The sequence below is a fragment of the Flavobacterium sp. 28YEA47A genome, assembly GCF_041262125.1.
GTDB lineage: Bacteria > Bacteroidota > Bacteroidia > Flavobacteriales > Flavobacteriaceae > Flavobacterium.
This window is the reverse complement of the sequence record NZ_JBGCCI010000011.1, coordinates 1-57273: the sequence shown is the minus strand read 5'-3', so window position 1 is coordinate 57273 and position 57273 is coordinate 1. Positions and strand designations below refer to the sequence as shown.

At 36.2% G+C, this 57273-nt stretch carries 62 protein-coding genes and 1 tRNA gene (1 of these 63 only partly in view); 41 read left to right on the top strand and 22 right to left on the bottom strand.

Going from position 1 to position 57273, the window contains the following annotated elements; genetic code table 11:
• Nucleotides 1-1040: the 3' portion of a molecular chaperone HtpG gene (htpG, locus tag ABH942_RS15035; protein ID WP_370033375.1), read on the top strand. Its footprint begins 847 nt before the window's first position; only the last 1040 of its 1887 coding nucleotides appear in the window; its start codon lies beyond the left edge, outside the window; it ends in the stop codon at nt 1038-1040.
• A gap of 246 nt (nt 1041-1286) precedes the next feature.
• Here htpG and ABH942_RS15030 read toward each other — a convergent pair whose 3' ends face one another.
• Entirely contained in the window at nt 1287-1898 is a 612-nt protein-coding gene (locus tag ABH942_RS15030; RefSeq protein ID WP_370033373.1) for a murein L,D-transpeptidase catalytic domain-containing protein, read from the bottom strand.
• Between the two features lie 141 nt (nt 1899-2039).
• On the opposite strand from ABH942_RS15030, the gene ABH942_RS15025 reads away from it, so the two are divergent.
• The 9 genes from ABH942_RS15025 to ABH942_RS14985 all read left to right on the top strand — a co-directional run bounded on the left by ABH942_RS15025 (nt 2040) and on the right by ABH942_RS14985 (nt 10417).
• On the top strand, nt 2040-2939 hold the full coding sequence (locus ABH942_RS15025; RefSeq protein ID WP_370033371.1) for a DMT family transporter: 900 nt from the start codon (nt 2040-2042) through the stop codon (nt 2937-2939).
• Nucleotides 2940-3119: 180 nt separating this feature from the next.
• The gene (locus ABH942_RS15020; RefSeq protein WP_370033369.1) at nt 3120-4469 is read left to right on the top strand and encodes a CHASE3 domain-containing protein; all 1350 of its coding nucleotides are present in this window, start codon (nt 3120-3122) and stop codon (nt 4467-4469) included.
• Nucleotides 4470-4485: 16 nt separating this feature from the next.
• On the top strand, nt 4486-5328 hold the full coding sequence (locus tag ABH942_RS15015; RefSeq protein ID WP_370033367.1) for a sterol desaturase family protein: 843 nt from the start codon (nt 4486-4488) through the stop codon (nt 5326-5328).
• A 92-nt stretch (nt 5329-5420) separates the two neighbouring features.
• The gene (locus tag ABH942_RS15010; RefSeq protein ID WP_140000346.1) at nt 5421-5699 is read left to right on the top strand and encodes a DUF2805 domain-containing protein; all 279 of its coding nucleotides are present in this window, start codon (nt 5421-5423) and stop codon (nt 5697-5699) included.
• 132 nt (nt 5700-5831) lie between these two features.
• Nucleotides 5832-6113 carry a DUF2089 family protein gene (locus tag ABH942_RS15005; protein ID WP_370033365.1) on the top strand — a complete coding sequence of 94 codons (282 nt, stop codon included), beginning with the start codon at nt 5832-5834 and terminating at the stop codon, nt 6111-6113.
• On the top strand, nt 6110-6703 hold the full coding sequence (locus ABH942_RS15000) for a hypothetical protein (RefSeq protein ID WP_370033363.1): 594 nt from the start codon (nt 6110-6112) through the stop codon (nt 6701-6703). Before ABH942_RS15005 ends, ABH942_RS15000 begins: the two co-directional genes overlap by 4 nt.
• A 4-nt stretch (nt 6704-6707) precedes the next feature.
• Nucleotides 6708-7649 (top strand): alpha/beta hydrolase, encoded by a 942-nt coding sequence (locus ABH942_RS14995; RefSeq protein WP_370033362.1) that lies wholly within the window; start codon nt 6708-6710, stop codon nt 7647-7649.
• Between the two features lie 76 nt (nt 7650-7725).
• Nucleotides 7726-9573, top strand: coding sequence for a peptidase M61 (locus ABH942_RS14990; RefSeq protein WP_370033361.1), 1848 nt, complete (start codon nt 7726-7728; stop codon nt 9571-9573).
• Nucleotides 9574-9700: 127 nt separating this feature from the next.
• The gene (locus ABH942_RS14985) at nt 9701-10417 is read left to right on the top strand and encodes a DUF4369 domain-containing protein (RefSeq protein ID WP_370033360.1); all 717 of its coding nucleotides are present in this window, start codon (nt 9701-9703) and stop codon (nt 10415-10417) included.
• A 106-nt stretch (nt 10418-10523) separates the two neighbouring features.
• On the opposite strand, the gene ABH942_RS14980 is transcribed toward ABH942_RS14985, so the two are convergent.
• The 6 genes from ABH942_RS14980 to ABH942_RS14955 form a co-directional block, all read right to left on the bottom strand.
• A tRNA-Thr gene (locus ABH942_RS14980) sits at nt 10524-10597 on the bottom strand.
• 78 nt (nt 10598-10675) lie between these two features.
• On the bottom strand, nt 10676-10942 hold the full coding sequence (locus ABH942_RS14975) for a hypothetical protein (RefSeq protein ID WP_140000354.1): 267 nt from the start codon (nt 10940-10942) through the stop codon (nt 10676-10678).
• Between the two features lie 58 nt (nt 10943-11000).
• A complete protein-coding gene (locus ABH942_RS14970; RefSeq protein ID WP_370033359.1) occupies nt 11001-11966 on the bottom strand; it encodes a type I phosphomannose isomerase catalytic subunit in 966 nt (321 codons plus the stop codon).
• A gap of 84 nt (nt 11967-12050) precedes the next feature.
• Complete coding sequence (locus tag ABH942_RS14965; RefSeq protein ID WP_370033358.1) at nt 12051-12461, bottom strand: 6-carboxytetrahydropterin synthase; 411 nt, start codon at nt 12459-12461, stop codon at nt 12051-12053.
• 80 nt (nt 12462-12541) lie between these two features.
• Nucleotides 12542-13069: an isopentenyl-diphosphate Delta-isomerase gene (gene idi / locus ABH942_RS14960; protein WP_370033357.1), complete on the bottom strand. Its 528-nt coding sequence runs from the start codon at nt 13067-13069 to the stop codon at nt 12542-12544.
• Nucleotides 13070-13167: 98 nt separating this feature from the next.
• Nucleotides 13168-13539, bottom strand: a complete 372-nt coding sequence (locus tag ABH942_RS14955; protein WP_370033356.1) for a VOC family protein — start codon at nt 13537-13539, stop codon at nt 13168-13170.
• Between the two features lie 132 nt (nt 13540-13671).
• Between ABH942_RS14955 and ABH942_RS14950 the strand changes: the two genes are divergently transcribed.
• From ABH942_RS14950 to ABH942_RS14940, 3 genes are all read left to right on the top strand, one after another.
• Nucleotides 13672-14475 (top strand): hypothetical protein, encoded by an 804-nt coding sequence (locus ABH942_RS14950; protein ID WP_370033354.1) that lies wholly within the window; start codon nt 13672-13674, stop codon nt 14473-14475.
• A gap of 20 nt (nt 14476-14495) precedes the next feature.
• Nucleotides 14496-15902: a PLP-dependent aminotransferase family protein gene (locus tag ABH942_RS14945; protein ID WP_370033352.1), complete on the top strand. Its 1407-nt coding sequence runs from the start codon at nt 14496-14498 to the stop codon at nt 15900-15902.
• 90 nt (nt 15903-15992) lie between these two features.
• Nucleotides 15993-16508 carry a hypothetical protein gene (locus ABH942_RS14940; protein WP_370033350.1) on the top strand — a complete coding sequence of 172 codons (516 nt, stop codon included), beginning with the start codon at nt 15993-15995 and terminating at the stop codon, nt 16506-16508.
• Between the two features lie 46 nt (nt 16509-16554).
• On the opposite strand, the gene ABH942_RS14935 is transcribed toward ABH942_RS14940, so the two are convergent.
• Entirely contained in the window at nt 16555-17292 is a 738-nt protein-coding gene (locus ABH942_RS14935; protein ID WP_370033348.1) for an NAD(P)-dependent oxidoreductase, read from the bottom strand.
• A gap of 174 nt (nt 17293-17466) precedes the next feature.
• Here ABH942_RS14935 and ABH942_RS14930 point away from each other — a divergent pair, with 174 nt between their 5' ends.
• The 7 genes from ABH942_RS14930 to ABH942_RS14900 all read left to right on the top strand — a co-directional run bounded on the left by ABH942_RS14930 (nt 17467) and on the right by ABH942_RS14900 (nt 21901).
• Nucleotides 17467-17790, top strand: coding sequence for an ArsR/SmtB family transcription factor (locus ABH942_RS14930; protein ID WP_370033346.1), 324 nt, complete (start codon nt 17467-17469; stop codon nt 17788-17790).
• 3 nt (nt 17791-17793) lie between these two features.
• Nucleotides 17794-18261 carry an SRPBCC domain-containing protein gene (locus tag ABH942_RS14925; RefSeq protein WP_370033344.1) on the top strand — a complete coding sequence of 156 codons (468 nt, stop codon included), beginning with the start codon at nt 17794-17796 and terminating at the stop codon, nt 18259-18261.
• Nucleotides 18262-18267: 6 nt separating this feature from the next.
• On the top strand, nt 18268-18651 hold the full coding sequence (locus ABH942_RS14920) for a DoxX family protein (RefSeq protein ID WP_370033343.1): 384 nt from the start codon (nt 18268-18270) through the stop codon (nt 18649-18651).
• A gap of 9 nt (nt 18652-18660) precedes the next feature.
• Nucleotides 18661-19221, top strand: a complete 561-nt coding sequence (locus ABH942_RS14915) for a DUF4256 domain-containing protein (RefSeq protein WP_370033341.1) — start codon at nt 18661-18663, stop codon at nt 19219-19221.
• A 98-nt stretch (nt 19222-19319) separates the two neighbouring features.
• Entirely contained in the window at nt 19320-19841 is a 522-nt protein-coding gene (locus ABH942_RS14910) for a DinB family protein (protein WP_370033339.1), read from the top strand.
• Between the two features lie 164 nt (nt 19842-20005).
• Nucleotides 20006-21004, top strand: coding sequence for an SDR family NAD(P)-dependent oxidoreductase (locus ABH942_RS14905; RefSeq protein ID WP_370033337.1), 999 nt, complete (start codon nt 20006-20008; stop codon nt 21002-21004).
• An 81-nt stretch (nt 21005-21085) separates the two neighbouring features.
• On the top strand, nt 21086-21901 hold the full coding sequence (locus ABH942_RS14900) for a helix-turn-helix domain-containing protein (RefSeq protein WP_370033335.1): 816 nt from the start codon (nt 21086-21088) through the stop codon (nt 21899-21901).
• Nucleotides 21902-21908: 7 nt separating this feature from the next.
• Here ABH942_RS14900 and ABH942_RS14895 read toward each other — a convergent pair whose 3' ends face one another.
• Nucleotides 21909-22439 (bottom strand): NAD(P)H-dependent oxidoreductase, encoded by a 531-nt coding sequence (locus tag ABH942_RS14895; protein WP_370033333.1) that lies wholly within the window; start codon nt 22437-22439, stop codon nt 21909-21911.
• Between the two features lie 102 nt (nt 22440-22541).
• Between ABH942_RS14895 and ABH942_RS14890 the strand changes: the two genes are divergently transcribed.
• The 3 genes from ABH942_RS14890 to ABH942_RS14880 all read left to right on the top strand — a co-directional run bounded on the left by ABH942_RS14890 (nt 22542) and on the right by ABH942_RS14880 (nt 25027).
• On the top strand, nt 22542-22904 hold the full coding sequence (locus ABH942_RS14890) for a winged helix-turn-helix transcriptional regulator (RefSeq protein WP_370033331.1): 363 nt from the start codon (nt 22542-22544) through the stop codon (nt 22902-22904).
• Nucleotides 22901-24394 carry a hypothetical protein gene (locus ABH942_RS14885; RefSeq protein ID WP_370033329.1) on the top strand — a complete coding sequence of 498 codons (1494 nt, stop codon included), beginning with the start codon at nt 22901-22903 and terminating at the stop codon, nt 24392-24394. The genes ABH942_RS14890 and ABH942_RS14885 overlap by 4 nt, the downstream gene beginning before the upstream one ends.
• Before the next feature lie 75 nt (nt 24395-24469).
• Nucleotides 24470-25027 (top strand): YdeI family protein, encoded by a 558-nt coding sequence (locus ABH942_RS14880; protein ID WP_370033327.1) that lies wholly within the window; start codon nt 24470-24472, stop codon nt 25025-25027.
• 152 nt (nt 25028-25179) lie between these two features.
• Here the strand turns inward: ABH942_RS14880 and ABH942_RS14875 are convergent, their stop codons facing one another.
• Complete coding sequence (locus ABH942_RS14875) at nt 25180-26625, bottom strand: S41 family peptidase (RefSeq protein WP_370033325.1); 1446 nt, start codon at nt 26623-26625, stop codon at nt 25180-25182.
• A 277-nt stretch (nt 26626-26902) separates the two neighbouring features.
• On the opposite strand from ABH942_RS14875, the gene ABH942_RS14870 reads away from it, so the two are divergent.
• From ABH942_RS14870 to ABH942_RS14820, 11 genes are all read left to right on the top strand, one after another.
• Complete coding sequence (locus tag ABH942_RS14870; RefSeq protein ID WP_370033323.1) at nt 26903-28387, top strand: hypothetical protein; 1485 nt, start codon at nt 26903-26905, stop codon at nt 28385-28387.
• 72 nt (nt 28388-28459) lie between these two features.
• Nucleotides 28460-28996, top strand: a complete 537-nt coding sequence (locus tag ABH942_RS14865; protein ID WP_370033321.1) for a hypothetical protein — start codon at nt 28460-28462, stop codon at nt 28994-28996.
• An 11-nt stretch (nt 28997-29007) separates the two neighbouring features.
• Nucleotides 29008-29691 carry a hypothetical protein gene (locus ABH942_RS14860; protein WP_370033319.1) on the top strand — a complete coding sequence of 228 codons (684 nt, stop codon included), beginning with the start codon at nt 29008-29010 and terminating at the stop codon, nt 29689-29691.
• A 73-nt stretch (nt 29692-29764) separates the two neighbouring features.
• A complete protein-coding gene (locus ABH942_RS14855; protein WP_370033317.1) occupies nt 29765-30631 on the top strand; it encodes a tetratricopeptide repeat protein in 867 nt (288 codons plus the stop codon).
• A gap of 206 nt (nt 30632-30837) precedes the next feature.
• Nucleotides 30838-31218, top strand: a complete 381-nt coding sequence (locus tag ABH942_RS14850; protein ID WP_370033316.1) for a 2-dehydro-3-deoxyphosphooctonate aldolase — start codon at nt 30838-30840, stop codon at nt 31216-31218.
• Between the two features lie 120 nt (nt 31219-31338).
• Entirely contained in the window at nt 31339-32979 is a 1641-nt protein-coding gene (locus ABH942_RS14845) for a glycosyl hydrolase family 28-related protein (RefSeq protein WP_370033314.1), read from the top strand.
• 228 nt (nt 32980-33207) lie between these two features.
• Entirely contained in the window at nt 33208-33519 is a 312-nt protein-coding gene (locus ABH942_RS14840; RefSeq protein WP_370033312.1) for a hypothetical protein, read from the top strand.
• A 159-nt stretch (nt 33520-33678) separates the two neighbouring features.
• Nucleotides 33679-34671 (top strand): hypothetical protein, encoded by a 993-nt coding sequence (locus tag ABH942_RS14835; RefSeq protein WP_370033310.1) that lies wholly within the window; start codon nt 33679-33681, stop codon nt 34669-34671.
• A complete protein-coding gene (locus ABH942_RS14830) occupies nt 34664-35440 on the top strand; it encodes a hypothetical protein (protein ID WP_370033308.1) in 777 nt (258 codons plus the stop codon). The genes ABH942_RS14835 and ABH942_RS14830 overlap by 8 nt, the downstream gene beginning before the upstream one ends.
• A 72-nt stretch (nt 35441-35512) precedes the next feature.
• Nucleotides 35513-35851, top strand: coding sequence for a hypothetical protein (locus ABH942_RS14825; RefSeq protein WP_370033306.1), 339 nt, complete (start codon nt 35513-35515; stop codon nt 35849-35851).
• Between the two features lie 21 nt (nt 35852-35872).
• On the top strand, nt 35873-36364 hold the full coding sequence (locus ABH942_RS14820) for a hypothetical protein (protein ID WP_370033304.1): 492 nt from the start codon (nt 35873-35875) through the stop codon (nt 36362-36364).
• A gap of 21 nt (nt 36365-36385) precedes the next feature.
• Here ABH942_RS14820 and ABH942_RS14815 read toward each other — a convergent pair whose 3' ends face one another.
• The 3 genes from ABH942_RS14815 to ABH942_RS14805 all read right to left on the bottom strand — a co-directional run bounded on the left by ABH942_RS14815 (nt 36386) and on the right by ABH942_RS14805 (nt 39482).
• Entirely contained in the window at nt 36386-36658 is a 273-nt protein-coding gene (locus ABH942_RS14815; protein WP_370033302.1) for a hypothetical protein, read from the bottom strand.
• A gap of 137 nt (nt 36659-36795) precedes the next feature.
• Nucleotides 36796-38364: an NAD(P)/FAD-dependent oxidoreductase gene (locus tag ABH942_RS14810; protein ID WP_370033300.1), complete on the bottom strand. Its 1569-nt coding sequence runs from the start codon at nt 38362-38364 to the stop codon at nt 36796-36798.
• Between the two features lie 65 nt (nt 38365-38429).
• Complete coding sequence (locus ABH942_RS14805) at nt 38430-39482, bottom strand: DUF2891 domain-containing protein (RefSeq protein ID WP_370033298.1); 1053 nt, start codon at nt 39480-39482, stop codon at nt 38430-38432.
• 265 nt (nt 39483-39747) lie between these two features.
• Between ABH942_RS14805 and ABH942_RS14800 the strand changes: the two genes are divergently transcribed.
• Complete coding sequence (locus ABH942_RS14800) at nt 39748-39987, top strand: hypothetical protein (RefSeq protein WP_056068618.1); 240 nt, start codon at nt 39748-39750, stop codon at nt 39985-39987.
• 275 nt (nt 39988-40262) lie between these two features.
• Here ABH942_RS14800 and recQ read toward each other — a convergent pair whose 3' ends face one another.
• Complete coding sequence (gene recQ, locus ABH942_RS14795; protein WP_370033296.1) at nt 40263-42458, bottom strand: DNA helicase RecQ; 2196 nt, start codon at nt 42456-42458, stop codon at nt 40263-40265.
• 86 nt (nt 42459-42544) lie between these two features.
• Between recQ and ABH942_RS14790 the strand changes: the two genes are divergently transcribed.
• The 4 genes from ABH942_RS14790 to lptB all read left to right on the top strand — a co-directional run bounded on the left by ABH942_RS14790 (nt 42545) and on the right by lptB (nt 45489).
• Nucleotides 42545-43510 (top strand): SIS domain-containing protein, encoded by a 966-nt coding sequence (locus tag ABH942_RS14790; RefSeq protein ID WP_370033294.1) that lies wholly within the window; start codon nt 42545-42547, stop codon nt 43508-43510.
• 2 nt (nt 43511-43512) lie between these two features.
• Nucleotides 43513-44340, top strand: coding sequence for a twin-arginine translocase subunit TatC (gene tatC, locus ABH942_RS14785; protein WP_370033293.1), 828 nt, complete (start codon nt 43513-43515; stop codon nt 44338-44340).
• Complete coding sequence (locus ABH942_RS14780) at nt 44324-44671, top strand: carboxymuconolactone decarboxylase family protein (protein ID WP_370033291.1); 348 nt, start codon at nt 44324-44326, stop codon at nt 44669-44671. Before tatC ends, ABH942_RS14780 begins: the two co-directional genes overlap by 17 nt.
• A gap of 77 nt (nt 44672-44748) precedes the next feature.
• Complete coding sequence (gene lptB, locus ABH942_RS14775; protein WP_370033289.1) at nt 44749-45489, top strand: LPS export ABC transporter ATP-binding protein; 741 nt, start codon at nt 44749-44751, stop codon at nt 45487-45489.
• 116 nt (nt 45490-45605) lie between these two features.
• Here the strand turns inward: lptB and ABH942_RS14770 are convergent, their stop codons facing one another.
• Both ABH942_RS14770 and ABH942_RS14765 read right to left on the bottom strand, forming a co-directional pair.
• Entirely contained in the window at nt 45606-46457 is an 852-nt protein-coding gene (locus ABH942_RS14770; protein WP_370033287.1) for a glycoside hydrolase family 25 protein, read from the bottom strand.
• Between the two features lie 205 nt (nt 46458-46662).
• Nucleotides 46663-47376, bottom strand: coding sequence for a phosphatidylcholine/phosphatidylserine synthase (locus tag ABH942_RS14765; RefSeq protein WP_370033285.1), 714 nt, complete (start codon nt 47374-47376; stop codon nt 46663-46665).
• A gap of 284 nt (nt 47377-47660) precedes the next feature.
• Here ABH942_RS14765 and ABH942_RS14760 point away from each other — a divergent pair, with 284 nt between their 5' ends.
• Together ABH942_RS14760 and ABH942_RS14755 are read left to right on the top strand one after the other, a co-directional pair.
• Complete coding sequence (locus ABH942_RS14760) at nt 47661-48647, top strand: PorV/PorQ family protein (protein ID WP_370033419.1); 987 nt, start codon at nt 47661-47663, stop codon at nt 48645-48647.
• Nucleotides 48648-48714: 67 nt separating this feature from the next.
• On the top strand, nt 48715-49848 hold the full coding sequence (locus tag ABH942_RS14755) for a DUF4105 domain-containing protein (RefSeq protein ID WP_370033283.1): 1134 nt from the start codon (nt 48715-48717) through the stop codon (nt 49846-49848).
• A 1-nt stretch (nt 49849) separates the two neighbouring features.
• Here ABH942_RS14755 and ABH942_RS14750 read toward each other — a convergent pair whose 3' ends face one another.
• The 6 genes from ABH942_RS14750 to ABH942_RS14725 are packed head-to-tail and all read right to left on the bottom strand — an operon-like array spanning nt 49850 to nt 56825.
• Entirely contained in the window at nt 49850-51244 is a 1395-nt protein-coding gene (locus ABH942_RS14750; protein WP_370033281.1) for a sugar transferase, read from the bottom strand.
• A gap of 58 nt (nt 51245-51302) precedes the next feature.
• Complete coding sequence (locus ABH942_RS14745) at nt 51303-52313, bottom strand: glycosyltransferase family 4 protein (RefSeq protein ID WP_370033279.1); 1011 nt, start codon at nt 52311-52313, stop codon at nt 51303-51305.
• Nucleotides 52285-53634 carry an O-antigen ligase family protein gene (locus tag ABH942_RS14740; RefSeq protein WP_370033277.1) on the bottom strand — a complete coding sequence of 450 codons (1350 nt, stop codon included), beginning with the start codon at nt 53632-53634 and terminating at the stop codon, nt 52285-52287. The genes ABH942_RS14745 and ABH942_RS14740 overlap by 29 nt, the downstream gene beginning before the upstream one ends.
• Nucleotides 53618-54709, bottom strand: a complete 1092-nt coding sequence (locus ABH942_RS14735; protein WP_370033275.1) for a glycosyltransferase — start codon at nt 54707-54709, stop codon at nt 53618-53620. The genes ABH942_RS14740 and ABH942_RS14735 overlap by 17 nt, the downstream gene beginning before the upstream one ends.
• Nucleotides 54706-55824: a glycosyltransferase family 4 protein gene (locus ABH942_RS14730; protein ID WP_370033273.1), complete on the bottom strand. Its 1119-nt coding sequence runs from the start codon at nt 55822-55824 to the stop codon at nt 54706-54708. The genes ABH942_RS14735 and ABH942_RS14730 overlap by 4 nt, the downstream gene beginning before the upstream one ends.
• Nucleotides 55821-56825, bottom strand: a complete 1005-nt coding sequence (locus ABH942_RS14725; RefSeq protein ID WP_370033271.1) for a glycosyltransferase family 2 protein — start codon at nt 56823-56825, stop codon at nt 55821-55823. The genes ABH942_RS14730 and ABH942_RS14725 overlap by 4 nt, the downstream gene beginning before the upstream one ends.
• Between the last annotated feature and the right edge of the window lie 448 nt (nt 56826-57273).

Sequence of the window (57273 nt, the reverse complement as noted above, 5' to 3'; positions counted from 1 at the left end):
TGTATTTCCCAAAAATGACAGGCGACCTGCAGATACAAAAAGATAAAATCCAACTGTATCAGAATCAGGTTTTCGTAACGGACAATGTTGAAGGAATCGTTCCTGAGTTCCTGACTATGCTAAAAGGAGTTATCGATTCACCGGACATCCCGCTAAACGTTTCGCGTTCCTACCTGCAAGCTGATGGTGCTGTAAAGAAAATTTCGAACTACATTACCCGAAAAGTAGCAGACAAGCTGAAATCGCTTTTCACTGAAAATCGCGAAGATTTCGAGCAAAAATGGAACGATATCAAAATCGTATTGGAATACGGTATGCTGTCTGAACCTAAATTTTACGAAAAGGCTGGTGCGTTTGCATTATATCCAACCGTTGATGATAAATACTATACACTTGAGGAGTTAAAAGAGAAAACAAAAGATACGCAGACCGACAAAAACGGTAATCTTGTTATTTTATATGCTTCCAACAAAGACGCACAACACAGTTATATTGCCGAAGCTCAGGCTAAAGGTTATGAAGTACTGCTTTTGGATTCGCCAATCATTTCGCATCTTATCCAAAAACTAGAGGCTGACAATGAAAAGCTGACATTTGTACGTGTTGATTCTGACCATATCAATAATCTGATTAAGAAAGAAGAAGAAACGATTTCCAAACTTTCTGATGAAGAAAAAGAAAAGCTAAAAACCGAATTGGAAAGCGTAATTTCTGATAAGAAATATTCTATCCAATTAGAAGCGCTGGACAGCCAGTCGGCACCATTTGTGATTACGCAACCGGAATTTTTGCGTCGTATGAAAGAAATGAGCCAAACCGGAGGCGGTGGCATGTTCGGGATGGGCAATATGCCGGAAATGTACAATCTGGTGGTTAATACCAATCACGAATTGGCTTCGAACATATTAAATTCTACTGATAAGTCACATCAGGAAGCTGTAGTAAAACAGGCTTTGGATTTGGCTAAACTGTCTCAAAACCTATTAAAAGGAGAAGAATTGACTGCTTTTGTAAAAAGAAGTTTTGAGTTGATTAAATAAGATTTTAGATTGCAGATTGTAGATTGTAGATTTTAGATTTTAGATTTCTGCTTTTTGTTTACCCAAATTATCTATTTTCTATCATCTATTTTCTAATTTACTATTTTATAAAAAACCCTGTAAGTTTCTTTCAGGGTTTTTTTAATGATTTTATCTAAACAAACTTTGCGGTTCTGCGTCTTTGCGAGCAATTAGTTTCACGCAAAGGCGCTAAGCCGCAAAGCATTCTATCTTGGTTTTTTAATCTCAATCAATAATCCATAGCAGTACCGGTTTGTCAGTCTTTTGAAGTTTTTTATCCAAAACCCTCATAAAATCATCTGATACTGCCGGGCAGCCCCAACTTAGCGGAGCATATTTCGGAAAGATTTCTGCATCAGAAACTGCTGTCCAGGAGTGCAGAACTATTACCCTGCTTACGGCATTGCTGTTTGTTGCATCTAACCCGTGAAGCCAGTATTTTATCTTGATGCCCCAGGAACTGGAATCTCTTTTCCCTATCTTATACTTCCCTTTTGACGAACAGTGGCTATTATCTTTATTGCTGTATTTTGCTTTTTCCCATTTCGTGTCATTTGTTTCGCCGACATCACAGCTGCCATGGGTCACAAGTTTCTCATCACTGATTTTATTGGTCTTGAAATCGTAAACATAGAATCTGTTTTTTCCTGAGTGGACACTCAAGTCAATCAGAAAATAATAGTCTTCGTTAAATTTCTCTTTTTTACAAAATGCTTTTGCTTCTTTGTGAAAGGAGGCGTAATCGCGTTTTTTGATATTCTTTTCAGCACTGGTGGCAGGCCCTTCGCTACAACTGATAAAATGTAAGGTTACAAACAGGAAGATTCTTTGGATCATAGTATTTCTATCGGATTTAAAATAAATTACCGGCTTTTACTTATTAACTAAGATCCTGTTAAAATAGTATTATTTAATGACAAAAAAAAGGATTAGCAAAAAACTATACCCTATCTTTGCCCGCTTTTAAAAAATGAAAAAATGTTTGGAAATAAAGTATTAAAAGGAGTTTTTCTTGTAGGTCTTGGTGCTACGAGTTATGGAATGTTGGCAACTTTTGTAAAGATGGCCTATGGTGAAGGCTATACAACTGCTGAAGTTACTTCATCGCAATTTTTGTTCGGGATTATCGGAATACTTCTCATAAATGCTTTTCAAAAAACAAGAAAAGACAATGTCGTAATCAAAGCCTCTAAAAAGAATATTACGCATTTGATGATTGCCGGTACGTCTACCGGATTGACCAGTATATTTTATTATTTAGCAGTACGTTATATTCCTGTTTCAATCGGAATTGTATTGCTTATGCAGACTGTCTGGATGGGTGTGCTTTTAGAAATGTTTCTTGAAAAAAAGCTTCCTTCTGCTACAAAGATAGTTGCGGTTGTTATTGTATTGATTGGTACTGCTTTGGCAACGAATCTTATCAATACTGAAGTTGATCTGGATTGGCGCGGTCTTGCCTGGGGACTTATGGCAGCGGCTTCTTTTACAACAACCATGTTTACAGCCAATAGAATCGCAGTTGGGATTTCTTCAGCACAGAGAAGCCTTTATATGCTTTTAGGAGGAGGAATTATCGTGCTTATATTTGCACTGATTACCCAAAACACACCTTTTGACACCAGTATTTTCTTAAAATGGGGAATAGTGCTTTCCTTATTTGGAACCATCATACCGCCAATGTTATTGAATGCCGGATTTCCGCTTACAGGTATCGGATTGGGAAGTATTGTTTCTTCTCTTGAGCTTCCTGTTTCTGTACTTATGGCCTTCTTCCTTCTCAATGAAGAAGTCGTATTCCTGCAATGGTTGGGCATTGTGCTCATCATATTGGCAATTGTCATTATGAATGTCAAGTTCCGGAAACAGGAATCTTAAATTATATTTTTTTTACACTCATAAGAACTGTCCGAATTCCGGGCAGTTTTTTTATTGTTTATCAGATTTCCTGCATTCGAAAAACCTTGCTTTATTTTTAAACGTATACAAAAAAATAATTGCATTACTTTGCACTGTCTTGAAAAGGACGCTCCAAAACAAATAATACCGCGAATACTAATGGGAAAGATATCTCTAAAAACCACTATTGACATAACCTTCATAGTTATCGTCACTTCTTTTGCAATTCTTGCCTACTCTATCCACAGCCGCTCACAATCTGTAAGGCAAAACAGGATGATCGTAAACCATACCAGTAATATCAACAATGTCCTTGAAAAAGTGCTTTCCAGTACTATCGACATTGAAACAGGAACACGCGGTTATACGATTACCGGAGATGAAAATTATCTTGAAGTATACAACCACGGACATAAAAATCTCGAAATATGGATTGATTCGCTTCGTTCAATGAATGAAACCGACGAATACCAGAATAAAAAACTCGACACCTTGGAAAAACTGATCGAATCCAAGCAAAAAGTAAGTGCTATGGTAATCAAGGCTCGAAGAGAATATGGTATGGAAGAAGCGGCAGAATTGATAAAAAAAGGCCGTGGAAAGGAAGTTATGGATTCTATCAGAAGATCGATACGTGACTACCAAAACCAGGCCGTGCTGATTTTATCTGACAATTTAGCCCAGACCGAAGAAAATGTACAGGCGCGAAACAATCGTTTCTTTCTTTTTATTATTGTCACATTCGCGATATTGATCTTTGCTTATATCAAGATTCGTCAGAATACGAAACGCTTATTATTGGATAAAATCATCCAGGAAAATCTGATGGATGAACTTACCATTCAAAACCAACAGCTTAATGATTTTGCCAGCATCACTTCACACAACCTTAGATCGCCTGCTTCAAACATTACAGCCCTGATTGCTACTATTGAAGATGATAGCCCGATTGAAGAGTATAAGACAATATTTGAAATGCTTAAAAAAGTAGCGCAAAATCTGAATGATTCGCTAAATCAGCTTATGGAAGTATTGCATATCAAAAAGAATAAAATCGAAAAAGAAATATTGTCCTTCCAGCAGGTCTATTCCAAAACAATAGAATCATTGCAAGGCGAGATTTTAAAATCTGGTGCAATCATCAAAGCTGATTTTAAAGAAGTCGCAGAAATAGCCTATTCCAGAATCTATCTGGAAAGCATCTTTCATAACCTTATCAGCAATGCTCTCAAATACAGAGCACTGGAAAGAACACCGGAAATTACAATTCGTTCTGAAAGAAAAAATAATATTGTTTATCTTTATGTTATTGATAACGGACTTGGAATCGATCTGACAAAAAATGGGCATAAGATTTTCGGCATGAATCAGATCTTCCATAATCACCCGGAGGCCAAAGGCATTGGGCTTTTTATGACGAAGACACAAATTGAAAGTATGAAAGGGAAAATCTCTGTAGCCAGCGAAGTCAATATCGGAACCACGTTTACGGTCATGTTCGGAACATAAACTAAAACCGCAGGATATGAATGATATTGTCAATTATTTCTCAACCATTCCTTCATTACATAGAGGCCTCATACTCGTTGGTGGCATTGCAATCTTTTGGATGATTGAAAACGCATTTCCCTTATTTCGGTTCAATTATAAAAAATGGAACCATGCCGGAATCAATATCTTCTTTACCCTGACGACCATAGTTGTAAATTTCATTTTAGCTTTTATATTGCTTCTGGCTTCGGAATGGGCATTGAGACATCATTTCGGAGTCCTTGAATGGCTTCCGAAACTTCCGTTATGGCTTTATACTTTGATTGGATTATTGCTTCTTGACCTTATCGGTGCTTATTTAGCGCATCTTGTACAGCACAAAACCCGATGGCTCTGGCATTTCCACCTGATTCACCATACAGACACCTGGGTAGATACGACTACTGCAAACAGACATCATCCGGGAGAAAGTGTCGTTCGCTTTGTATTTACTGCCGCAGCCGTACTTGTAACCGGCGCTCCAATGTGGCTTGCTTTTTTATACCAATCGTTGTCGGTTGTCTTTTCCCAATTCAACCATGCAAATATTTCGCTTCCTGACAAGCTCGATCACTATATCAGTTATGTTATCGTTTCTCCTAATATGCACAAAGTACACCATCATTATGTTTTGCCCTATACAGATTCTAATTATGGCAACATCTTTTCTATATGGGACCGGCTTTTTGGTACTTTTTTGACACTTCCGAAAGAAAAAATCGTCTATGGCATTGATACCCACATGGAACCTTCCGAAAATAATCGTCTTTCTAATCTGGTCGCAATTCCCTTTCAGAAACACAGATCGCCTCAAACTGTTCCCGAAGAAAAAATTTAAGACCGCTTGAAAAAGTAATTATTTTTTTTATTAATATTGAGTAACAATTAAAAAACGTACAATTACTATTTATCTGAATTAATTTTCATGTAATGAAAAAAGGCAAAAACATTGAGCTGACTCGAGAGGAAAATGAAAAGCTTGTTACATTGGCTTTAGAGGAAAAAAATCCTTTTGAGATTATTAAAAAAGAGTTAGGATTAACCGAAAAGGATGTAATCGAAATAATGAAGAAAAGACTTACCGCAGATAAATTTGAGCTGTGGAAGAAAAAAGCAATGGCCAGCAAGCCAAAGCCAAAACCGCCAAAGATTGATGATTTTGATGAAGATTTGGACGGGAAATACTATATCAAGAATAAATTTGATTAACATAAATACTTTAAAAATATTCCTTTTAGGAATATTTTTTTTGGCTTTTACTCAAACAAAATAAAAACTAAAATTAATTTTATTTAAATTTGCATAAACTTTTTTAATACACAAATCAATTAATCTTAGTTTATGACGCCAAAACTTCCAATTCATTGTCCCAGTTGTAGCGACTCACTTTCTGTTTCACAGTTGAAGTGCGAGAACTGCCAAACAACCGTTTCCGGCAACTATTCACTTCCCTTCTATCTCCAGCTTTCTGAAGAAGAACAAAATTTTATCCTTCAATTTTTCATGACCAGCGGCAGCCTTAAAGAAATGGCCGTACAGATGGGCAATAGCTACCCTACTGTGAGGAATAAACTGGATGATATTATTGAAAAAATAAAAAAACTTAAATCTGGAAACCCATGAAAAAGCTCTTTTTTAACCCATTCGAAAAAAACTCTGAAACCAGACTTCTTGTTTTTGGACTAATTCTCACTGTTGCCGGAAGTTATCTTGGCTATCTTTTTAATGGAAGATATGACGGTGTTATTGATTTACATTTTATAAAAAACACCACTCTTGCCCAACCTTTTATCGATAACCTGATTACTATTGTTTCCTTATTTGCAGCACTTTTTCTTGTTGGAAAGCTCATTAACTCCAAAACCAGGATAATCGACATACTAAATCCTATTCTAATATCACGAGTGCCCTTTTACCTGCTGACTTTTTTCAATTTCAAGAATTGTATTTCAAATGTCACTGCCAGTATCGTTGAAAAACTGGATCTAAAAGGAATGCCTAAAGAACTCGACCTTTCTCCATTTAGCATGATATTATTAATGTTGTTTGCCATGATATCTATTCTGTTTTTAATCTGGTTTGTGGTTCTTCTCTACAACGGATTTAAAATAGCAACCAACTGCAAGACGAGCCTACACAAATTATATTTTGCACTTGCTATTATAGCAGCAGAAATTATTTCCAAAATCCTAATCTCACTTCTTATCTATTAATATCATGATCAAAAAAATAATCTCCCTCAGCTTCGCACTCTTTTCTGCGGTAACCTCGTTTTCCCAAGAAAGCAAATTTTCTACAGAAGAAATAAATATCAATTCTTTTATTCCGGGAACCCTTTACACTCCTGAAAAGGCTTCTAAAAAAACCGACCTGGTTATCCTGATCGCTGGTTCTGGTCCGACAGACAGAAATGGCAACCAGCCGGGTGCTGTTAGCAACTGCCTAAAATTTTTAGCTGAAGGTCTGGCCAAAAACAATTATGCCGTTTACAATTATGACAAAAGACCTATTGTTGAAATGCGTTCCGGAAAATTAGACGAATCCAAACTCAGCTTTGATCCTTTAATTCAAGATGTAAAAGACATCGTGAGCTACTTCAAAGCAAAAAAACAGTTCCATAAAATCATCATTGCCGGACATAGTGAAGGATCTTTGATCGGGATGAATGCAGCGATACCTGATGCAGATGCTTTTATCTCACTTGCGGGTGCAGGAAGGTCTATTGATGAAATCTTGATAGAACAGATTGGTAATAGGGCGCCAATGCTAAAAGAAGAAACGGTCAAAAATCTTGAACTTCTCAAAAAAGGACAAACCTTTGAGGCTAAAAACCCGATGTTGGCATCACTTTTCAGAGAAAGTGTCCAACCTTATATGATTTCATGGCTGAAACACAATCCACAGGAAGAAATCAAAAAACTGCAAATACCTATTCTTATTATCAATGGCACTAAAGACATACAAATTCCAATACAGGATGCTGAATTGCTTCATAAAGCCAATCCAAAATCGGAATTAGTCCTTATTGAAAACATGAATCATATATTCAAGGAAATCAAAGGAGATGAGACCGAAAACATGGGAAGTTATACAAATCCGAACCTTCCGGTAATGCCTCAACTTATAGAAAAAATTACTACCTTTCTCAAAAAAATATAATTCTTTCTTAAATAAAACAGGAAGCTGTAACAAAAAACTAGTTTGGCGAACCTATTGGGAATAAAACAAAAAAATAATGAGAAAAATAGTTTATTCACTGGCAATTGCTGCATTATTATGGAGCTGCAAACCCTCTGAAAATGTAGTATCAAACGTCACAAAAAATGAAGTTGAGGTACAAATCGACCTTAACGGCATCAAAGATGACAAAGTAATGGTTACAGTCATACCGCCAGCGATTAAATCCGAGAAGATTACCTATCATATTCCTAAAATAATACCCGGAACTTATTCTGAAGACGATTATGGGAAATTTTTAGAAAACGTAAAAGCTTACGATGCCAAGGGCAATGCTTTAAGTGTATCCAAAACAGATGATAACTCCTGGACAATCAGTGATGCCAAAAAACTTGCAAAACTGACCTATTGGGTAAATGATACTTATGATATTGAAAGTACACATGATATTTTTTCTCCGGCAGGTAGTAATATCGAAGCAGGAAAAAATATCATGTTGAATACTCATGCTTTTGTAGGCTATTTTAAAGAGTTTCTTGATGTTCCTTATCAGGTAAACATTACACATCCAGCAACACTTTGGGGCGCGACATCAATGACCGATATGGATGCTTCTGACACTAAGGATATTTTTAATGTTTCCAGATATTCTGAATTGGTAGAAAATCCTATTATGTATTCCAAACCGGATTATACAACTTTTACCGTAAACGGGATGGAAATCCTGATTGCCGTTTATTCTCCAAACGGTATAGTTACTGCAGAGAGCATTACTCCAGAGATGAAAACAATGATGACTGCACAAAAGAATTTCTTAGGCAAATTCAATTCTACAAAAAAATATAGCGTTCTTATCTATTTGTCAGACACATCCCGAAATGACGCTCATGGTTTTGGAGCTTTGGAACATCCTACAGCAACAACGGTAGTAATGCCGGAAGCTATGCCAAAAGAACAATTAGCCGAGCAGTTGAAAGATGTTGTTTCACATGAGTTCTTCCATATCGTGACACCATTGACAATTCATTCTAAAGAAATCCAGTTCTTTGACTATAACAAGCCAAAAATGTCAGAACACTTATGGATGTATGAAGGTGTAACTGAATATTTCGCAAATCTTTTCCAGGTCAATCAAGGCTTAATCAGTGAAGATGAATTTTATGAAAGAATGGCTACCAAAATTGCCAATGCTTCGACTATGGATGATACGATGCCATTTACCAAAATGAGTTCTATGGTATTGCAGAAACCTTATAAGGAACAATACCAAAACGTATACGAAAAAGGAGCCTTGATAGCCATGTGTCTTGATATACAGATTCGCCAAGACAGCAACGGACAAAGAGGTATTCTTGACCTGATGCAGAAACTTTCTAACGAATATGGCACTAAAAAAGCATTTGACGATTCAGAACTTTTTGATAAAATCGAGTCTTTGACTTCGCCAGAAGTTCGAAAGTTCCTTGACACTTATGTTGCAGGACCAACACCTATTCCTTATGATGTTTATTTTGCTAAAATGGGTGTTACAAAAGCGATGACCAAAGTTACTGGTAATGCCTTTCTTAAAGGAATGGAGCCTAACTTCTCAATCAATCCGGCAACAAAAGAAATTTTTATACTTGCAGGCAGTGAAAAGCTTGATTTCTATAAGAACCTGGGCATAAAAGATGGCGATATACTTCTTGAAATCAATGGCACGAAATACAATCTTGATAACGTTTATGACATGATTATGGGCAGCCTTACATGGAAAGAAAATGACCCGATTACAGTAAAAGTAAAACGTAATGGCAAAGAAATCCAACTAAAAGGAACTATAAAGCTTCCTAGCGAAGAAGTAGAAGGATATCAGGCAACCGATGCAAGTAAGGCCAAGTTAAGAGAAGCCTGGCTGAAAGGATAATCAACATACTATAAAACTAATCCCCAATTTAAAATCTAAATTGGGGATTTTTTTATTATTTTGCCACAAATTAAAAATCAAGGGGCTGCCAAGTACAAAACTGCCCGCAAAAATACCAGCAACAATTATGAGAAAAATAGTGTTTGCTTTTGCAGCATTAGCAATGATTTCCTGTAAGGAAGAAAAGAAAGAAGGAAATCTTCACATTAAAGGAAATGTGGAAGGCTTAAAACAAGGGACGCTTTATATCCAGAAAATTGTAGATACGGCATTAGTTGCTGTTGATACGATTGTTATCAAAGGGAACTCTCATTTTGAAAGCCACCTGACTATTGATTCACCAGAAATGCTTTACCTATTTTTAGATAGAGGTGAAACCAACAGCATTGACAATAATTTGATGTTTTTTGCTGAACCTGGAAACATGACAATCGATACAAGACTGGATTCCTTTTTTGCGGCAGCGAAAATAACAGGCTCTGAAAATCAAAAACTGTTTGAAGAGTATCGAAAAATTATGTCACGATACAAAAACACGCAATTAAGCCTGACAGAAGAGAAATTAAGAGCGTTGCAATTCAACAGAGCGGTTTCATCCGATTTTGACAAGAAGAATAGCGACAACCTAAAAAGAAAATATCTGATGGCTATCAACTTTGCCTTAAACAACAAAGACCATGATATAGCTCCTTATATCGCTTTAGCTGACATTTATAATGCCAACATTAAGTATCTGGACACTATAGACAAATCAATGGCTCCAAAAATAGCGCAATCCAAATATGGAAAAATGCTTACAAAATTTGTAGCTGACAGAAAACAAGCAGAGCAGAAACAACAATAATAAAAAAAACGCCTTGAAAATTCAAGGCGTTTTTTTATTAAGGATATCAAAAATCCAAAATCTCTTAAAAACAAAAAACCATCCTTTCGGATGGTTTTTCTTATTGAGCCGATAGAGGGACTCGAACCCACGACCTGCTGATTACAAATCAGCTGCTCTAGCCAGCTGAGCTACACCGGCATCTCAATACGGGTGCAAATATAGTTCTGAATTTTAATTTTCCAAAAAAAATCTGCACTTTTTTTATCTTTTTTTAGACTACAAAGCGTTAATTTTAGCAACCAATTGATTAGCAGTTTGTTCTAATTCTACATTGATTTGCTTGAAATGTGCTTTTTTATTTTCTACATTTTTTGCGTTCACTTTTGCGATCAAAGAATCAAAAGCAACAATTGCCTCATCAATCAAAGCTTCAGAAGCCTCAGTTGGTTTTCCTGTTGTTGACATTTCCCAGATGTATACTGCTTCAATAATGTCTCCCAATACGTAATTGATGTCTTTCTTTAAATTCCTAACGTTTGCCATTTTTTTAAATTTTAATTTGCGTCTGCAAAATTAAGCATAATCTTTCTATTTGAGGCTATTAAATATAAATTTCTAAAAGTACGGCCTGCCCTTCTAAACCATAACTTTGCATTGCTGCTGGTAATAATACCGTATCTCCTTTTTTATAATCCCATACCGTTTCGTTGTATTTTAACTTAAAATCACCTTCCATACACATATAAACCGTAAAAGATTCATGCTGTTTTTTTATTTCTATTTTACCATTAAGCTGCAAATAATCGGTAGTAAAATAAGGACATATAACTACCGGATTGCTTTTATTTTCTTCTTGTGTGTAGGTTCTCTTGGTATCTGTCGTATCATAATTAATTGCATCCAGCGCCAAATCAATATGGAGTTCTCTCGATTTCCCTGCTGCGTCAACCCTATCCCAGTCATAAACTCTATACGTAATATCAGAAGTTTGCTGGATTTCAGCAATCACAATTCCGGCTCCTATGGCATGGATTGTTCCCGTTTCTAAAAAGAAGACATCTCCTTTTTTTACAGGGATTTCTTGTAAGATTGACAATAGCGTCTTGTCTTCAAGATTTTTTAAATACTTTTCCTTACTTGATTTTTCTTTAAAGCCTACAATAATTCTGGCTTTTTCATCTGCCTGCATCACATACCACATTTCTGTTTTTCCAAAGGAATTATGGCGTTTTTTTGCAAGTTCATCATTTGGATGTACCTGAATTGACAAATCGTCTTTAGCATCAATAAATTTAAACAGCAGAGGAAATTCTGTTCCAAACTTTTTATGTACCGCCTCACCCAAAATTTCTTCCGGATACTGCAAAAGCAATTCCGAAAGCAACTTTCCTTTGTACTCACCTACCGCAATACGGCTAATATCACCCGGAACAGTTGACAGTTCCCAGCTTTCGCCTGTCGTTTCTGACTGTATTGGTTTATTGAAAACAGTTTTGAGCTTCGTTCCTCCCCAGATACGTTCTTTTAGTATTGGTTCAAAAACCAGTGGATATATATGTAGACTCATAATTTTTTGGAAACAAATTACAGAAATTTCCAATTCTGCTTATACTACTATTCCTGAAATAGCTTATATGATTTCAAGTTCGTGCTATTCTCCTTTATAGCTCACAAAATTTCGTAGCGTTTCATAAAGAATAACTTCCAGATCCTTATCAGCATCAATTCTTTTCCTGATTTTATTCCAGATAATAACCGCAATATTTTCAGCAGTCGGATTCAGATCTGAGAATTCAGGCACATCTAAGTTCAGGTTTTTATGATCAAAAGGCTTTTCTACCTCATCATGAATAATATCGGCCAAATCCTTAATATCGATTACATAGCCCGTATCAGGATTGATTTTCCCAGTTACGCTGACAATCAATTCATAATTATGCCCATGAAAATTAGGATTGTTGCACTTCCCAAAAACCGAATCGTTTTTTTCATCCGACCAATCTTTACGATACAGACGGTGTGCGGCGTTAAAATGGGCTTTTCTGCTGACAGTTACTCTCATTTTGGAAGGATTTACTCTATTATTTTTGATTTAGGATTTTTGATTTGTGACTTTCAACTTTCGACTTTCAACTTTCGACTTTATAACTTATGTTCTTCAAGAAAGTGATAAAATTCATCAAAAATAATCTTGAACCAAACCGTATATTTTTCCGGATGTACCTGCATATCATCTTTGATTGCATCAATATCCATCCATTTCCAGTTTTCCACTTCTTCCGGATTAATCACTGGTTCGCCATCAAAATAGCCAACCATCACATGATCCAATTCATGTTCTGTCAGTCCATTATCAAAAGGTGCTTTATAGATAAAGTGAAACAGTTCTTTCAGTTCTGTTGAAAAACCCATTTCCTCCATAAGTCGGCGGTTTCCTGCCTGAATATTGCTTTCGCCTTCACGCTGATGACTGCAACAGGTGTTGGTCCACAACAATGGCGAATGATATTTCTGTGAAGCGCGCTGCTGGAGCATTACTTCGTTTTTTGAATTCAGTATAAAAATCGAAAATGCTCTGTGGAGCTGTGCTTTTTCATGAGCTTCCAGCTTTGGCATCAATCCAATCTGCTCATCGCGCTCATTAACCAATATTACTTTCTCTTCTATCATAACTTTGTATACATGACAAAAATACAAAAAAGAAACGGCTTGTTGAAATCAATGTGGGGCGTAAGAATTTTATCTCTGAAGTTTTAATATTTGATATTTTAAACATGCTGATCCAACAGAATCACATTACCATCCGGATCAGCTATCATTAAACTCGCCGGACCAGTTGTCGCTTCATCGGCTTCGCTAATCAAAGACAGGCCTGATGTTTTTAAACTTTTTTGTATCTCTCTTACATCTTCAAAGTCATTGAGTTTTTGCGCATTTTGATCCCAACCAGGATTAAAAGTCATCAGATTTCCTTCAAACATTCCCTGAAACAACCCGATGATTGTATCTCCGTTTTTCAGGATAAGCCAATTGTGTGAAATATCTCCTCCAAAAGCAGTAAAGCCAAGAGTTTCGTAAAATTTTTTAGAAGCATGAATATCCTTAACGCTCAAGCTGATTGAAAATGCACCTAGTTTCATTTGTTCTCTTTTTTATTAATACAGATTAACTGATTGTTTTTTTTATAAATATATACATTTCATCGAGCACTTCTATAAATCACGAACTCATAATAAGGTTTTAATTCTTTTTTTATTTCCTAATTTTATACCATGAAACAAATCTTTTCCATCCTTCTTATTGCTATAACGGCTATCTGCTCCGCTCAAAAAACCGAAATATACGTAATTGGCAACATCCATGACAGTGTTCCCAACTATCATCCTAAAATACTTCTAGACATGCTAGACAGAATAGGTCCCGATATCATATTGCACGAAGTTGACAAAAAAGGAATGGAAGACTATGCCAAAGGCAATGATCTTACAGGAAATGAGATCAGGGCCAGCAATCTTTATTCAAAAAAAAATCCTAATACCTTAAGGCTTCCTTTTGAATTTGAAGGAAGAAACCAATACCGCAAAGACCACGGTATGGTGCCAACAGATAATCTTTCGGTCAAACTGATCGACAGTCTCTACAAAACCAAACAACTAACTTCCAAGGAAACAAAAATATATGAAACCTTCAATGCGCTTACCCAAGAGCTGATAAAGATTGCTGAAGGAACACCAGAAAAATTCAACAATTCGTCAACAGATCGCATTGCTGAAAAAAGGCAAAATTCCCAATACCATGAGCTCTTGAAAATAACTGACAGCAGACCTGAGTTTTCAAAGAGATATGTCACAAAACCCAATGGCGAAAAGATAAGCTATAAAGACGGTTTCAAGAAGATGTCAGATTTTTGGGATCTCAGAAACAAAACTATGGCTCAGAACATCTACAACATAGCGCAGCAATATCCGAGCACAAAAATAGTTGTCCTAACAGGTTTTCTACATCGCTATTACCTGATTAAAGAATTAAAAAAACTAAACAAGCAAAACTATATTCTCAAAGAGTTTTATGAATAAAAGCTTGCCAATCTAGCTGTATGAAATCGTATAAATTTGAAATCTTTACCTCGCCTTTAGAAAAAAACATACGCGAGGGTATTTACAAACCGGGGCACAAACTGCCTTCGGTACGTGAATTAAAAGACAAATACCAGCTAAGCACAAGTTCGGTACAAAATGGCTACGAATACCTCATCATCCAAGGACTGGTAGAAAGTATTCCAAAATCAGGATACTATGTTAGTCGCCAATTTAGCAAATCTGACGAACCTATTAAAACAAACCGCACGCCTATAATCAGGGATGCTTTGTTTGAGAACAATCTTACCTCTATTACTTCACTACGAAAAGGACGAAAACTCTCCGAATTTAATGTTGCCGCTCCGGGCGACCTATTAGTTCCTCAAAAACTAATACTGCGTACCATGCAGCAGGTAATCCGGGAACAGGGAGCAAGTCTGTTGCGCTATTATCCATCAAACGGATTGCCCGACTTAAAAGAAAATATCGCCAAACGTGCTGCAGGATATCAGACCATTCTTAATCCGGAGGAACTGCTCATTACAGATGGCGCTCTACAGGCATTATATGTAGCACTGGCTTCTGTATGCAGTGCCGGAGATGTGGTTGCTGTTGAAAGTCCTTGCATTTTTTCTACTCTGGAAGTAATTCGGGTACTCAACCTAAAAGTTATAGAAATTCCAACAGACAGAGAAAACGGCTTTGACGTTGACTTTTTAAAAAAAGCATGTGTAAAAAACAAGATAAATGCTGTTCTTCTGACTCCAAATTTTCATAATCCAACCGGCATTTTACTGACAGATGAGAAAAAAAAGGCTTTACTCTCTGTTGTGCAGGATTATGAAATTGCACTTATCGAGAATGACATTTTTGGCGACCTTAACTTTAACGGAACCCGACCAACTACGATTAAAAGTTTTGACAACAGCGGCCTTGTTATGACTTATTCTTCCTATGCCAAGACTCTTGCTCCTGGCATCAGGCTCGGATGGTTGTCGGCTGGAAAATTTATCCAAAGAGCCGAGCAGATTAAATTTTCTTTAGGTAGTACCGTTTCTCCTATTTATCAGGAAACAGTAAACCGACTACTGTCTACAAGCAGCTATGAAAAGCATCTTAAGGCATTTCGAAAGCAGCTGGCAAAAAATGCCTCCCTTACTTTAGACCTTCTCTCGGAAAATTTTCCAAAAGGTACTTCTATGACAGTTCCCGCCGGAGGCTACTCCATTTGGGTAAAAATGCCGGAGAGTGCAGACATGAATTATTTTTATGCCCAATGCGAAAAAATTGGTGTACGGTTTACACCCGGCTATACTTTTTCATTTTCAGATACTTTTCCCAACTATTTCAGAGTTGTGTTTGCAGATGCCTATACGCCAAAAAGAATCGAAGCCATCAGGCAGGCCGGACAGTTCTTCCCCTGATATATCTGTACTGGCAATTATTTCCGATTGTGTACCGATATAAATCCCAAAAGCCTCTTTAATTTTGCATATCTACCAAAGGAAAGATAAATGGAAATCACTACAAAATTCATAATCGGCACAGAACAAAGCAGAAACATACTGGCAACTTTAGCCAAAGAAATAGCGACCGAAAAACTTGTATCACTAGTAGAACCGCAACAGCTCGAAGACTATATCGAAAAGAAGTTCAATCACAAAAACCTGATTACTGAAATGAACAGCATGTCTAACCAATGGTTGGTCGTTTATGTAGGAGATACGCCCGCGGGATATGCCTGTATAACTTCAAATGGAAGAAAACCAAAAAATCAGGAAGGGTCACGAATAATGAGAATTGCAGATTTTGGAATACTCGAAAAGTATAACGATACGACTGCCAGACTTTCATTGCTTGAAAAATGCCTCGCTATCAGCAAATCTTATGATGGGCTTTGGATACATGAATACAAAGAAAATCCTTTGATTGCTTTTTTTGAATCTAAAGGATTTGTGATGCAGGATGAGACTTCTCTGCATGAAGAACTTCCCTTGCCCTCTGTATTTCTAGTCAGGAATGATCTTTAACTGAAAGTAGCGCATAAGTAAATTGGCTACTGACAAACCGTATAATTTACTTTTCTTCTATCATATCGTTGTAAAGTACCGGCATCTGTCCTTTCCATCTTTCCCATACCTTATCATCAAGCAGTAACTGACACATAAAATGTGCTACATTACTTCGGCTTACCTTTCCTGAGTCAAACAAGGCGCTCCTTGTAGGAGATGAATGCGCCGAATACGCGGTTACATTTTCAAGATCAATCAGGCTGTCAGGACGTACTACTACCCATTCAACAAAAGGATTTTTCTGTCCTATTTTTATTCTCAGGTAATCAGCAGCTTTTTCATTATCAACATGCGGAGGCAAAAGCAATCGAAGCAGACCTATCACTATTTTCTGCCCAATAGAAATACGTTCATTCAGATCTCTATTACTATTACCGGCCGTATTCATCAAAACCAATCTTAACGGCTTCTCTGGTGCGTCTTTAATAATAGCCTGACAAAGCAATTCGACCATATCTGTAACCAACCTTCTTGGCTTTCCATAAATCCCTTTAAAATTTGGACTATGTCCCAAACAAGAAGCTACCGATTGGCAATCTTCGAGATACACCATCATCTCATCAATACCAATGGCTTCAATCGCATCTACTTTAATTATCGTGAGCCTGTCATTGTTTTTCCATGTTTCAGGAACAGAGCTGGAAAAACGTACGATCACTTTCACGTTTTGACCGGCTTTTAATAATTGCTTTACCAATAATTTTCCAGTTGCTCCGCTAGCACCAACTACTAATGTTGCCATATTTTAACGAATTGTCTTTTATTAATAACCTTACTATTATTGGGTTTACTAAAATAAAACATTTAAAGATAACTAGGAATTATGGACCTGGCTGTTTTGTTATTTGCATCTTTTACAGAAAAAATTTGCGTAGTCAAATGACTTCATATATATTTGTAGTCAAATAACTTCATAATGAATTTAAGACGAGACGTTTTTCAGGCAATAGCAGATCCTACAAGAAGGGCAATACTGCTACTATTATCAACCCAGTCCATGACTGCTGGGGCGATAGCATCCAACTTTGATACGGCACGACCTACGGTATCGAAACATTTGCAGATACTTACGGAATGTGAACTCCTCCAACAAGAACAGAACGGCAGGGAAATGTATTACCATCTTAACCCAAACAAGCTAAAAGAAATAGCTGATTTTATAGAGCCATTCCAAAAAATGTGGGATGACAGGTTCAATAAATTGGAGGACATAATGAAAGCATACCAATCAAAAAAATAAGAAATGGAACGAAAAACAAAAATCAATGCCGAAGAAGGCAAACAGGAACTGCTGATTACCCGGGAATTTGACTTGCCGTTGGAACTGCTTTTCAAAGCTTATGAAGAAGCCAATATTGTTGCCCAATGGATGGGAACTAAAGTAGTAAAGCTTGAAAACAAAAAACATGGAAGTTATCAGTTTGAAACTTCAGATGCTCAAGGAAATGTAGTATTCAGATCAAACGGAACCATCCATGAATTCATTCCAAACCAGAAAATCACCCGTACATTTGAAATGGAAAACACTCCTTTTCCTGTACAGCTCGAATACCTGGAATTTGAAAAACTGACTGATACTAGCAGCAGACTAACGATGCATGTTATATACAAATCTGTGGCTGTAAGAAATCAGATATTGCAGCTTCCTTTTGCACAAGGTATCAACATGGCACACGACCGACTTCAAAACGTAGCAGCCAATTTAAAATAACAGAAAATGGAAAAGAGAAATAAAATCATTTATTGGATTTCTACACTCTGGTTGGCATTAGGAATGGCTTCAACCGGAATCGTACAATTATTAGGTATGAAAGAAGAAACTGAAATGATGGCTCATTTAGGGTATCCTCCCTATTTCCTGACTATCATAGGCATTTGGAAAATTTTAGGTGTCATTGCTATACTTATTCCTAAATTTACATTGCTAAAGGAATGGACCTATGCGGGATTCTTTTTTGTTATGTCGGGAGCAATATTTTCACATATTGCATCACACGATCCTGTAAAAGAGAGCCTTCCTCCATTATTGCTATTGGTATTGACACTGATATCCTGGTATTTCAGACCTGCCAACAGAAAAACAATTACTGTCAAATCCTAAAAAAAAGATATGGATAAAAAGAAATTATCAGAATCACAAAGCGAGACGCTAATTGGTATATTGAGAACCCGCTTTGAAAAAAATACAAACCGACATACGGGCATAAAATGGGCTGATGTACAAGCAAAATTAGAAGCAAATCCTGAAAAGCTCTGGTCGCTGGAAGAAATGGAAGAAACGGGCGGCGAACCGGATGTTGTGGGTTTTGATAAAAAAACAGGCGAATATATCTTTTTCGACTGCGCAGCGGAAAGCCCAAAAGGCCGCCGAAGCATTTGTTATGACCAGCAGGCATTAGAATCCAGAAAAGAACACAAACCAAAAGACAGCGCCATAGCTATGGCAGATGCTATGGGTATTGAAATCCTTACCGAAGAACAATACCGTGAATTACAGAAATTAGGTGTGTTCGATATCAAAACATCAAGTTGGGTTCTGACGCCGGAAGATATTCGAAAACGAGGCGGCGCTCTTTTTTGCGACAGACGCTACGACACTGTATTCCTTTATCATAATGGTGCCGAATCGTATTATGCAGCCAGAGGATTCAGAGGTTCTTTAAAGGTGTAAAAAGTGTGTTTTGATTAAATTGGCTAAAACCTCAGCAAAATATTTCATAACTTCGTCAAAACCAGAATTTTTGTTTCTACCAACACAAAACAAGAACAATGAATACATCAGAACTTATTACCCTATTCCAAAACAACCATCTGGAATTAGCCGATTATGTAAATGCTTTGCCAGACGACCAGTTTCTCCATAGCAAAAATGGCAAATGGACAGCCGGACAGCAACTCAGCCATGTCTGTCTATGCCTGTTGCCGATTTCAAAAGCATTGGCTTCAAAAGAATTCCTTATCCAGAAATTTGGAAAAATTGAACGTCCGCTTTGGGATTATGACACTGTACTTGCTAATTATAAAGAAGCTCTTGCTAATGGTGGAAAAGCTCCTGAAAAATTCCTGCCGGAAGCCATACAACCGGAAGCCAAGAAAGAATTAACTGCTGAACTTCACCAAATTTTAGACTCCATACAGCAACAATTGGCAGGCTATACCGAAGAAGAACTGGACACGATTGTCATGCCGCATCCGCTGTTGGGTATTATGACTGTTAGAGAAATGTTTTTCCTGATGGCCTACCATGCAATACACCATCTAAAACAGACGGAGCAAAACCTGAAAAATTAAAACAACATATTACTCTACTATATAAAGCTGAAGCCAACACTTCAGTTTTTTTATTGCTCAATTATAGGACGTTTAAACAAAGTAAATCAGGACGTTTAAACAAAGTTGTCCGGTGCAATCCGTCCTAATTTTGTCTCAATATAAATCATTAAAATTTTATAAAAATGAGACAGAACAATTATCAAGGAGCATTGCAACAGCCAATCGGTTCAGGATTTAGCGCAACTTCTACAGCAACCGAAGTTATCAAAGGTATCGACCTGACAGGGAAAATCGCAATCGTAACTGGCGGCAACACAGGCATCGGGCTAGAAACTGCAAAAGTACTGGCTAACGCAGGAGCCACCGTAATCATCCCGGCCAGGGATATTGAAAAAGCAAAAAGAAATCTACAAGGCATTGCCAATATCGAATTGGAAGCAATGGATTTAATGGACGCTGATTCTATTGATGCCTTTGCAGAAAAATTTCTGGCTTCCGGAAGACCTTTACATTTACTTATCCACAATGCCGGAATTATGTGGGTACCATTGCGTTGGGATAATCGCGGTTACGAATCGCAACTGGCTACAAATTATCTCGCACATTTTCAATTAACAGCAAGATTATGGCCAGCCCTTAAAAAAGCCCATGGAGCCAGAGTTGTGAATGTTTCATCACAAGGACACCAGTTTGGATCTTTTGATTTTGACGATCCTAATTTTTTAAATCGTGAATACGAAACCCTACTAAGTTATGGGCAATCCAAAACAGCCAGCAATTTGTTTGCGTTGGAACTCGACGAGCGTGGCAAAAACTTTGCCATAAGAGCCTATTCGCTTCATCCGGGCGCCATTAACGGAACGGAACTGGCCAGAGAAGCACCATTAGAACTATTCCAAAAGCTAGGCTATTGTGATGCCAACGGCGTTATATTTCCAGAAGTTGCTGCCGCACTAAAAACCATTCCGCAAGGAGCTGCAACAACCGTATGGTGCGCAACAAGCCCAATGCTTGATACTATTGGCGGCGTATATTGTGAAGATTGTGATATTGCAGGTTTAGCTACGGAAGAAGGAATAACCAAAGGCATCAGACCGTATGCTATTGATAAAACCAATGCCAATCGATTATGGACTTTAAGCGAAACGATGACAGGTATCATTTTTAACACTGCTGAGTAACACGTTTAATTACATCCTAAAATGCACAATTCTTTTTATTTTTGTAGTGAATTGCTTCTACAAAATGCAATACGGCTCCCTATGGAATATCAGGCAAAGTATATTACAGACGACATTAAACTTTCCTGTTATGAGGATAAGTTTTTCAAATCGGATATTATGTTCGATCATCATATGCTGGTTTGGTTTATCTCTGGAGAAACCAAAATCGTGCAGGCTGATGCTACTTACTATTTTAAAAAAGGCGATATATTTTTGATTCCAAGAAACCAGCTTGCAACTATCATCAACTATCCTAAAGACGGTCAACCGCATAAAACGGTAGTGATGCATCTGTCTACCGAAAAACTACGTGATTTTTATGCCAATCTGAATACGAAGCCAAAAGCTATAGAATCGCATAAAATACACAGCTATAGCAATCATCCATTACTTGAAAGTTGCCTGGCTTCCCTACTCCCTTATTTTAGTATGGAAACCTTACCGGAAGATATTGCTTCACTAAAGATCAAGGAAGCCATAAGCATATTGCGTACTATAGACAAAGGCATAGATGATGTGCTCGCCAACTTTGAAGAACCCGGAAAAATTGACCTTGCCGATTATATGGAAAAGAATTTCATGTTTAATCTTCCTTTAGAAAAATTCGGATACCTGACGGGACGCAGTCTGACAACTTTCAAGCGGGATTTTAGCAAGGCATTCCATAACACGCCACAGCGATGGCTTACACAAAAGCGATTGGAATTGGCACATTACCAATTTATCGAAAAGAAAAAAAAGCCTATCGATGTCTGCTATGAAGTTGGTTTTGAAAATCTTTCGCATTTTTCGCATGCCTTTAAAAAGCAGTTTGGCTACTCGCCAACAGAACTAACGAAACGGCAAAATACCTGAAATTTCTTTACAGAGTCTCTAAAAACTTCATATACTCAGGTACGCTCTTTTCAATCCACTCTTCAGAAGCATTAAGCTCAATTCCGTAGTAGGCAAAAAAGAAGCGGTAATCCGCTTTGATATATTCAAAAGTCAGTTCAAAAGGAGCCGTCAGTTCTCGCAAGTTATACTTGTATTTACCGTCGGCTCTATATTCTTCTTCGTCAATTCCAACAGATAATGCCAATGCTATTTTTTTGCCGCCCATCTTATAACCGCTTTTGCTTCCATATGCCCAGCCATACGTCAGCACTTCATCCAGCCATTTTTTAAACAACGGCGGACAGTTAAACCAATAAAAAGGAAACTGGAATATAATCTTGTCATAGGATTCTATTAATTGTTGCTCTTTCTCAACATCAATTTTCTCATCGGGATAGGCTTCATATAAACGATGTATAAAATATTGTTCGGGATTTTTTTCTAATTCTTCAATCCATCTTTTATTGATTACGGATTCTTGTATATTTGGGTGTATTATGACGACTAATGTTTTCATTTTTATATTTTCCTGATTTGTAAAACTGAAGCAAAAGTAAAGCACTATGCTTAATTCTGTATATTAGCAACCAATTGTATGATACTATCAAAAAGGTAAGTAATGACTAAAATAAAGGAAACTTCAACCAACTACGAAAACAAAAAACTATTGGAAGACGAATGTCTGGAAGTATATGCTTCGGGCATTATTGGAGGACAATGGACGTTAGCAATATGCTGTTACCTGATTAACGGAAAGCTAAGATTTGGAGAATTAAAGAAATGCATACCAACTATCACAGAGCGTATGCTGACCTTGCAATTGCGTAAACTGGAAAAGAATAAAATCATTACACGCACCGTTTATGCGGAAGTTCCTCCACGAGTAGAATATGAGTTAACCGCTATTGGTTATCAGTTAAGTACTATAATCGGAGAACTTGAAGATTGGGGAAGAAAACATAAAGAACTGATGAAATCATGAAATCAGTTTTTCTATTCTTCTTTTTCCTTCTCATACATCCCGTCGTATGCAATGGGCAACAAACCTATACAATTACGGAAGGCGAATTGCAGTTTATCCATCCGGAAAAAGGAATTGTTATCAAAAAAAATGATTCTTTCTATAAGTTGGACATCAACGTTGATTTTGTTGGTAATAAACAAAAGATCAGTTCTGTTTTAAGCCCTATTAAGCAAGATGAAATCAAAATTCTTTCTAAAAAACAAAGCAGTATCACTTATAATGAAATTGACGGCAGCTATGATTTCAAAAAAATACAAAAACTACAATTTGTATATGAAGAAGATGAAAGCGATTCTTATAAATTCTGTCAATTCAATCCAAACTATTTTGCTGTTTTTTCCAACAAACGGGAAAACGGAGAGACCTACACTTCCCTGGTTGAATACATGCCTTACATCTTCATTAAGTTTGGGAAGAAAAAAATAATCTATACTTACGATAATGAGTACGTATATCTGATTCCTACTAAAAACAAAATAAACCTATTTGAACAGTACAGCAATCATGTTGCCGATCTGAAAACGGAAAAGTTAGCCCTTAGCAATAAAGAAGTCTATGAATTTTCTATTCATGCATTCCCAAATCTTGAAGAAACTTTTTTCAAAATCGACTCGTTGTCCAACAAGAAAGTCATACTAAAAAACAGTTTTAATGAAACGCTTATTTCAAAAAAATATGACTCTATAGTGTTAGACAATATAATCCGATGCTATGATAATGGCTCAGTTGATTTATACAATCTTGCTTTAAAAAAACTAAACAAAACCAGGCTTAAGGCAGCAAAACAATACAGAGGCAGCCTACAGGTAATTGAAAACAACCACTTAAAATTAATTGACTGGACGGGAACCGAAATCAAAAAGAAAATAGACTTTGGAATCGTTTTATTGGATGCGCCTGAAAGAAGTTATTTCTACGAAGTCTCAATTACAAAAAAACCTCATTTCGTATTAAAAGCGAGAAACTTTGACAATTTTTGTAGAGAAGATTCAAACACCACTATTGACAGTATCACTTTGCTTAACACTAAGGGCATAAAAGAATTTTATTTTAAACAACAATCCACCGATACCATAAGTCGGCCTTATGATTTTACACCATATTTCCAATCCGACAAAAAAGCACGGATTACAGAATTGGTAAACTTTGATTATGAAACCATCTGGTTCTTACACAATGATGGTACTTTTGGAATGAACTATTTGGGCTATTTTATCAAAGCAGATTTTGATTCCACCACTTTTAGCAATTATCAAAAGTTGCAATCTGTAGATTATAACTATCCCTTTTACAAAATCAAGAAAAACGATTTGTACCAGTTCTTCCCGCTACAAAAGAAATTTCGTTATAAAAAGCTGGGCGATTTTCAAGGCAACTTTGCCCGATTCGAATTGCCAAACGGAAAAAAAGGCTGGTTAAGTCTGGACGGTAAAGAATTTCTTGATTGATGTTTTTCATAACTTCGTTTCCAGTACCATAAAATGCCCATAGTGGCAGACATTTAAAATTAAAGACAGAACACAATGGCAGCAACTTTTTTTGCATCACAGGCTGAATTTAGAAAATGGCTCGAAAAACACCATAAAAACGAAACTGAACTTCTGGTTGGTTTCCATAAAATGGACAGTGGAAAGCCATCAATGACCTGGTCGCAATCCGTTGACCAGGCGCTTTGTTTTGGCTGGATAGACGGAGTACGCAGGTCTATCGACAAAGAAAGTTATTCTATTCGCTTTACGCCACGAAAAAAGACAAGCAACTGGAGCGCCATAAACATCAAAAAGATGGAAGAACTTACCAAAGCAGGACTCATGACCGAAGCAGGACAAAACGCTTTCATCCAAAGGAAAGAAAGCAGGTCAAAGATCTATTCCTATGAAAATGAACCTGTACTTCTTGATGCCGAATATGAAAGTCAATTTAGGCAAAACACAGTAGCCTGGGATTTTTTTATGAAACAAGCTCCATCCTATAAAAAGCTGACTATTCATTGGATCATGGATGCCAAGCAGGAAAAAACCAGACAATCCCGACTTGAAAAAGCAATCCGATTAAGTGAAGAACAAAAAAAAGTTTTATAAAATGCAGAATACCTCTATTTTTCGCAATTTCCTATCAACCAAAATTAGCTTTTATAAACTTTTTGCTTTCCTTTATTAGTCGCAATTAAGAGAATAATAAATTCAGATTATAAAAAACTCCTTCGGATAATGAAGGAGTTTTTTATAATCTGTTACGGTTGAAATTCTTTACCTTCTAAAACAGAAGTCACATACTTTGTCCAAAGCTCGTTCGGAATACTACTATCTATAAAATAATCAGGCTGTAACCCGATGCCGTCAATCTGCATACCCGGTATTCTATAGCTTTTAGAAAGACAGTAGCCCAATTGGAATTTTTCATCCGGTGATTTCACAAAATTCATATTTGAAATATCCAATACTCCAAAAGTAGTCGTTCCAAAAAGCTTTACTTTTTTGCTTTGTTTAGCTGCCATCAAAAACTGTTCGTCAGTACTTCCGTTAGCTTCATTGGCTATGATAGCCACTTGCTGCGGAAAAGGCAATACGGCATCCATTTTCTGTATATGTACTTTATCGCCTCCGTTCAAATTCACAAATTTCCCCAGATTGTCATTAAGCAGTGTGAGTGCGGCGTTTACCTGCATTCTGTTTTTTTCTGACAAGTCCGGCATAGACAGGTAGCTTTCCATCCTTTTGTTGTTTAACGGTGTAGACAAAAGTTCCATCCCAACGATACGTATCGGATTTGTATACAAATAAGGGATAATATTCGCATAACTGTCATCATCACCACCAGTTCCATTACGGATATCGATTATCAGATTCTTAGTACTCTTGATTTCTTTTTCATTAGCCAAAAGCACACTGTCAATCGCCTTTTTTTGCATCCCGTTAAAAGAAGGAATTCGCAATAGCAAAGTCTCTCCAGAAATTTTCTCCATAAAAGGCTTGCCGGTACTCATTGCTTTTGCATAAAGTTGTATATCTGCATTTTCAGGAAACGTAGGATATTCTCGCTGCAATTGAATCGCAGGTGCCAATTTTATGGAATTTTTACCGACCCAATCAATCTTTTTGAATTTTAAAGGCGAAAAATCTCCCATATAAAAAACACCGGAACCATCTTCCTGGATTTCCATTTTTACCTGCTGAGGTTTCCATGCTGCATTAGCCGACTCCAGAATAACTCCTTTATAGCCTTTATCTTTTTTGACAACACCAATTTTATACGCTCCTACTTTCCATATTCCGGCTAAATCTTTTGCGTCTTTTGTTGGCTTGCTTCTCAATTCTTTTTCCTTTACAGCCAACACAGGCCATTGTTTGGCATTAGCTGAATTTTGCGGAGCTGTATCCAAAGCCATAACTCCAAAATGTCCTTTCCTAAAAAACTTCAACCATTCATTGAGCACATCAGCACATTCATGGCTTTTTGTTATCGTTTTCACTTTTGCAAAAAAAACAGCATTGTGCTTTTCATACATATCCATTCCTTTTTGCTGGATAGCATAATCAAAACCCGCATCATTCTTTTCAAACGTCTCTTTAACCCATTTAAAAACTTCGGAGCAATCACACGTAGATTGAGCTTTTACAGAAAACGCTGACAGTAGTAAAAAAGTGGATAGCAAAAATGCCTGGAAAGTAAATTTCATAAGAGTAAGAGTTATGTTACGATTTCTGGTTCAGCCAAAATCATGTGCAATATAAAATCTTTGCTTCAATTATTATACGCTATAACCTTATTTTATTCTTTGCGCCTTTGCGCCTTTGCGAGCAATTATTTTCACGCAAAGACGCAAAGCCGCAAAGTTTTGCTTTCCTGAATTCCTAACTACTTGTTTTATAAGAATTTTACGATACTATAAAACATTTTAATATATTTGGTTTCAATCCTTTATATATTTTCGAATATAAGCTATAAACAATTCTATGAAAATTACAGTTCGGATACTTCTTTTCTCTCTATTGTTCATAACATGTGGTAAATCACAAGACTTTACGGTAAACTACGAAACCATTGAAATAAATATTCCAGGAACACCTAATTGCTGGCTAAAACACAATGGAAAATTTTATTGTTATTTTACGACTGACAATGACAAATACAGTTCGGTAGCCAATCTTTATTTTTATATACTTGACGAAAAAGGAAAACTCTCTTCAGAAATAAACGTTCCAAAAAAATTACATTCTCATTATAATGATCTGTATGTAAAAAATGACTCTGTTTTTACAACAACATATGATGATAAAAGTACTTTTTACCTGGATGAGAAAAACAAAATTTGGGTTGAATCCAAGAAAGGAATAGACTTGTTTTATGAAGACAATGATTATATCGTTTATTCAATAGATTTTGGAGAGTGGGGAGGCGCAACCTGGTTTAAAGACACCAAAACAAACAAGCAATATGAAGTCGCTGCTTCAAATCCTGTTATCAATAAATTAGAGAACACCTACTACCTGACAGAGGAAGAAAAGATTTTAAAAATCTCCGATCCACAAAAAATGGAAATGAGCAACGAACCTTATGATTATAAAAAAGCTGTTTTGAATGAACACTATTTTAGGCACGGGAGTGGTTCCTTACAAGGTGTAGAAACCATTTACGAAAACAAAGACAATGACTTTTTCAATCAAAAATTCTTATTTGGTACTTCTTTTATTGCTAACAATAAACTTTACAGCATTTACAGAGATAGCATTTCGATGAAAATTGGGACTGTTGAAAACCATAAATTAGTTCCGGTATATGAGTTCAAAAACAACATTACTCCATTACTATACTATTATGATTGGAGAAATCGAATTCAAAACAATAGCTATCAGACGATACAGTTTTCGACTAAAAATAAAAAAGAATACGGTATCATAGAAATTAACGAAAACCTTTTGACCGTAACAACTTTTAAAAACGCCTATAAGGAACCCGTATATGGAGAAGCCAAAATAAAAGATTGGTTTGAGAAAACTTTTGATTTTTATTATAACAATTTTGACAGCCTATATATCAATGAAATTGATTCCTTAGAACAAAAAGAAAAAGCAACAGATATAACCCAACGCCATAAAATTAGTCATTATTTATTAGAAGGGAAAAATGTACAAACACCAAGAATTTACAGAAAAAAAGAAACCGATTATCTGAAATTAAACACCCTATATTATTACTCCACAAAAGAAAAACGTATAGAATTAATTGAGTTTGAGTGGGAAGAAAATCAAATTGAGATTAAATCCTCATTTAAGCAAAAGTTTGATTGGATTTCTGATTTCCTTACAAAGAAACTTGGAAAAACAAATAGTAAAAAACAAGACGAAATAAGTACAATTCAAACATGGAAAAGGAAAGACCTTACAATTGAATTACGTTATGAGACACGACTCGTTTCTGTGACTATATATAAGAGATAATGCGAAAAAGCAGCTGATTACGGATAAAGTATTTATAAGCTAACAATAACATTAGTAACCCCATCAAACGAAATGAAAAAAATAGGAATCCTTTTACTCACTATCTTAGTTGCTACATTACTAGCAGGGATCTATGGAGCATTACACGACCAAATAACCTTTACCATTTCATCAGAATATTTTACAATTTTCAAATTTGAACAATTTGGTTTTCTGGATTGGGGAAATAATAATCCGCGTTTGACAACCGCCTTAATTGGATTCTTAGCAACCTGGTGGGTTGGCTTCTATATTGGTATTGTTCAAGGTTTGGTCGGGTTAATCCATAAAACTCCGAGACGTATGTTTAAATATGTTTTTAACTCAATACTAATTACATTAGGTATAGCTGTATTATTTGGAGTATTTGGAGGAATTATTGAGATTTTAACCGGTGAAGCTGATCCAATTTGTTTTCCTTACGAAATACACAATTGTAAAAATTTCTTTATTGTTGGTTCAATCCATAATTATGGATATCTCGGTGGTGGAATAGGAGCTATTGTTGGTTTGGTTTATCAGATTTATCAAAAAAAAGCATGTTTAACAGCAATAGTATATAGATATTAAAACAAATCAACATGAAATCATTTATTCTTATTTATTTATTGTTTTTAACATCAAATATGTCTAGTCAGGATTTTCAATCAACTATAGAATTGACAAAAGATAGTGATACAACTTTTTGGTATCACCAACAGTTAATAGACATTAAAAAATTAAATCTTATCAACCCGCAATCTGAAACCGGATTTTTAAGAATTAGCTCCTCGAAATATATTGTTGAACTCTCTCAAAATTCAAATAAAATCTATTTCTATGTAAATGGAACATATACTAATAATCGATCAAAAGAATCATTTGCAAAAGGTTATGACTTAAAGCAAGAACAAGTAAGTCAAATTAAAAATCTGTATGAAGCGTTAAAGGTTCAAGAAATTCCATCATGCAAACTAATAAAAAGCTGGAAACAAGGATTTGACGGGATTACCTATATCTTTGAATTAAAAAAAGGAAATTCCTACTCATTCAAAAATTACTGGACTCCGTCCATGCAAGATGAATTCGAAGAATCTAAAAGAATATTACAATTTGTAAATCAGCTTGACACTATTGTAGATTATATTAGGGAAAGAGAAAAGTTTGAAAAAGAAATTCCCTTTTTAGAATGGTCATATAACAACTCAATGATTATAACAAAAGTAATTCCTAATACGGAAGCATATAAGCGGGCTAAAAACAACCACCTTAAATACAGAAACTAATCTTAGTTATGCTTCTTAACTACAATACTAATTCCGTCTATTAAATAGACTTGATTTCAAACTACAATTTCCTATGAAAAAAACACTACTCCCAATCTTTATCCTTATTTCATTTCTATCTAACGCACAAAGCATAGAAGAGAAAATTGCTAAAAAAGCATGCGAATGCGTAGAGCAAAAAGCTGAAATTGGCGATGATGCTTACAGAAACTGCATTGCCGATATAGTAAAGGAAGCCATTGCTAAAGAAGAAGATGCCAAAATCCGGGAAGAATTAAATACGGTCGAAGGACTCATGACACTGCTCCCAAAAGTCAAAAGTCTTTTGCCTGAAATCTGCGATAAGGTAAAAGGACAAAAAACAGACGAAAAAAAGAAGCTATTCTATTCTGATTCAAAAATTGAAAGCGCACAAAACGCTTATATAATTGCTAAAGACTTTATGCGCAATGGTCAACATAAATTAGCCATTGAGAACTTTCTTATGGCAATTAAAAGAGATGAAAACTTTGTCCTGGCTTATGATGATCTGGCTGTATGTTACAGACAACTGGAAAAGTATAACGATGCTATAAAATATTATAAAAAGTCACTTGAAATTTATCCTGAAGGCGACTTTGCCCTAATGAATATTGCCGTTGTCTATTCTTTAAAATCCGATTTTAAAACCGCCATACAGTATTATGAAAAACTAATACAGTTTCATCCCGATAATGCCGAAGGTTATTTTGGAGCCGGGAAAAGCTATTTCTTGCTAAAGAATTACGAAAAAGCACTGAACAATATATTCACAGCCCACCGAATTTATACCGAAGAAAATTCCAAATATGCAAAAGACTCCGAGTTACTTATAGGAGCCATTTACCAAAAACTACAGGAAGAAAACAAAGAAGATCTTTTTAAGAAGATTGCTAAAGAGCATAATATCCAATTGAATTAAAAAAAATTATGCTAGATAAATAAAAGCTGGCTTTTAAATAGCGGCTTCAACAGCGATTTTTATTTTAGCGCGAATTACTACGGATTAAAATAATTACGCTAATTTAAAAGTTATACCAGATAAACGTTCAATATTCTATTAATAGAAACTTTGCGACTCTGCGCCTTTGCGTGAAAAACTAAAATTAACCAAACCAAAAAAAACAAATGAAAACACTAATTAAAACCTTATTCATCAGTCTTTTTCTGGTTGCATGTTCTTCCAATAAATCAGGAGATTCAAAAGTCAGTTCAGATGCTTCATATGGCTATACCGAAAAAAATCCGATAAAAGTTGGTGGTTTTTCAGACGGCCCAGCTAACGAAAGAAAATATCTGAATTCATTATCCGGCCCAAATGGAGAAACTATAAATTATATAAGAACAGGAAGCTGCTGTGCTTTTGAAACAAAAAATAGTCCCTTTGGTAGTGGCATGCTAGATGCTTATGCTGTAACTTATGAAGGCAAAAAAGACACTGTAGTGTTATACCTCAATATGTATGACAAAGCATCTTTAAAGGCTCCTGTGGGTTTTAAGTTTAAATAGACTTTGTAAATAAAATAATGAAATCCTTTTTTTAGGTAGGATTTCAAAACAGAAGACTATCAAAACTTTAACCAAAAAAACTAACCCCTTTCTAAAGTTAAACTTTAATCCAATTATATTATGACAGAAGTATCTAATTTGGCTGCTTTGAGAGCGGTAACACCACCAACAGGAGTGGTATTCGTAAAAGATCATGGCACTCCCGGAACTGGTGGAGGCGGTATATTTGTTTGGAGAACAGAAGTTCCTTTCACTACAGGAGATTACAGTACGGACAATGACGGCACAATAGTAAAATCAAGTGTTGTCCCATCAAATTCAGGAAGCTGGGTTCGTTCATATGATGATGTTATAAATGTTAACTTTTTTGGTGCAGTGGGAACGAGTACAGACTACACAACTCAAATTCAAAGAGCAATTGATTTTGCCAAGCTCAACACAAAAGATAATTCCGCAATGACAGGTTCTACTGTATTTATTCCCAATGGCAGCTATTTTATAAGCACCATCCATCTTAAGCATGGAGTAACTGTTGTAGGAGAATCATACGAACGAACCATAATCTATGCGCTTGAAAGTAAAGAAGGTGAATATATGTTTGATATTGAAGAAGGTATGGTAATGATAAACGTATCGAGGTTAAACCTTCAGGGGCGCGGTACTCTTCGTGGTGGTTTTTACTTTGAAGCCAAACCACAATTGACTGAACCTTATCATGGTGGACTAATGAATTCACGTATAAGTGATATTTTCATTTATGATTTTAAAGGTCATGGTATTTATCTTAAAGGAGGAGGCGAACATTCAAATTATCTGCTTCCAAACCAATTTAATATATTCGAAAACGTAAGGGTTTTTAAAGGTGCTGATCATACTAATGCTCTTAAATTAACAGGACAGCAAGGTCAAACCACTTTCCTAAACTGCCAATTTGATGGTTTTAAGCGGAATGAGAAATATGCACTTGGAAAGAATATACATATTCAAAATACAGCTGAATATCCTTCGGCTGTTATATCATTTATTAATTGTACGGTACAAGATGCAGACTATGGCGTTTTTATTGAATGGGCAGAAAACATCACTTTTGATAATTGCTGGTTCGAAAAGCTTGGTGTAGCAATTACAGTTAAAAGTAATTTTCAGGATGAGTATAATGATAACCCATGTAAAAGTATCAATATAGTAAACAGTCGTTTTGCTGATGCTGCAGGTTTTGGTTCAAAATCTATTGGACCTGGGAATGTCAAACCTGGACAATGTATTAGCATTGATAAGTCATTTGTCACCGCAAATAATAATTATGTGTGTATATCTGACATTAATTCTCCAGACTTTGACTCCAATAGTCTTTTTTTAATATCGACACCTAGTCCTATAGGTGGAATAACGGCAGAAGGTAATGCATTTCAATTCCCTATACTTGGAAAGACATATGGCATCATGCAGATTAGAACTGTGAATACAGCAGATAACAGTTTAAGTTGTTCTGGACATAAGCTGGTTTTTGCAAGTTCTACAGGTGCTTTTATCAAAGATATTTTTTCTACCATTAATGCAGGAGAATATATAGCTATTCGAGCAGACCAAAGTTCTCTCACATTTAAAAACACGGGGAATATAGCTTTTCTTACCACAAATCCAGATCAATCATTCACTATCAATAATGGCGAAATTGCAACTTTCGTTAAAGTAGATAATTTTGTAGGAACATACTATGAAACATTTCAATTGGTTTCAATCCAAAAAGTTATTACATAAACCCTCAATATACTATTTCAATAGATTTTACTATATGTATAAAACTTTATTTAAAAAGACTATCCTATGATGGTCTTTTTATTTTTAATATTTAAAAGTACCTGTTTTCACAATATCTCAGATATTAAAAACACTCCATTTTAAGGGAAACCTTAAAAAAGACAAAACACAAAAATCTAGTTTTGATAAATAAACGGCTCAAAAGCCTACTAACACAAAACTAAATTTATGGAAACAAGAACCAACAAATCAAAAATAATCTTCAGTGTAATAATTTTTATCGGCATACTCTGGTATTTCTTTGGCGGCGGATTAGAAAAGCATGCAACAAATGAAATGCAGAAAATTGAAAACCAAGTAGCTTTGGATGCAGAACAGCAATATGAAATTGCAAAAAATGGCGGCGACCAAATGCAAACCTATGTACAAGCCGGCATAGTTGCCGCATCTTATTTACAAGCAAAAGACGAAGCCAATTACAATAAGTGGAAAGCAATTGAAAAAGAAGAAGGAAAAAAGGCTGGGATGTTTTTAGAATAATATTCTTTTCTTTCATTTTGCGATTTTTTAACGTAAAATATTTACACTTAGTCTAATAATTAGCAAAAAAATATACTTTATGTTTATAAAAATATACATTTGAAATATATCTCGCAATACTATTTCGAAGACAAAAATTTAAAAATAACATATTACCACATGGCAGAAAACGTAAATCAAGCATTTGATATATTTAATAAAGATGTAGTTAATCTAACGAAAGAAAATACAGATAATGCTAGGAGCAGTAGAGATTGGTTGATTGACCAACTTTTAAGTTTTCCCGAAGCAATAGAAGATTTTCCAAGCGATTTTCCAGACAAACACATTAGATATGGTTCATTCGCTAGAAACACAAAAATAATACCGCTAGATGACATTGATTTGATGTATTGCTTACATGGTTCAAATGCATATTATTCTATTGATACGGTTGATAAAACGAAATATTATATTCATACAGAAAATTCTTCTAATGAATTAAAAAAAATGTCAAATGATGATGAGACATTAAATTCTATAAAAGTTGTCAATAAGTTTGTTGGTGCTTTAAAAAATGTTCCCCAGTATTCAAATTCTGAAATAAAAAGAAATCAAGAAGCTGCCATACTTAATTTGACTTCCTATTCTTGGAGTTACGACATTGTTCCTTGTTTTCATACTGTAGAACACTTTTATCTAATCCCTGATGGTACTGGGAATTGGAAAGCAACTAATCCTGGCATTGATCAAGAAAATATTAAAAAAACTAATCAAAATTATGGTGGTAAAGTATATCAGCTTGTAAGAACTTTAAAATATTGGAATGCAAATTTTACAATACCAAAAATCGGATCCTATCTTTTTGAAGTACTTATCCTTAATTTTGTTAAAAATCAAGGTTCCCAAAATAAATTCAATGATATAAATATCAAAGATTTTTTTTATTATTTGTACCAAAATATTCATTATGATGTAGATGACCCAAAAGGTATCCAAGGAAATATAAACAACCTGACATTTGAACAGCAAACAAAAATATCCAATAAAGCAAAAGAATGTTATGAACTTGCCAAATTAGCATTAGATTTCGAAATCAATCATAAAAACCAAGAGAAAGCTATTGAAAATTGGCGAAAAATCTTCGGTGATAAATTCCCTAAATATGAATGAATATTATAATCCAGTAAGAGAATCTTTCAAACAAGCTAAAAAACTTGATTCGATAGCATTTTATATCCTAATTATATCCGCTATTTTGACATTCCTTAATTTTATTTTCAATAATTATTTTAATAACTTAAAAGAATGGGCAGAGATAATTAGCAACATAAATACTATTGTCATAATAATATATGCAATCATTAAATTTGGGATAAATTATATAATTTTCCATACTTCTTTTGACAAAAGGGCAGACTTTATTGATAATTCTTTTGGCACTAATTATTCATCAGATAAATCAAATAAATACTACAATAATGAAGAAGTATCAATTGGTATATTAAGAATGGGTGCTAATAGCTTTGAAAGTTGCTATTTTACATATAATCTTTCGATTAAATCTTTAAAGAAAAAATGGATTGTCAACCTACTAATTATTATTTTGATAATTGCATTAGCTCTTCAAGGTTACAATTCTGTTTTATCGATGATTCTTCAATTATCTCTCCCTTTATTTTTAATATCTGACGCTATTAACCATTCTATTTTTTGTTTAAGGATAAAAAATATTTTAGACAGTTTTTGCAGGCTATATAATGATCTAACTAATGAAACAGATCATTCCAAAAAAGAGCCAGAAATAATTCTAAATGTATTAAATTACGAAACAACTCTTTCAACATTCAATTTGCTAGTTAGTGAAAGGATATATAAACAACAGAATCCTATCCTATCTAAAAATTGGGAAAAGCTTAAAAAACATTATAAATTAAACTAACACTTCAAATCCTTGAATAGAAAATTCCGTGTTTTTTTGATATTAACCAGTAACCATTAAATCAAAAATTATATGACAACAGAAGAATTTAAAAAAGATTATTATTTAGAGAAAATTTACGAAAGAATATCAGAAATAGAATTTGACTGCAAATTAATAGTAAAAAGAAAATCTGATAATGCTTATGTAACTGGAGTTAAAACAAAAACAAACATTCTCGATGTAAGTCAAGATATTACTGATACGAGATTTGCAATTAATCCAATTACTTGGCCAATCTATTTGGATGATATAATTATAATGCTATTCAATTTACTAATATTTAGAATCAGCTTAACAGATATTTATGAAACTAACAATAAGAGAAATATAGCCGATTTTTTCAGAATAAATCCGTTCTATGAAGATTAAACTATTTTGACATAATAAAATATGAAAAAGCATATCCTTAAATTTTCAGATATTTATGTGATAATTATCACAGTCATAATTGCTACAGGAATCCATTGTTTTATAGATAAAAAAACTGAAATCCTAATTGCTATATACACCGCAGGAATCTCTATAGCTTTTAGTATACGGCAATATAGAATTGAAAATGATAAAATTTTTAAAGAGCTTTTTATAATGTATAATGAAAAGTACGATTTAAAATTCAATAATTGTTTAAATATAATAGTTAAAAAAGCCTCTAATCAAACATACGAACTAATAGACGAAGAAAAGCCTTTAATAATAGACTATCTGAATATGTGTTCTGAACAATATTTATGGTTTACTAAAGGAAGAATTGATTCAATAGCATGGAAATCTTGGGAAAAAGGAATGAAATTTTATCTTGAATGCCAACCAATTAAAAACTTTATTAGCAAAGAATCCCAAAAAGACTCTTATTATGGAATTTTTGAATATTTAAAATTATAAAACCGCTTCCCAGCGGTTTTTCTATATTTCCTCAACTCCTTCCCACAAACACTTCACCCCAAAAAGCGCTCGCTTTTCGTCAGCATTTATAGAAATATCAGAATGATATAAAGCCATATCATGCACGAGTTTTAGCGACTTCGATAATTCCGAAGCGCCATAAAACAAAACAAATTCAATAAATTCAGATTGAGACGGTGTAAGCCACACCTGTACTTTTGATACGTTTTGTGTATTATCTGCCGTGCTGGTTGAAGTAACTAGTCCGCTACCTTGTTTTTCAGAAGTTTGCATAACTCTTAACAAGTATTTCTAATTATAAATAGCAATAGTTAAAGAAGTTCGCAATACAAACATACATTTTATTTAAACACTTAGCCGTTTGTAATCACTTATATACGGATAATTACAAAACAATATCATATACTAATTTAAGAAGTCATAACACCCAAACTCTCGCCAATCTTCAAAGCACATTTTTCTCCATCAATAGCTGCCGAAATAATTCCTCCGGCATAACCTGCGCCTTCTCCACACGGATATAAGCCTTTGATTTGCACATGCTCTAACGAAAAGTTATCTCTTGGAATACGCACCGGCGATGAAGTTCTTGATTCCGGTGCATGCAAAATGGCTTCATTGGTCATATAACCTCGCATGGATTTGCCAAATTGTACAAATCCTTCACGCATAATTTGCGTTAAAAAACCCGGAAAAACCTGTCCCAGTTCTACCGGAGTGGTTCCCGGAACATAGGATGTTTTTGGAATATCGGCAGAAACTTTGCTTTGTGTAAAATCAACCATACGCTGTGCCGGAACTCGTTGGGTTTCGCCTGCCAGATGCCAGGCACGTTGTTCGATACTTCTTTGAAATTCCATTCCGGCCAAAGCGCCAAACTTGGCAAACGGTTTAAAATCTTCCAGTTTTAGTTCGACTACAATTCCTGAATTGGCCGTTTCCTGATCGCGTTTGGATGGCGACCAGCCGTTGGTTACTACTTCACCCGGACTTGTAGCACAAGGCGCAATTACACCACCCGGACACATACAAAACGAATACATTCCCCTGCCGTTTACCTGTTTCACGATAGAATACGGCGCCGGCGGAAGATAATCTCCACGGAAATCGCAACTGTACTGTATGCTGTCAATCAGCGTTTGCGGATGTTCTGCACGAACACCCAAAGCAAAAGGCTTGGCTTCGATAAAAATTTTCTTTCGGTCAAGCAATTCAAAAATATCCCTTGCCGAATGGCCAGTAGCCAATATGATTTTTGAAGCTCGGATACTATCTCCCTTTTGGGTTTCTACTCCTTCTACTTCGTTGTTTTTTACTAAAATATCGGTCACACGAGTATCAAACAAGACTACGCCGCCAAACTCGATAATCTTTTCACGCATGGCCTTGATGATTTTCGGCAATTTGTTTGTCCCGATATGCGGATGCGCTTCTACCAGAATTTCTTCCGAGGCTCCAAACCCAACAAACAATTCCAAAATACGGTCTACATCGCCACGCTTTTTAGAACGCGTATACAATTTACCGTCAGAATAAGTTCCGGCTCCGCCTTCGCCATAACAATAGTTCGAATCCTCGTTTACGATATGATCTCTGTTGATGGCTTTCAAATCACGGCGTCTTTCCTGCACGTCCTTGCCACGTTCCAACACAATAGGCTTCAATCCTAATTCTATCAATTGCAAGGCTGCAAAGAGACCCGCAGGCCCTGCTCCAATAACAATTACTTCCTGCTTGTTAGACACGTCTTTATAGTCCGGAAGTCCGATTTTGGTTTCCTGATAATCTTCTTTCCAATACGCCTGAATCTTAAGATTAATCTTGATTGATTTTTGTCGGGCGTCAATAGAACGTTTCAGTATGGCAATATGCCTGATTTCGGCAGGATTTACCTGCATCAGCTTGGCAACATGGTCCGTCAATAATTGCGAATTAGCAGCCACTTCGGGCGCTACTTGTATTTGAAATTCTCTTGGCATGGGGCAAAGGTAGAAAATAAATTCAGAATTATTTTTTAGCCAAACAGTCCGCCTTTTATGAGTTATTACTGTTTTTCTTCATAAGCCCGCAACGCAAAAGAAGCCAGCCAATGCTCACCTTCATAATTACCATCAACTACGGATGGTAAGGAAAAATCCAGATGTTTGTCGGCTACATCCTTTAAATACCAAAACTCTTTAGGATATTGGTTGATTAAGGAATATAAGTTCCAGGCACGGCTAAAATTTAATCCGTCCAGATGTACCAAATGTCCGTCTGTACGATCAGAAACCTTTGCTACATCCCAGGTAAATCTTTTATTAAAAAGCGTCGGCGCAAAGCTTTTCATCCATTTCAGGAATTCTTCACGAGGCAAAATGCGCTGCATAATACCCATTTCTTCCAGGCAAGGCGAAAGGAAATCGGTTCCGCTAGGTTCCCAGGTAAAAGGACAATCTTTATCATTTTGAAACAAACGTGTTGCATTTACCCAGATGCTTTTTTGCAAAGCCTGATTATTGGAATGTACGGCATAATCCCATGCAAAATTCAACCCAAAAGCTGTATTTGCATGCGTTCCTGCCCTAACCGGATACAATAGTTTTGGCAAAAACTCTATATATCGCGTGGTAATAATATCTGAAAGCGGTTTCAAGTTATCAGCCAATTCTTTTGCATACGGCTCGTTAGAGGTTTCCAATTCCAATTGCAATTTTAACAACCATGCCCAGCCGTAAGTACGTTCAAACGATTTTTCATGCTCTTTGGATAGATAAGCTACTTCCTGTTGTATGTTTTCTTTGGAAAGATTTACTTTTAATTTCTGTATGATTTCATCACGTTTGTCCAGATCTGGAAATCGTTTTAACAGATAGACCAAGCTCCAATGTCCGTGAACGGACGAATGCCAGTCAAAACAACCGTAAAATGCCGGATGCAGTTTTTTTGGCGATTGTAATTCGGTAGCATCCTGTAAAAGCTGCCCTAACTTATTAGGATATTCCTGTTGCAGACATTTGATTGGTAAAGTGGCAAGATGGTTTGCTTTTTCTAAAGTCAGTTCCTGCGAAAAGCCCAATTGAAAACAAAAAAGAAAGAGATAGTGTGATAATTTCATGGTACATCTTTTCCCAAATATAAACTTTATTGATTATTTGAAACGGTATACCAAAAACAAATTTCAATAAGTTTCTTGCTTTGCGGCTTAGCGCCTTTGCGTGAAATAGTTGCTCGCAAAGGCGCAGAGCCGCAAAGTTCGTATTGAACCGTTACTATCTAGTACAAACTTCCGATGGTCATTTAAACTTTTGCAACTTATTGTGCCCAAAAAAAGAACAAGCCACTATAAGTTCGTAAATTTGCTTTCCAAAAAAGCACAAATAATGTCCAGAAGAATAAAGCTAATATGGGATTTTAGAGGTCCAGCCGGCACCAAAACCGCAGAACATCACGAAATCCACCTTAAAGAATTTATTGAAGCAGAAAAGCTTCCACTCAATATCACCGGATTCGAAACCTTGCACGAAATGCACGCCATTGCTTTTATGGTCGTGGAAGAAGAGAATATGATTGCAGTCAGAGACGCACTAAAACCACACCGTGGAGAAATCTGGGAAGAATAATTTGTGATTTGTGATTTAAGATTTTTGATTTAGAAGCGAATAGTTGAAAATAGTTGATAGTTTTTAGTAGATAGAGGATAATTGAAAAGGGATAGTGGAGAGTCGATAGTTAAAAAAAGTGGATAGTTTTTAGTGGATAGTCGATAGTTGGGAGTGAGTGCAAAAAAAATAAGATTTCAGAAAACATTTACTGCCCTCTGAAATCTTAAATCTAATATCTTAAATCTTAAATCCGAAATCTCAAATCAAGAATCCGAAAAATTCCTAATTCCAAATTAATTCGCCACTTCGCTAATAAACTTAATTCGCATCAAACGAAGTTCTTCGATGTCATAATCGCCATCAAATTCCTTAAGGGCGTCTTTTATATTATCGGAATGTGATTCCATAAAGTACTCATGGATTTCTTCCTGTTGGTCTTCGTCTAAAATATCGTCAATCCAGTATTTAATATTCAGTTTGGTACCCGAATAGACAATCTGCTCCATTTCTTTCAACAGTACGTCCATATCAAGTCCTTTGGCCTTTGCAATGTCGTTCAGGGAAAGTTTTCTGTCTACGTTTTGGATGATGTATAATTTCAAAGCTGAATTTGCGCCTGTAGATTTTACAACCAAATCATCCGGACGGATAATATCGTTATCTTCAACATAACGTCCAATCAGCTCAACAAAATCTTTACCGTATTTTTTGGCTTTTCCTTCTCCAACGCCGTGAACGCTTCCTAACTCCTCAATAGAAACCGGATATTTCAAGGCCATATCTTCTAATGACGGATCCTGGAATACCACAAATGGCGGCACACCTAATTTTTTAGCCACTTTTTTACGCAAATCACGCAACATACCCATCAAAACTTCATCGGCTGTACCCGAAGATTTTGCCGCTGTAACAATGGCTTCGTCTTCCGCTTCATTATAATCGTGGTCTTCAGACATCATGAAGGAAGTCGGGTTCTTGATAAAATCAGCACCCTTTTCCGTAAGTTTCAATATACCGTAGGTTTCAATATCTTTTGACAAATAACCATCTACCAGAACCTGACGAATCAGAGCCATCCAATAGCGTTCGTCAAAATCAGCACCGCTGCCAAAGAAACTCTGAGCATCGGTTTTATGTGCCTTGATGGTAGCATTGATTTTGCCAATCAAAGTGAAAATAATCTCTTTTGATTTGTATAAATGTTTGGTATCGCGAACAATCTTCAGCAATTTGACTACCTGGTCTTTTGCTTCGACTTTTTTCTTCGGATTCCTTACGTTGTCGTCCATATCGGCACCTTCGCCTGTCTCGCTGTCGAATTCTTCTCCAAAATAGTGCAATAAGAATTTCCTTCTCGACATCGAAGTTTCTGCATAGGCAACGACTTCCTGCAAAAGTGCAAAACCAATTTCCTGTTCGGCAACCGGTTTTCCGGCCATAAATTTCTCCAGCTTTTCTACGTCTTTATACGAATAATAAGCTAAGCAATGTCCTTCGCCTCCGTCACGTCCTGCCCTACCTGTTTCCTGATAATAGCTTTCTAATGATTTTGGAATATCATGGTGAATGACAAAACGAACATCTGGCTTGTCAATTCCCATTCCAAAAGCAATTGTCGCTACCACCACGTCAACATCTTCCATCAGGAACATATCCTGATGTTTGGCACGCGTTTTAGCATCCAGACCTGCATGATACGGAACCGCGCTGATTCCGTTTACCTGCAAAACATGAGCAATTTCCTCTACTTTTTTACGACTAAGGCAATAGATGATACCGGATTTCCCTTTATGTTGTTTGATAAATCGGATAATATCCGATTCAATATTTTTAGTTTTTGTGCGTACTTCATAAAACAAATTCGGACGGTTGAACGATGCCTTGAATGTCGTGGCATTGACCATATCCAAATTTTTCAGGATGTCTTCCTGAACTTTTGGTGTAGCTGTTGCCGTTAATCCGATCACCGGAATATCACCAAGCTGTTTTATAATGGCTCTAAGATTTCGATATTCAGGACGGAAGTCATGTCCCCATTCCGAAATACAGTGCGCTTCATCAATAGCCACAAAAGAAAGCGGCACGCTTTTCAGAAACTGTATGTATTCTTCTTTGGTTAGCGATTCTGGCGCTACGTATAATAGTTTCGTAATTCCGGAAACAATATCCTTTTTTACCTGAGCGATCTCGGTTTTTGTAAGTGATGAATTTAAAACGTGGGCTATTCCATTTTCAGAAGAAAGGCTTCGTATGGCATCCACCTGATTTTTCATAAGCGCAATCAGCGGAGAAACTACAATTGCCGTACCTTCCTGTGTTAGGGCTGGAAGTTGATAGCAGAGGGATTTTCCGCCACCGGTAGGCATAATAACGAATGTATTATTTCTGTGTATGATACTCTTGACAACTTGTTCTTGCAATCCCTTAAATTGGCTAAAGCCAAAATATTTTTTTAATTCGTAGTGGATGTCAATTTCGTTTGAATTCATTCTTTTTTAATGGTATTTTACATAAATTTGCACAACATAAAGATACAACTTTCTTTTATAACCACAAATTTTATAAAAAATCTGTTTTGATAGAAAAAGAAGCAATATTGGCCTCTGCCAAAAAAACAATATTAGCTGAAAGTAAAGCAATTGCAAATCTTTCAGAACTTCTCACCAACGATTTTGCCGAAGCTGTAAAAATCATTTTCAAGTCAAAAGGACGCCTGATTGTTACCGGAATAGGAAAAAGCGCCATCATTGCTCAAAAAATCGTAGCTACGCTTAATTCTACCGGAACGCCATCAATGTTCCTGCACGCTTCAGAAGCCATTCATGGCGATTTGGGAATGGTACAGCAAGATGATGTCGTTATCTGTATTTCAAAAAGCGGTAACAGTCCGGAAATCAAAGTCTTGGTTCCTCTGTTAAAACGTTTTGGAAACATTTTAATTGCGATTACCGGAAATTTAACTTCTTTTCTCGGAAAAGAATCCGATTACGTATTAAATGCGTATGTTGAATCAGAATGCGATCCAATTAACCTTGCTCCTACCAACAGCACAACAGCACAGCTTGTCATAGGCGATGCTTTGGCTGTAGCCTTGATGGAACTTCGTGATTTTAAGAGCGAAGATTTTGCCAAATACCATCCGGGAGGCGCTTTAGGAAAAAAACTATTGCTTCGCGTTAAGGATATGCTCGATACTACACACAGACCTATTGTGGCTCCGGATTCGAGCATCAAGAAAGTTATTGTTGAGATTTCTGAAAAAAGATTGGGAGTTACTGCCGTAGTAGAAAACGATAAAGTCATAGGCATCATTACAGATGGCGATATCAGAAGAATGCTTAACGACCGGGATACTTTCAACGACCTGACAGCAAAAGACATCATGACCAAAAATCCAAAGGTGATTAAATCCAGCGATATGGTTGTTGATGCCCTAAATATTTTAGAAGATTTTTCAATAACGCAGTTGGTTGTCGTGGATGAAGGCAATTATTTGGGAGTTATCCACCTCCATGATATTTTAAAAGAAGGAATCGTATAATTATGGCTAGAAAGAAAAACGCAAACGAAATGTCGTTTCTTGACCATTTGGAAGAACTCCGATGGTTGCTAATCAGAAGCACATTAGCTATAGTAGTCGCTTCCACTGTTGCATTCTTCTTCAGTGATTTTATTTTTGATAAGATTATATTCGGTCCAAAAGATCCTAACTTTATTACCTACCGTTGGTTCTGCGAAGTCAGCAAGTTCTTTGGTAGTACAGGAGAGGGTTTCTGCGATTATAAAATTAATTTCGACGTACAGAGCCGTGTCATGTCCGGACAGTTCAATGCGCACATCTGGACCTCTATAACTGCCGGATTTATTCTTGCCTTTCCCTTTATTTTATGGGAATGTTGGAAATTTATCAGCCCGGCATTATATGATAAAGAAAAAAAGAATGCCAAACTGTTTTTAGCCGTGGCTTCTTTCCTATTTTTCCTTGGAGTATTATTTGGTTATTTTATCATCACGCCGCTTTCTATCAACTTCCTGGCAGGATATCAGGTGAGTACGCAAATCCACAACGATATCGATTTGGATTCTTATATCTCACTGATACGAAGCACTACGCTGTCTTGCGGTTTGGTTTTTGAATTGCCAATCGTTATGTTTTTCCTTTCCAAATTAGGACTTATAACACCTACATTTTTAAGGAAATACAGAAAATATGCCATCGTTATCATTCTGATTATTGCGGCTATCGTAACGCCTCCTGATGTAGTGAGCCAGATTATCGTGACTATCCCATTATTAATATTATACGAACTCAGCATTTTTATTTCTGGCTGGGTATTAAAAAATAAGCTGAAAGATGAGCAATCTAGTTAAAGAATTCAATGATTACCGTCAGGTAATGAATGAAAAGCTGCTAAATGACGACAACAAAGTCATCAAAAGGATTTTCAACCTTGATACTAACGCCTATATGGAAGGCGCATTAAATGTCAAGACCAAAGAACTACTCGGATTAGTAGCTTCTGCCGTTTTGCGATGCGATGATTGCGTAAAATATCATTTGGAAACCTGCCATAAAGAAGGCATCACAAAAGCAGAAATGATGGAAGCCATGAGCATTGCCACTTTAGTAGGCGGTACAATCGTAATCCCACATTTGAGAAGAGCTTACGAATTCTGGGAAGCACTGGAAGAAAATAAATAATTGTTAATTAGTAACCGCTTTACTCTGAATAGTCGTTTATTTGTTCGGCAATTTTATAAAGATTAAAAAATCGGAATATGATTCTAAGAGCTGACAATCTGGTCAAAACATACAAAGGAAGAAGTGTTGTAAAAGGTATTTCTGTAGAAGTAAATCAAGGAGAAATTGTAGGTCTTCTAGGACCTAATGGTGCCGGAAAAACTACTTCTTTTTATATGATTGTAGGTTTGGTAAAACCAAATAGCGGCAAAATTTATCTTGACGAGACTGAAATTACCGACTATCCGATGTATAAAAGAGCGCAGAACGGAATTGGTTATCTGGCTCAGGAAGCTTCGGTTTTTAGAAAACTAAGTATTGAAGACAACATTTTAAGCGTGCTTCAATTAACCAATCTTTCCAAACAGGAACAAGAAGCCAAAATGGAAAGTCTTATTGCTGAATTTAGCCTAGGACATATCCGTACTAACCGTGGCGACTTGCTTTCCGGAGGTGAAAGAAGACGTACAGAAATTGCACGTGCTTTGGCAACCGATCCAAAATTTATCTTATTGGATGAGCCGTTTGCCGGAGTTGACCCGGTGGCAGTAGAAGATATCCAAAGAATCGTAGCCCAATTAAAAAATAAAAATATCGGAATTCTTATCACCGACCACAACGTGCAGGAAACGCTTGCTATTACTGATAAGACCTACCTGATGTTTGAAGGTGGCATCTTAAAAGCAGGTGTTCCGGAAGAACTGGTTCAGGACGAAATGGTGAGAAGGGTTTATTTAGGACAAAACTTTGAGTTGCGTAAGAAGAAGTTGGAGTTTTAGATTTATGATTTAAGATCTTTGATTTGGGATTTTAGATTTTGGATTGCAGAAAATAGATAATAGAAGATAGACAATAGACAGAACCGGGAAGTTAGTGCTTTTCGGTTTTTTTGTTTTTAGTTGATGGTGAAATACTGCAATTGTTTCTGTGTGCCGTTGTAGATATTGACATCTACTGTACCTTCGATGCCTGGTACGGTAGCTTTTTCTGTGAATTGCCAAAACAACCATTCGTCTTTGATGGTTTCTTCAAAAAAATTATAGTTGGCAATCCAAAACGTGTAGCCTTTAAACTCTTCTTTCAGGAAATCATTATAATAGCTTTCTCCTGAGTAAATAATCGGTTTTACATTATAGTGCTTTTCTACTTTTTTCAACCATCGCTTTAAGCCAATCTTAAGGCTGTCTATAGATTGTTCTTTAGGTAGTTTTTCAATATCCAGAACCGGAGGCAAATCGCCTTTATGAAGTTTTACGGTTTTGATAAAATTGTCAGCCTGTTCAATAGAATTCTCATTCGGACGATAGTAATGATAAGCACCACGAATTAGCTTGTGCTTTTTTGCTTCCTTCCAATTGTCCTTAAAAGTAGCATCTACTCTATCTTTTCCGGCTGTTGCGCGTATAAAAACAAATCCCAATGGAAATGTTTCTTCGATAGCTTTCGCTTTTTCCCACTCCACATCGCCCTGGTATTCGGATACGTCAAAACCGTATACCTTATTCTCGTGTTTGCTTAAAACCTGATAAATCCTGACATCGGCAATCCGCTTTTCTTCTGCGAGCTTTTTGTCTGTCTTAAAACTGAAATAGTAAGCCAGTCCTTCTCTATAGTGATAGGCTGTTCCGGCGAGCAAAAGGATAAAAAACGCCCAAAGTGAAAATTTCAATACGTTTCCGGAGAAGAAACTTTTCTTCTTTTTGGGTTTTCGTATTGCAGGTTTTCTTCTTGGAGCCGGCTTCTTCATTCAGTAAAAATAAATGTTTTTGAGAAAAAGTGATATCTGAAACTTAAAATTATAAAACGCCGGATTATGAGAATTGTTACTTTTTTTAAACACCACAAATTGAGTAATCAAAGTAATTCTATCAGAAAAACAAGTGGAATCTACGCAATCAACGACAAAAATCTTAAATCCAAAATCTGCAATCTCAAATCTTAAATCTGCAATCTTAAATACTTTTCTTATTCGTCAAAACCGACAACAGTATATAAAAAAGAATCAACAACGGAATTCCCAATGCTTTAAAAAACACTAAAAGCAGTACAGATACAGCCAAAAATATAATCTGAAGCTTGTTTTTGGCAAAACTAGCGCTTTTTACTTTTAATGAAAAAAGAGGAATTTCAGCATTGAGCATAAAAGCACTGAAAAGAGAAATTACAAGCAATATCCAAGGATTGCTCAAGGCTTGCGAAATAAATCCGTATTGGTTATCAAGCAAAATAAGTGGAAGACTTAAAATAAACAGCGCATTGGCCGGAGTTGGCAATCCGATAAAAGAATCGGTCTGGCGGGTATCGATATTGAAATTGGCCAAGCGATAGCAGGAACCCAAAGTAATGATAAAACCCAGATATGGAAATAGCATTTGCCATCCGGAAGACGGAAAGCCTAACGCCTGATTCATCAAATAATACATCGCCAGTCCCGGTACTACACCACTGGTTACCATATCAGCCAAAGAATCGAGTTGCAATCCTAACGGACTGGAAACTTTAAACAGCCTTGCAAAAAAGCCATCAAAGAAATCCAGAAAAATTCCAAGACACACAAATAAAAAGGCCAGCTTAAAATCCTGATGGAAAGCAAAGATTAATGCAATGCATCCTGAAAATAGGTTGAGCAGCGTTATAATATTCGGAACTTGAGCCTTGATTCGCATATCTAATTGTTTTTAGTTGGCATGAGCGCAAATTTAGCACAATAAGTTTATAGTGCAGCGCGTTTCTTATAACAGATTTTTAACTTGAACTTCCTTAGTGCTATTTATTGTTACAAGGTGCTGAAGGAAGCTCAATAAAAATTTATATTTTTGGACGATAAATTAACAATACAGATTTCGGCTTGTAAAAACAATTTGCTTTGAAAAAACCCCTTATAGCTTCTTTTCTTTTGGTATGCTCTTTCGCTTATAGCCAGGCGGTCAGGAAATATTCCAATGAATTTATGAATATTGGTGTCGATGCGGCCGCATTGGGTATGTCGAATGCTGTGACGGCCAGCACTAATGACGTCAATTCCGGATATTGGAATCCGGCCGGGCTTATTTACCTTGAAGACAAACAGGCTTCTTTGATGCACGCCAGCTATTTTGCCAATATTGCACAATATGACTATGCCGGTTTTGCCATGCCAATTGACAATGAAAGCGCCTGGGGACTATCTCTAATCCGTTTTGGAGTTGACGACATCTTAAATACCACCGAATTAATTGACAGTGAAGGGAATATCGATTACAACCGAATCAGCCTGTTTTCTACTGCTGACTATGGCGTGACTTTTTCCTATGCCCGAAAATTAAAAATTCCGGGATTCCAATACGGAGTAAATGCCAAAGTAATTAGACGAGTTATTGGAGATTTTGCCAATTCCTGGGGATTTGGTTTTGACATCGGAGTACAGTTCGAAAGAAATGATTGGAAATTCGGATTGATGGTACGTGACGTCACCACAACTTATAACATCTGGAATATTGACGAGAAAGCCTATAATAAAATTAAGGATGCTATTCCCGGCGAAAACCAGCAATTGCCTGAAGATTCTGAAATCACGCTTCCCAAAGCACAATTCGGGATTGCCAAAAAATTCATCATCCGTTACGACTATAGCATTCTGGCTGCTGCCAATTTAAATATGAGTTTTGCCCGTACTAAAGATATTATTTCTACTGATGTCGTAAGCATTGATCCGGCTATTGGTTTTGAATTCGGATATACCGACCTTGTTTTTTTAAGAGCCGGTGTTGGGAATTTTCAAAATGTAAAACAGCTTGACGGAAGTGAAAAAGTAGGTTTTCAGCCTAACATTGGACTTGGATTTAAATACAAAGGCGTACAGGTAGATTATGCGCTGACGGATATTGGCGACCAAAGTGTGGCCTTGTATTCTAATATCTTCTCGGTAAAAGTAGACCTGGGTATCTTTAGAAGATAATTTTCGGATAGTTCCGGCATGAAAATATTTAGTAGTTTTACGGATATTTGTGCTTTAATTTTATCCTATGTCAAGAATCAGACTTTTTCTTCTTTTATTATTGCTGGCATTTCCACTATCTAAAGGTTTTTCGCAAAGCGCAATCTTATCCGATTCTGCAAAAATAAGTATCCTGACCATAGGCACTGCCAATGAATCACATACTCTTTACGGACATACCGGCCTTCGTGTTTTAGACGAACAGCGTGGTTTAGATGTCGTTTATAATTTTGGCTATTTTGATTTCAATACGCCTTACTTTCTTGCAAAATTCGTCAAAGGTGACCTGCAATATTTTGTTGCCACTAATCAGTATGCCGACTTTGAATATGGCTACAGAGAAGAAAACCGTTCTATTTATGAACAGGAACTCAACCTGAGCAAAATTCAGAAACAGAAGTTACTCGATGAATTGAATAAAAATCTTTATTCTGACGAACGTTTTTATACTTATAAATTCATCGATAAGAACTGTACTACTATGGTTATTGATAAGGTAAATGATGTGCTTGGCGGAAAAATCATTACTACAAAAAAACCGGTTACGGTAACGTACAGAGAAATACTCAACCCTTATCTGAGCGGTAATTTTTTCCAGAAACTAGGTATCAATATCATTTTTGGTCCTAAAACAGACAAAAAAGCCGAAGTATTGTTTCTTCCTTTGGAATTAATGAATGTTTTAAAAACTACGGCTTATAATGGAAAACCTTTGGTTACAGAAACCAAAACAATCTTTGAAGCCAAACCTATAAAGACGGTTTCGTATTGGAATAATATTTATGTTTTTTCAGCCTTGATACTCTTGATTATCGTGCTAAAAAACAATACCGTTTATATTACTTATTTTACAATTTTGGGACTATTAGGCGTCTTCCTTTCACTCGTAGGTTTTTATTCGTTTCACGAAGAAGTGCGTTGGAATTATAATGTGCTTTTATTCAATCCATCATTATTACTTCTGCTCTATTTCTACAAAAAGAAAAATCGCAAGTGGATATCCAACCTTGCCCTGTTTAATTTAGCTTGTATCGCTATCTATTTGATTGTTATTATCAATAAAGCACAGTTATTACTATTTATGCCATTATTGATTACTTCTACGATAATCTTAGCAAAATGGGCTAGAAAGAATAAAAAGATAAAAACAGCAACCGCTTAGATTATTGTCCGCGATAAAAGAGAATTGTGCTGAAAGTCTTGACTGTAATATTGATGTCAAGAAAAATACTTCGGTGCTTGATATAATACAGGTCATACTGTAGCTTAATCAAGCTGTCCTTTATAGAATCTCCATACGAATAATTGACCTGTGCCCATCCGGTAAGTCCGGGCTTGATTACGTGTCGGGTTTGATAAAACGGCATCTGGTTGGCAATCTGTTCTACAAAAAACGGACGTTCTGGTCTTGGGCCAATAACTGCCATATCGCCTTTGAGTACGTTTATAAACTGTGGAAACTCGTCTATTCTTGATTTTCTTAAAAACTTACCGAAAAAGGTAATTCTGCTGTCATTCTGTGTAGCGAATATTGCCGTATCAGTCTCAGCATTTTTTACCATTGTCCGGAATTTATAAATCTTGAATATCTTGCCATTTTTCCCTACCCTTTCCTGTACATAAAACAGGGAGCCTTTATTTCCGATAAAATTAGCAACGTAAATAAACGGCAACAAATACAATCCGATGGCTATTCCTGCCAATGAAATCAGAATTTCAATAAGCCTAGCCAATAATAAATAGAGCTTATTATGGTTGCTCCGGCTGAACGGGAAATACCTGTAAAAATCCCTATCAACATACTGAACCGGAATACGTTGTGTGATGGTTTCATAAACCTGTGTATATTCCCGAATCACAAATCCCTGCTCTAAAAGAGCCAAAAGACGGCTGTACAAATCAACCGTTATCCCGTCTGTTTTTTGTGAAGCTATAACTATTTCTGATATTGCATTTTTCTTTATAAAACCATTTAGTTCTGCAATTTCTATCGTGGCAACGTTAGCCGTATCTAACGAATTATCACCTTTGGAATCCGTATTGATAAAACCTAATATTTTATAATGCGGATCAACCTTTTCTAATGACGCGACCAATTCTTCCAGCTGGTTTTTGTCACAAACCATAACAACGCGCTTTAAAAAACGATGTGAAGCCAGGAAAGCCTGATAAAACATACGCCATATAAATAAAGCTAAGGTAATTGCCAGGAAAAAATAGATTATCTGTAACCTGTTAGAAGGAAGTACCGGTGTAAAAATAGGTGTTAAGAGAAAGAATAATACGGTGGTAGAAGACGTAAGCAGTATACTTTTGATAATCTGATACTGATTACTGGCAGTCTGTAGATTATACATTTCAAAGACGGTGCCCAAAATATTCAGGTAGATTCCTAAAACAATCGTCCAGTAAAAATTGGCTTTGGAAATGCTGAAATAATCAAATTTGAAAAGTAGCCCTACTATGTAAAGTGCCAGGATTACAGTCAATACATCAAACAATCGTAACAGGAGCTTACGCTCCGAGATTTCAAAATGTATTTTTTTAAACGAGAACATCTGTGGTAGATTTGGACTAGCGCAATTTAACATTATTTTAGTAATAATAAATCTATCGCTAACACAAAATTTTATTCCATAGTAGCTTCACCTGTTTCCAGTCGAAACTTTTGGCTTTTTCTCTTGCGTTTTGAGCCAAATCTTCGGCTAGGTTCTTATTTTCAGTTATCTTTTTAATCGCATCAATCATGGTTTCTGTATTCCCGTCTTCTACCAAAAGTGCCGTTTTTCCATCTTCAAGTAAAAAAGGAATACCGCCAACATTTGTACTAACCACTGGCAATCCTAAAGCCATAGCTTCCATAACACTGACAGGTGTATTATCAAAATGGGTAGTATTGATAAAGATATCGTAAGTCTCAGATAAGTGAATCCAGTCGGCTTTGGCAAGTTTTCCGGTAAATTTTACATCCAACTGGTATTTCAAAGCCAATTCCCTGGTTTTTCCCAGCATACCGTCTTTTTCAGGCCCAACCATACAAAGCGATGCTTCTGGAAATTCTTTTTTGATTTCACGATATACTTCAACAGCCATAAATGGATTATAAATAGCCGCAAATGCCCTAACCCACAGAAGTTTTGGCTGTCCTATATCCCTTTTCTTAAAAGAATAATTGCGAATATCGAGCGTATTGGGAATATAAACCATGTTTTGGATGCCCTTTTTTTGGAAATGCTCAAAAAGATATCCGGAAGGAGCTATATTTTTATAGGCATAATTAAAAAGCATATTGCACAGTCCCGGATTTTTAGCAAGTCGTGCCGGTAAATCGCCGCCACGCAGCATCGGGATATATTTTATCTTTAGTAAACGTGCCAACTGGCTGCTCAAAAAAGCATACCAAAAATTGGATGTGCTATAGGTATCGATAAGAATATAATCAACCTTGTTTCTTAACCGTATCGTAGTCCATAGCATATCAAGCAGTCGCACTATCTTATTCTTTTTGGACGAAGCATAAAAAAGCGTATAGCCTTCACCTTCCAAAAGCGGTCCCAAAGTTTCGATTGAAGTAACCGAAAAACCATGTTGTGATAATTTATTCCCTATGTACAGTAGGTTTTTCAATAGAATATACTTTGAGTAATGTTAGCGAATAAATAAAAGCAGGAGCTACTAATCTCATGGCAGCATGGTTGATGGTCAGAAACCAAAACACAAAAAACGACAGCAAGTAAAAATGGTGCTTATTGTCAACATACAAAAATAAGGGCGTAAAGAATAAAATCAGTATTGCAAAAATACCCAGCGTGCCATGTTCGGCCAACATCCGTGTCAATTCATTATGGGATGCCGCCCTGATTCCTGTGATTTCTTCTCTGTATTCTTTATTTTTTCCAACGCCTATTCCCAGTACCGGATTTTCCAAAAACATCTGTAATTCGGTCGATGCAATTTGTTCCCTCCCTCCTAGCCTATCTTCCTTTTCACGTCCGGCTGCATCCTGATTAGCATAACGTTTTTCAATCAATCCGCTGGTCTGTAAAGAGCTATAGCCCCATACTCCGATTCCCGCCAGAACGGTCAATATAACAACTACATTCAGTTTTATTTTGGTTTGCAAATTTGCCAGCGTATACAGCGCTCCAAAAAGCATAACAATCATTACCAGTCCTGTAATTACTCCTCCTCTGGAAAAAGTAACGATTCCCCTAAACGTAAGAACTAATGTAAAAAACAGATTAATCAGCATATACCTCTTGTTAGGAGAATTCAGAAGCATCCTTGAAAAAAAGATAAAAAATCCAAGACCCAAAATGGTCGAAACCTGGTTAGGACCAAAACCGCCTGAGGTTTCAAAATTAGAAGATGTCCCAGTCACTACATCTTTGACATCAGGAGTATAAATAAACAAATAACAGGCTGTTGACAGGATGGGTAGGACAGCAGCCAGCAAAACGTTTGATAATTCTGTAAACGAAATCTTTCGCCTATAGGTATAAATCGAACATAAGCCCAAACAGACCGGCCCTACAATATTAAAAGTTATCGCCTTTCTTACATCAGTACTGATATCTAAAGTTACAGTAGAAATCACCACACCCGGAATTAAAAGCAAGAGATATATCCAATACGGAATTGAGTTTTTGGAAAAGCTGCTGTAAAAAATTCCCATAAGCATAAATAGCATTACGCCATATTTGGAAAATTCATTCAGAAAATTCCCTCCGGTCATTCGCAGTAAAACTTCGCTTCCGGCTATATAGGCTGAAATATACAACACCTCATTGTGCTTATTGGAAGTCTTTAGTACAATGCCAACGCCAATCAATAACGTAAGCAACCCGTATACTTTAGAGAGTAACGGAAACACGTATATCGCAAAGCCAATCGCAATATGCAACAAGACAAGCCCAATATAGGTAATCTGTCTACTTTTGTTTTGCATCTAAAATGTTTTGATATTGCAATATTAAGGCATTCATGACAATTTCTTCCGAATAGCTTTCTCTTATTCTAGTTTTTAAAGCCTCAGACATTGATTTCCTCAACTGTTCATCGCCAGCCATTCGTTGTAATTCTATAGTAAGCATTTTTACATCTGATGGATCAAAAGAAAGTCCTGTTTTTTCGTGTTTTATAATTTCACCACAATAGCCAACATTAGTAGAAATAACCGCCAGTCCAGCCATTCCATATTCCAGTAAAGTAACAGGAAAACCTTCATAAACAGAAGCCAGAACACCTATAGTTCCTTGTTGTAATATATGACTAATATCCGGACAACTGCCATAAATAAAAACGCTTTCCTCCAGGTGATTGTCTTTTATAAACCGTTTTAAAGATAAAGAATACTCATCTTGAGAATCTTTACCGACAAGATGTAGCGACCATCCTTCTTTTTTAAGTCCGGAATCCCGAAAAGCCTCCAAAAGCAGGGCATGATTTTTAGGATGTCTTAGATTTGACAAGCAGATAATTCTTTTTCCATCCGTACTTTTTAGTATCGTTTGCTTTTCCTCAGTCTCATTCTGAACAGCAAAATTAGGAAGATATGCTACTTTAGAAACTGACAGATTACGTTCTGCCCAGGCTTTTAATTCATGATTAACCACAATCACTGCATCAAAAAAACGGGAAGCTACTTTTAAAACAGCATTTTTATATGTTTTTTGCGTGCTTCTTCCACCATGATGATCATGCCAGACAATCTTTATTTCAGGATAGGCTATCTTCAACATCACTGCTATAAAATAAGAAGTCCCATGCGCATGAACAATAGCAATATTATTATCTTTTACAAAGCGTTTCAGCTTGGAAACAGCCCGAAGATCAATCGTCCGTTTTCGTTGTAGAAATACATACGGAATTGATTCCTGTAACTGTCCTTTCAACAAGCCTTCCTTACGTGTAACTGCCAGTGCCGAAAATGCGATCCGAACACTCAGGCCATTGGCATAGTTGACCGCCATACGTTCAGCACCGCCGGCTTCCAGCGAATCAATTAGCTGCAGGACTCTCATATGTTTTTCAAAAGACTTTTAATTTCACTTTCAAAATAATCCAAAGTATATCTTCTGGACCAAAGTACCGCTTTTTCAGCTTTGTTTTTATATTCTTCAGGTGCTTTTAGCAAAGCAGCCATGTTTTCACAATCTTGTTCAAGGTTCATTTCAAGCAACAATCCTCTTGTGCCATAATCAAGCATATCCGCAACGCAGGAAACCTGGCTCGAAATCGGAACACATCCCCAGAACATGGCTTCTGCTACTACTTTTGGCCATCCTTCACTCTTGGAAGGCAATAGCAGAAAATGGCTTTCTTCATAGGCTTTCTGTAGGTTTTCTTTTGTCTGGTTGCCTCTTAGAAAGATGGAATTCTCCAGATTATTTTTAGCGATATATTCCTGTAAAATACTTCTTTCTTTTCCATCTCCAAAAAACTCTAGATGCACATCAAATCCCTGCCGAATTAGCTTTTCAGCCAACTGTACAGCATATAATGGTCTTTTGCCTTCTGCCAATGTTCCTGCAAAAAGCAATTTTATTTTTCCTTCTAAGGTTCGCAATATTACTGGTTTTTTATCGTGCTCACGATAGGTAGCCGTAAAAAACGGTCGTATGTTTTTGGTTTGGTTGGGCCAATTTCCATACACCAACACCTGCATATTTTTAGTCAGGAACGTATTGCTTAAAATCCATCGCTGAACCTTATAGCTAAACGGCTGTTTTGATTTAGGATCCCAATTGCCAGCATATTTGGCTGTTTTGGGTGTCTTTGGAAAAAGAATCTGTACAAAGCAACCCAGCAAACCAACATTACCCGGGCATCTTAGGTGGATATGATCGGCTTCACGCATTGCTTTGTAGATAACCCTAATTAGTTTGGGCATTTTAAGCAATGCTGACAATTTTGCCTTCAATCCGATGGCATTAAATCCTGGAATTTCCATCAATCGGACTTCCTCTTCATAAGGCAGATGAATAGCGTTTGGCTGCAACTCTGTCGTTGGTGCTACTAAAAGCACCTCGTCTACATTCTCTATCCACAGATTCATCTCACGCACATAGGGCGCATAGGCATAAAGTCTGTCGTTTTCTTTTAAATGAGGTACGTGGGTAATAATGGCAAACTTCATGACTGCTCTGGTTTAGGTTTGCTAAAAAACAAGCTCCACCAACCTACAGTTCTTCCTAATGCCTCTGTAAAAGCCTGCTTTTTTTGTGAGGAAGTAAGTGCGTTTCCATATCGAATTAAGGTTAACAGCAGTGTAATGCTGTGCCATTTCAATTTAGCCTTGATAGACGGTTTGGGATATTTTGACCGCCATACGTACCAACCATTACGCACTACCATTTTCCCATAAGCATACTTATTTGGCCGTCCTGATGCATCATGATAATGCGCCAACTTAGCGTTTGTATTGACATATAATTTGCCTAGATTGGAAAGCCGTAACGTAAAATCAGCATCTTCATATAAACCATAGCCTTCAAAATAAGTAGAAAACCGAAGTCGGTCAAAAACTTCTTTCCGAAACGATGAAACACCACCCATCAGTTGCTGTACTTCGTAAATCTTTCCTGATGGTGGCAAAAAACCTATACTTCTTCCATGTGAATATTCTGGGGCAAATCCGGGTGCCATATTACTATCAAGTCCTAATTTCTTTCGGGCTACAAAACGGGAACCGTCTTTGCGTTTCCAACCGTCATAAACAAATTCATTTGCCTTTTCTTTATAGTTTTCTGCAATGGGTTGCCAAAGTGTTTCATTAGTAATATAACCTCCTACTCCCAAAGCTTCAGGATGAATATTATAAACCGATAGGATTTCCTCAAAATAAGTAGGTTCCAGTACGGTATCATCATCTAAAAAACAAACGATTCCCACTTCGGGCATCACCCTATTGATTCCGAAATTTCGTTGTCGGGTTAGTCCGCGATCTTTCGGTTCCACCTTAAAATAGGAAAGTCCTTTGAAATACTTTTCTTCTAAGGCTGTTTTCGTAAGATCATCGGGACTTCCGTCTACAACCAAAATCTCATTTGGGTACACAGTCTGTTTCTCTACAGATTCTAAAAGAGTCAACAAAGGAGTAGCTCTTTTATAAGTACAGATGATCAGTGAGAATTTCATAGGTTGTGGTTGAAGAGAACAAATATAGAAATTTAGGAGTCATTTTAATCCATTTTAAGTAATGTACTCCCCAATCAAAAATAAAACCTTGTAATTATATTATTCATAAACACATAGTATTATTTTCAATTAAATTAGAAATATTTCAAATAAAATATTTGACTATAATACTATAGCGATTGTATTTGCCCCACGGAACCTTAACAATTTTTTACATATTTCTCTAATGGAAGATTTTCGAATATACCATAGGTTTGTAAAAAATATATTTTTATTTACGGATTGTTATATTTCCATAATAAAAATTTCTTTCTTTGCGTTTTAATACAAATTAACAGGACTTAACTTAATACAAGACAGACATATGACCCTCAAAAAAAACTTCCCGGCACGCCTGGCAGCTGCCGGACTATGCGCCATGCTCTGCACCGGTGCGCTCCACGCACAA

What these genes read in the sequence shown, in the direction of transcription:
- ABH942_RS15030 (WP_370033373.1), bottom strand. Translation starts at nt 1,898, where the DNA reads ATGATCCAAAGAATCTTCCTGTTTGTAACCTTACATTTTATCAGTTGT.
- ABH942_RS15025 (WP_370033371.1), top strand. Translation starts at nt 2,040, where the DNA reads ATGTTTGGAAATAAAGTATTAAAAGGAGTTTTTCTTGTAGGTCTTGGT.
- ABH942_RS15020 (WP_370033369.1), top strand. Translation starts at nt 3,120, where the DNA reads ATGGGAAAGATATCTCTAAAAACCACTATTGACATAACCTTCATAGTT.
- ABH942_RS15015 (WP_370033367.1), top strand. Translation starts at nt 4,486, where the DNA reads ATGAATGATATTGTCAATTATTTCTCAACCATTCCTTCATTACATAGA.
- ABH942_RS15010 (WP_140000346.1), top strand. Translation starts at nt 5,421, where the DNA reads ATGAAAAAAGGCAAAAACATTGAGCTGACTCGAGAGGAAAATGAAAAG.
- ABH942_RS15005 (WP_370033365.1), top strand. Translation starts at nt 5,832, where the DNA reads ATGACGCCAAAACTTCCAATTCATTGTCCCAGTTGTAGCGACTCACTT.
- ABH942_RS15000 (WP_370033363.1), top strand. Translation starts at nt 6,110, where the DNA reads ATGAAAAAGCTCTTTTTTAACCCATTCGAAAAAAACTCTGAAACCAGA.
- ABH942_RS14995 (WP_370033362.1), top strand. Translation starts at nt 6,708, where the DNA reads ATGATCAAAAAAATAATCTCCCTCAGCTTCGCACTCTTTTCTGCGGTA.
- ABH942_RS14990 (WP_370033361.1), top strand. Translation starts at nt 7,726, where the DNA reads ATGAGAAAAATAGTTTATTCACTGGCAATTGCTGCATTATTATGGAGC.
- ABH942_RS14985 (WP_370033360.1), top strand. Translation starts at nt 9,701, where the DNA reads ATGAGAAAAATAGTGTTTGCTTTTGCAGCATTAGCAATGATTTCCTGT.
- ABH942_RS14975 (WP_140000354.1), bottom strand. Translation starts at nt 10,942, where the DNA reads ATGGCAAACGTTAGGAATTTAAAGAAAGACATCAATTACGTATTGGGA.
- ABH942_RS14970 (WP_370033359.1), bottom strand. Translation starts at nt 11,966, where the DNA reads ATGAGTCTACATATATATCCACTGGTTTTTGAACCAATACTAAAAGAA.
- ABH942_RS14965 (WP_370033358.1), bottom strand. Translation starts at nt 12,461, where the DNA reads ATGAGAGTAACTGTCAGCAGAAAAGCCCATTTTAACGCCGCACACCGT.
- idi (WP_370033357.1), bottom strand. Translation starts at nt 13,069, where the DNA reads ATGATAGAAGAGAAAGTAATATTGGTTAATGAGCGCGATGAGCAGATT.
- ABH942_RS14955 (WP_370033356.1), bottom strand. Translation starts at nt 13,539, where the DNA reads ATGAAACTAGGTGCATTTTCAATCAGCTTGAGCGTTAAGGATATTCAT.
- ABH942_RS14950 (WP_370033354.1), top strand. Translation starts at nt 13,672, where the DNA reads ATGAAACAAATCTTTTCCATCCTTCTTATTGCTATAACGGCTATCTGC.
- ABH942_RS14945 (WP_370033352.1), top strand. Translation starts at nt 14,496, where the DNA reads ATGAAATCGTATAAATTTGAAATCTTTACCTCGCCTTTAGAAAAAAAC.
- ABH942_RS14940 (WP_370033350.1), top strand. Translation starts at nt 15,993, where the DNA reads ATGGAAATCACTACAAAATTCATAATCGGCACAGAACAAAGCAGAAAC.
- ABH942_RS14935 (WP_370033348.1), bottom strand. Translation starts at nt 17,292, where the DNA reads ATGGCAACATTAGTAGTTGGTGCTAGCGGAGCAACTGGAAAATTATTG.
- ABH942_RS14930 (WP_370033346.1), top strand. Translation starts at nt 17,467, where the DNA reads ATGAATTTAAGACGAGACGTTTTTCAGGCAATAGCAGATCCTACAAGA.
- ABH942_RS14925 (WP_370033344.1), top strand. Translation starts at nt 17,794, where the DNA reads ATGGAACGAAAAACAAAAATCAATGCCGAAGAAGGCAAACAGGAACTG.
- ABH942_RS14920 (WP_370033343.1), top strand. Translation starts at nt 18,268, where the DNA reads ATGGAAAAGAGAAATAAAATCATTTATTGGATTTCTACACTCTGGTTG.
- ABH942_RS14915 (WP_370033341.1), top strand. Translation starts at nt 18,661, where the DNA reads ATGGATAAAAAGAAATTATCAGAATCACAAAGCGAGACGCTAATTGGT.
- ABH942_RS14910 (WP_370033339.1), top strand. Translation starts at nt 19,320, where the DNA reads ATGAATACATCAGAACTTATTACCCTATTCCAAAACAACCATCTGGAA.
- ABH942_RS14905 (WP_370033337.1), top strand. Translation starts at nt 20,006, where the DNA reads ATGAGACAGAACAATTATCAAGGAGCATTGCAACAGCCAATCGGTTCA.
- ABH942_RS14900 (WP_370033335.1), top strand. Translation starts at nt 21,086, where the DNA reads ATGGAATATCAGGCAAAGTATATTACAGACGACATTAAACTTTCCTGT.
- ABH942_RS14895 (WP_370033333.1), bottom strand. Translation starts at nt 22,439, where the DNA reads ATGAAAACATTAGTCGTCATAATACACCCAAATATACAAGAATCCGTA.
- ABH942_RS14890 (WP_370033331.1), top strand. Translation starts at nt 22,542, where the DNA reads ATGACTAAAATAAAGGAAACTTCAACCAACTACGAAAACAAAAAACTA.
- ABH942_RS14885 (WP_370033329.1), top strand. Translation starts at nt 22,901, where the DNA reads ATGAAATCAGTTTTTCTATTCTTCTTTTTCCTTCTCATACATCCCGTC.
- ABH942_RS14880 (WP_370033327.1), top strand. Translation starts at nt 24,470, where the DNA reads ATGGCAGCAACTTTTTTTGCATCACAGGCTGAATTTAGAAAATGGCTC.
- ABH942_RS14875 (WP_370033325.1), bottom strand. Translation starts at nt 26,625, where the DNA reads ATGAAATTTACTTTCCAGGCATTTTTGCTATCCACTTTTTTACTACTG.
- ABH942_RS14870 (WP_370033323.1), top strand. Translation starts at nt 26,903, where the DNA reads ATGAAAATTACAGTTCGGATACTTCTTTTCTCTCTATTGTTCATAACA.
- ABH942_RS14865 (WP_370033321.1), top strand. Translation starts at nt 28,460, where the DNA reads ATGAAAAAAATAGGAATCCTTTTACTCACTATCTTAGTTGCTACATTA.
- ABH942_RS14860 (WP_370033319.1), top strand. Translation starts at nt 29,008, where the DNA reads ATGAAATCATTTATTCTTATTTATTTATTGTTTTTAACATCAAATATG.
- ABH942_RS14855 (WP_370033317.1), top strand. Translation starts at nt 29,765, where the DNA reads ATGAAAAAAACACTACTCCCAATCTTTATCCTTATTTCATTTCTATCT.
- ABH942_RS14850 (WP_370033316.1), top strand. Translation starts at nt 30,838, where the DNA reads ATGAAAACACTAATTAAAACCTTATTCATCAGTCTTTTTCTGGTTGCA.
- ABH942_RS14845 (WP_370033314.1), top strand. Translation starts at nt 31,339, where the DNA reads ATGACAGAAGTATCTAATTTGGCTGCTTTGAGAGCGGTAACACCACCA.
- ABH942_RS14840 (WP_370033312.1), top strand. Translation starts at nt 33,208, where the DNA reads ATGGAAACAAGAACCAACAAATCAAAAATAATCTTCAGTGTAATAATT.
- ABH942_RS14835 (WP_370033310.1), top strand. Translation starts at nt 33,679, where the DNA reads ATGGCAGAAAACGTAAATCAAGCATTTGATATATTTAATAAAGATGTA.
- ABH942_RS14830 (WP_370033308.1), top strand. Translation starts at nt 34,664, where the DNA reads ATGAATGAATATTATAATCCAGTAAGAGAATCTTTCAAACAAGCTAAA.
- ABH942_RS14825 (WP_370033306.1), top strand. Translation starts at nt 35,513, where the DNA reads ATGACAACAGAAGAATTTAAAAAAGATTATTATTTAGAGAAAATTTAC.
- ABH942_RS14820 (WP_370033304.1), top strand. Translation starts at nt 35,873, where the DNA reads ATGAAAAAGCATATCCTTAAATTTTCAGATATTTATGTGATAATTATC.
- ABH942_RS14815 (WP_370033302.1), bottom strand. Translation starts at nt 36,658, where the DNA reads ATGCAAACTTCTGAAAAACAAGGTAGCGGACTAGTTACTTCAACCAGC.
- ABH942_RS14810 (WP_370033300.1), bottom strand. Translation starts at nt 38,364, where the DNA reads ATGCCAAGAGAATTTCAAATACAAGTAGCGCCCGAAGTGGCTGCTAAT.
- ABH942_RS14805 (WP_370033298.1), bottom strand. Translation starts at nt 39,482, where the DNA reads ATGAAATTATCACACTATCTCTTTCTTTTTTGTTTTCAATTGGGCTTT.
- ABH942_RS14800 (WP_056068618.1), top strand. Translation starts at nt 39,748, where the DNA reads ATGTCCAGAAGAATAAAGCTAATATGGGATTTTAGAGGTCCAGCCGGC.
- recQ (WP_370033296.1), bottom strand. Translation starts at nt 42,458, where the DNA reads ATGAATTCAAACGAAATTGACATCCACTACGAATTAAAAAAATATTTT.
- tatC (WP_370033293.1), top strand. Translation starts at nt 43,513, where the DNA reads ATGGCTAGAAAGAAAAACGCAAACGAAATGTCGTTTCTTGACCATTTG.
- ABH942_RS14780 (WP_370033291.1), top strand. Translation starts at nt 44,324, where the DNA reads ATGAGCAATCTAGTTAAAGAATTCAATGATTACCGTCAGGTAATGAAT.
- lptB (WP_370033289.1), top strand. Translation starts at nt 44,749, where the DNA reads ATGATTCTAAGAGCTGACAATCTGGTCAAAACATACAAAGGAAGAAGT.
- ABH942_RS14770 (WP_370033287.1), bottom strand. Translation starts at nt 46,457, where the DNA reads ATGAAGAAGCCGGCTCCAAGAAGAAAACCTGCAATACGAAAACCCAAA.
- ABH942_RS14765 (WP_370033285.1), bottom strand. Translation starts at nt 47,376, where the DNA reads ATGCGAATCAAGGCTCAAGTTCCGAATATTATAACGCTGCTCAACCTA.
- ABH942_RS14760 (WP_370033419.1), top strand. Translation starts at nt 47,661, where the DNA reads ATGAATATTGGTGTCGATGCGGCCGCATTGGGTATGTCGAATGCTGTG.
- ABH942_RS14755 (WP_370033283.1), top strand. Translation starts at nt 48,715, where the DNA reads ATGTCAAGAATCAGACTTTTTCTTCTTTTATTATTGCTGGCATTTCCA.
- ABH942_RS14750 (WP_370033281.1), bottom strand. Translation starts at nt 51,244, where the DNA reads ATGTTCTCGTTTAAAAAAATACATTTTGAAATCTCGGAGCGTAAGCTC.
- ABH942_RS14740 (WP_370033277.1), bottom strand. Translation starts at nt 53,634, where the DNA reads ATGCAAAACAAAAGTAGACAGATTACCTATATTGGGCTTGTCTTGTTG.
- ABH942_RS14735 (WP_370033275.1), bottom strand. Translation starts at nt 54,709, where the DNA reads ATGAGAGTCCTGCAGCTAATTGATTCGCTGGAAGCCGGCGGTGCTGAA.
- ABH942_RS14730 (WP_370033273.1), bottom strand. Translation starts at nt 55,824, where the DNA reads ATGAAGTTTGCCATTATTACCCACGTACCTCATTTAAAAGAAAACGAC.
- ABH942_RS14725 (WP_370033271.1), bottom strand. Translation starts at nt 56,825, where the DNA reads ATGAAATTCTCACTGATCATCTGTACTTATAAAAGAGCTACTCCTTTG.